At 68.4% G+C, this 57,671-nt stretch carries 53 protein-coding genes, 1 tRNA gene and 1 riboswitch; of the genes, 40 read left to right on the plus strand and 14 right to left on the minus strand.

Annotated elements, in window-relative coordinates:
* The 18 genes from X946_RS10035 to metF form a co-directional block, all read left to right on the plus strand.
* A partial coding sequence (locus X946_RS10035) for a methyl-accepting chemotaxis protein (RefSeq protein WP_038746566.1) occupies positions 1–895 on the plus strand: 895 nt, incomplete at its 5' end.
* 3 nt (positions 896–898) lie between these two features.
* Positions 899–1,846: a CheR family methyltransferase gene (locus X946_RS10040; RefSeq protein WP_038746569.1), complete on the plus strand. Its 948-nt coding sequence runs from the start codon at positions 899–901 to the stop codon at positions 1,844–1,846.
* Positions 1,843–2,547 (plus strand): chemoreceptor glutamine deamidase CheD, encoded by a 705-nt coding sequence (gene cheD / locus X946_RS10045; protein WP_038746572.1) that lies wholly within the window; start codon positions 1,843–1,845, stop codon positions 2,545–2,547. Before X946_RS10040 ends, cheD begins: the two co-directional genes overlap by 4 nt.
* A gap of 5 nt (positions 2,548–2,552) precedes the next feature.
* A complete protein-coding gene (locus X946_RS10050) occupies positions 2,553–3,647 on the plus strand; it encodes a protein-glutamate methylesterase/protein-glutamine glutaminase (RefSeq protein ID WP_186448554.1) in 1,095 nt (364 codons plus the stop codon).
* A gap of 46 nt (positions 3,648–3,693) precedes the next feature.
* Positions 3,694–4,089 (plus strand): chemotaxis response regulator CheY, encoded by a 396-nt coding sequence (cheY, locus tag X946_RS10055; RefSeq protein WP_038746577.1) that lies wholly within the window; start codon positions 3,694–3,696, stop codon positions 4,087–4,089.
* A 1-nt stretch (position 4,090) separates the two neighbouring features.
* A complete protein-coding gene (cheZ, locus tag X946_RS10060; protein ID WP_038746580.1) occupies positions 4,091–4,819 on the plus strand; it encodes a protein phosphatase CheZ in 729 nt (242 codons plus the stop codon).
* A 201-nt stretch (positions 4,820–5,020) separates the two neighbouring features.
* The gene (locus X946_RS10065) at positions 5,021–5,527 is read left to right on the plus strand and encodes a DUF2844 domain-containing protein (RefSeq protein ID WP_038746583.1); all 507 of its coding nucleotides are present in this window, start codon (positions 5,021–5,023) and stop codon (positions 5,525–5,527) included.
* Positions 5,528–5,549: 22 nt separating this feature from the next.
* The gene (locus X946_RS10070) at positions 5,550–6,866 is read left to right on the plus strand and encodes a DUF3443 domain-containing protein (RefSeq protein WP_038746585.1); all 1,317 of its coding nucleotides are present in this window, start codon (positions 5,550–5,552) and stop codon (positions 6,864–6,866) included.
* 177 nt (positions 6,867–7,043) lie between these two features.
* Positions 7,044–7,544 carry a VOC family protein gene (locus X946_RS10075; RefSeq protein ID WP_038746588.1) on the plus strand — a complete coding sequence of 167 codons (501 nt, stop codon included), beginning with the start codon at positions 7,044–7,046 and terminating at the stop codon, positions 7,542–7,544.
* A gap of 140 nt (positions 7,545–7,684) precedes the next feature.
* Entirely contained in the window at positions 7,685–7,930 is a 246-nt protein-coding gene (locus X946_RS10080) for a hypothetical protein (protein ID WP_038746591.1), read from the plus strand.
* Between the two features lie 318 nt (positions 7,931–8,248).
* Positions 8,249–9,454: a flagellar biosynthesis protein FlhB gene (gene flhB / locus X946_RS10085; protein ID WP_038746749.1), complete on the plus strand. Its 1,206-nt coding sequence runs from the start codon at positions 8,249–8,251 to the stop codon at positions 9,452–9,454.
* A complete protein-coding gene (gene flhA, locus X946_RS10090) occupies positions 9,451–11,553 on the plus strand; it encodes a flagellar biosynthesis protein FlhA (protein ID WP_038746593.1) in 2,103 nt (700 codons plus the stop codon). Before flhB ends, flhA begins: the two co-directional genes overlap by 4 nt.
* Positions 11,550–13,250 (plus strand): flagellar biosynthesis protein FlhF, encoded by a 1,701-nt coding sequence (flhF, locus tag X946_RS10095; protein ID WP_038746596.1) that lies wholly within the window; start codon positions 11,550–11,552, stop codon positions 13,248–13,250. Before flhA ends, flhF begins: the two co-directional genes overlap by 4 nt.
* On the plus strand, positions 13,243–14,055 hold the full coding sequence (locus tag X946_RS10100; RefSeq protein ID WP_038746599.1) for a MinD/ParA family ATP-binding protein: 813 nt from the start codon (positions 13,243–13,245) through the stop codon (positions 14,053–14,055). Before flhF ends, X946_RS10100 begins: the two co-directional genes overlap by 8 nt.
* 24 nt (positions 14,056–14,079) lie before the next feature.
* Complete coding sequence (locus X946_RS10105; protein WP_038746602.1) at positions 14,080–14,811, plus strand: RNA polymerase sigma factor FliA; 732 nt, start codon at positions 14,080–14,082, stop codon at positions 14,809–14,811.
* A gap of 129 nt (positions 14,812–14,940) precedes the next feature.
* Positions 14,941–15,080: riboswitch (S-adenosyl-L-homocysteine riboswitch) on the plus strand.
* A gap of 34 nt (positions 15,081–15,114) precedes the next feature.
* Positions 15,115–16,536, plus strand: a complete 1,422-nt coding sequence (gene ahcY, locus X946_RS10110) for an adenosylhomocysteinase (RefSeq protein ID WP_038746605.1) — start codon at positions 15,115–15,117, stop codon at positions 16,534–16,536.
* Between the two features lie 163 nt (positions 16,537–16,699).
* A complete protein-coding gene (locus X946_RS10115; protein WP_038746608.1) occupies positions 16,700–17,053 on the plus strand; it encodes a phage holin family protein in 354 nt (117 codons plus the stop codon).
* An 18-nt stretch (positions 17,054–17,071) separates the two neighbouring features.
* Positions 17,072–17,902 carry a methylenetetrahydrofolate reductase [NAD(P)H] gene (gene metF, locus X946_RS10120; protein WP_038746611.1) on the plus strand — a complete coding sequence of 277 codons (831 nt, stop codon included), beginning with the start codon at positions 17,072–17,074 and terminating at the stop codon, positions 17,900–17,902.
* A gap of 159 nt (positions 17,903–18,061) precedes the next feature.
* Here the strand turns inward: metF and X946_RS10125 are convergent, their stop codons facing one another.
* Both X946_RS10125 and X946_RS10130 read right to left on the minus strand, forming a co-directional pair.
* Positions 18,062–19,552, minus strand: a complete 1,491-nt coding sequence (locus tag X946_RS10125; RefSeq protein ID WP_038746614.1) for an amidase — start codon at positions 19,550–19,552, stop codon at positions 18,062–18,064.
* A 99-nt stretch (positions 19,553–19,651) separates the two neighbouring features.
* The gene (locus tag X946_RS10130) at positions 19,652–20,344 is read right to left on the minus strand and encodes a dienelactone hydrolase family protein (RefSeq protein WP_038746617.1); all 693 of its coding nucleotides are present in this window, start codon (positions 20,342–20,344) and stop codon (positions 19,652–19,654) included.
* 295 nt (positions 20,345–20,639) lie between these two features.
* On the opposite strand from X946_RS10130, the gene X946_RS10135 reads away from it, so the two are divergent.
* Complete coding sequence (locus tag X946_RS10135) at positions 20,640–21,740, plus strand: NAD(P)H-dependent flavin oxidoreductase (protein ID WP_038746620.1); 1,101 nt, start codon at positions 20,640–20,642, stop codon at positions 21,738–21,740.
* A gap of 261 nt (positions 21,741–22,001) precedes the next feature.
* Here X946_RS10135 and X946_RS35065 read toward each other — a convergent pair whose 3' ends face one another.
* Positions 22,002–22,184, minus strand: a complete 183-nt coding sequence (locus X946_RS35065; RefSeq protein ID WP_156439874.1) for a hypothetical protein — start codon at positions 22,182–22,184, stop codon at positions 22,002–22,004.
* On the opposite strand from X946_RS35065, the gene X946_RS10140 reads away from it, so the two are divergent.
* A complete protein-coding gene (locus tag X946_RS10140; protein ID WP_038746623.1) occupies positions 22,183–23,325 on the plus strand; it encodes a branched-chain amino acid ABC transporter substrate-binding protein in 1,143 nt (380 codons plus the stop codon). The genes X946_RS35065 and X946_RS10140 overlap by 2 nt on opposite strands.
* A gap of 133 nt (positions 23,326–23,458) precedes the next feature.
* On the opposite strand, the gene X946_RS10145 is transcribed toward X946_RS10140, so the two are convergent.
* Positions 23,459–24,664, minus strand: coding sequence for an MFS transporter (locus tag X946_RS10145; protein WP_038746625.1), 1,206 nt, complete (start codon positions 24,662–24,664; stop codon positions 23,459–23,461).
* 299 nt (positions 24,665–24,963) lie between these two features.
* Here X946_RS10145 and X946_RS10150 point away from each other — a divergent pair, with 299 nt between their 5' ends.
* The 3 genes from X946_RS10150 (at position 24,964) to X946_RS10160 (ending at position 27,753) form a co-directional block, all read left to right on the plus strand.
* Positions 24,964–25,644 carry a HugZ family pyridoxamine 5'-phosphate oxidase gene (locus X946_RS10150; protein ID WP_038746751.1) on the plus strand — a complete coding sequence of 227 codons (681 nt, stop codon included), beginning with the start codon at positions 24,964–24,966 and terminating at the stop codon, positions 25,642–25,644.
* 383 nt (positions 25,645–26,027) lie between these two features.
* Positions 26,028–26,321, plus strand: coding sequence for an H-NS histone family protein (locus X946_RS10155; RefSeq protein WP_038746752.1), 294 nt, complete (start codon positions 26,028–26,030; stop codon positions 26,319–26,321).
* A gap of 241 nt (positions 26,322–26,562) precedes the next feature.
* Entirely contained in the window at positions 26,563–27,753 is a 1,191-nt protein-coding gene (locus X946_RS10160) for a cation diffusion facilitator family transporter (protein ID WP_038746628.1), read from the plus strand.
* Between the two features lie 159 nt (positions 27,754–27,912).
* On the opposite strand, the gene X946_RS10165 is transcribed toward X946_RS10160, so the two are convergent.
* From X946_RS10165 to X946_RS10175, 3 genes are all read right to left on the minus strand, one after another.
* Positions 27,913–28,371, minus strand: coding sequence for an Lrp/AsnC family transcriptional regulator (locus tag X946_RS10165; RefSeq protein ID WP_010107036.1), 459 nt, complete (start codon positions 28,369–28,371; stop codon positions 27,913–27,915).
* Positions 28,372–28,461: 90 nt separating this feature from the next.
* The gene (locus tag X946_RS10170; protein ID WP_038746631.1) at positions 28,462–29,118 is read right to left on the minus strand and encodes an exonuclease; all 657 of its coding nucleotides are present in this window, start codon (positions 29,116–29,118) and stop codon (positions 28,462–28,464) included.
* On the minus strand, positions 29,115–29,759 hold the full coding sequence (locus X946_RS10175) for an MBL fold metallo-hydrolase (protein ID WP_038746634.1): 645 nt from the start codon (positions 29,757–29,759) through the stop codon (positions 29,115–29,117). The genes X946_RS10170 and X946_RS10175 overlap by 4 nt, the downstream gene beginning before the upstream one ends.
* 601 nt (positions 29,760–30,360) lie before the next feature.
* On the opposite strand from X946_RS10175, the gene X946_RS10180 reads away from it, so the two are divergent.
* Entirely contained in the window at positions 30,361–30,990 is a 630-nt protein-coding gene (locus X946_RS10180; RefSeq protein ID WP_038746638.1) for a septal ring lytic transglycosylase RlpA family protein, read from the plus strand.
* A 95-nt stretch (positions 30,991–31,085) separates the two neighbouring features.
* Here X946_RS10180 and rsmI read toward each other — a convergent pair whose 3' ends face one another.
* Positions 31,086–31,970 carry a 16S rRNA (cytidine(1402)-2'-O)-methyltransferase gene (gene rsmI, locus X946_RS10185; RefSeq protein ID WP_038746641.1) on the minus strand — a complete coding sequence of 295 codons (885 nt, stop codon included), beginning with the start codon at positions 31,968–31,970 and terminating at the stop codon, positions 31,086–31,088.
* Between the two features lie 46 nt (positions 31,971–32,016).
* Here rsmI and X946_RS10190 point away from each other — a divergent pair, with 46 nt between their 5' ends.
* From X946_RS10190 to X946_RS10210, 5 genes are all read left to right on the plus strand, one after another.
* A complete protein-coding gene (locus tag X946_RS10190; RefSeq protein ID WP_038746644.1) occupies positions 32,017–32,451 on the plus strand; it encodes a YraN family protein in 435 nt (144 codons plus the stop codon).
* A 122-nt stretch (positions 32,452–32,573) separates the two neighbouring features.
* The gene (locus X946_RS10195; RefSeq protein ID WP_038746648.1) at positions 32,574–33,152 is read left to right on the plus strand and encodes an SIS domain-containing protein; all 579 of its coding nucleotides are present in this window, start codon (positions 32,574–32,576) and stop codon (positions 33,150–33,152) included.
* An 18-nt stretch (positions 33,153–33,170) separates the two neighbouring features.
* Positions 33,171–33,971, plus strand: a complete 801-nt coding sequence (locus X946_RS10200; RefSeq protein WP_038746651.1) for a BON domain-containing protein — start codon at positions 33,171–33,173, stop codon at positions 33,969–33,971.
* Complete coding sequence (locus X946_RS10205; protein ID WP_038746654.1) at positions 33,971–34,330, plus strand: c-type cytochrome; 360 nt, start codon at positions 33,971–33,973, stop codon at positions 34,328–34,330. The genes X946_RS10200 and X946_RS10205 overlap by 1 nt, the downstream gene beginning before the upstream one ends.
* 60 nt (positions 34,331–34,390) lie before the next feature.
* A tRNA-Ala gene (locus tag X946_RS10210) sits at positions 34,391–34,466 on the plus strand.
* A 176-nt stretch (positions 34,467–34,642) separates the two neighbouring features.
* Here X946_RS10210 and X946_RS10215 read toward each other — a convergent pair.
* The gene (locus tag X946_RS10215; protein ID WP_038746658.1) at positions 34,643–36,049 is read right to left on the minus strand and encodes an amino acid permease; all 1,407 of its coding nucleotides are present in this window, start codon (positions 36,047–36,049) and stop codon (positions 34,643–34,645) included.
* A 524-nt stretch (positions 36,050–36,573) separates the two neighbouring features.
* Between X946_RS10215 and X946_RS10220 the strand changes: the two genes are divergently transcribed.
* Entirely contained in the window at positions 36,574–36,891 is a 318-nt protein-coding gene (locus X946_RS10220) for a hypothetical protein (RefSeq protein ID WP_038746661.1), read from the plus strand.
* 888 nt (positions 36,892–37,779) lie between these two features.
* Here X946_RS10220 and X946_RS10225 read toward each other — a convergent pair.
* Genes X946_RS10225 through X946_RS10240 form a run of 4 tightly spaced genes read right to left on the minus strand, consistent with a single transcriptional unit; the run spans position 37,780 to position 41,818 of the window.
* Positions 37,780–38,583 (minus strand): ABC transporter ATP-binding protein, encoded by an 804-nt coding sequence (locus tag X946_RS10225; RefSeq protein ID WP_038746664.1) that lies wholly within the window; start codon positions 38,581–38,583, stop codon positions 37,780–37,782.
* Positions 38,576–39,634, minus strand: a complete 1,059-nt coding sequence (locus tag X946_RS10230) for a FecCD family ABC transporter permease (RefSeq protein ID WP_038746666.1) — start codon at positions 39,632–39,634, stop codon at positions 38,576–38,578. The genes X946_RS10225 and X946_RS10230 overlap by 8 nt, the downstream gene beginning before the upstream one ends.
* Positions 39,631–40,737, minus strand: a complete 1,107-nt coding sequence (locus X946_RS10235; protein ID WP_038746669.1) for an alpha/beta hydrolase — start codon at positions 40,735–40,737, stop codon at positions 39,631–39,633. Before X946_RS10235 ends, X946_RS10230 begins: the two co-directional genes overlap by 4 nt.
* Before the next feature lies 1 nt (position 40,738).
* Positions 40,739–41,818, minus strand: coding sequence for an ABC transporter substrate-binding protein (locus X946_RS10240; RefSeq protein WP_235364011.1), 1,080 nt, complete (start codon positions 41,816–41,818; stop codon positions 40,739–40,741).
* 361 nt (positions 41,819–42,179) lie between these two features.
* Between X946_RS10240 and X946_RS10245 the strand changes: the two genes are divergently transcribed.
* The 10 genes from X946_RS10245 (at position 42,180) to X946_RS10290 (ending at position 56,770) form a co-directional block, all read left to right on the plus strand.
* Positions 42,180–43,043, plus strand: coding sequence for a helix-turn-helix transcriptional regulator (locus tag X946_RS10245; RefSeq protein WP_226383092.1), 864 nt, complete (start codon positions 42,180–42,182; stop codon positions 43,041–43,043).
* A gap of 177 nt (positions 43,044–43,220) precedes the next feature.
* Positions 43,221–45,338, plus strand: a complete 2,118-nt coding sequence (locus X946_RS10250; RefSeq protein WP_038746675.1) for a TonB-dependent receptor domain-containing protein — start codon at positions 43,221–43,223, stop codon at positions 45,336–45,338.
* Between the two features lie 61 nt (positions 45,339–45,399).
* Positions 45,400–46,605, plus strand: a complete 1,206-nt coding sequence (locus X946_RS10255) for an isochorismate synthase (protein ID WP_052145049.1) — start codon at positions 45,400–45,402, stop codon at positions 46,603–46,605.
* Positions 46,602–48,236 (plus strand): (2,3-dihydroxybenzoyl)adenylate synthase, encoded by a 1,635-nt coding sequence (locus X946_RS10260; protein ID WP_038746678.1) that lies wholly within the window; start codon positions 46,602–46,604, stop codon positions 48,234–48,236. The genes X946_RS10255 and X946_RS10260 overlap by 4 nt, the downstream gene beginning before the upstream one ends.
* Positions 48,237–48,284: 48 nt before the next feature.
* Positions 48,285–49,160, plus strand: a complete 876-nt coding sequence (locus tag X946_RS10265; protein WP_038746681.1) for an isochorismatase family protein — start codon at positions 48,285–48,287, stop codon at positions 49,158–49,160.
* A 14-nt stretch (positions 49,161–49,174) separates the two neighbouring features.
* Positions 49,175–49,495 carry a DUF2218 domain-containing protein gene (locus X946_RS10270; protein WP_052145050.1) on the plus strand — a complete coding sequence of 107 codons (321 nt, stop codon included), beginning with the start codon at positions 49,175–49,177 and terminating at the stop codon, positions 49,493–49,495.
* A gap of 60 nt (positions 49,496–49,555) precedes the next feature.
* Entirely contained in the window at positions 49,556–53,524 is a 3,969-nt protein-coding gene (locus tag X946_RS10275) for a non-ribosomal peptide synthetase (protein ID WP_235364012.1), read from the plus strand.
* Between the two features lie 4 nt (positions 53,525–53,528).
* Positions 53,529–54,320, plus strand: a complete 792-nt coding sequence (locus X946_RS10280; protein ID WP_038746687.1) for a 2,3-dihydro-2,3-dihydroxybenzoate dehydrogenase — start codon at positions 53,529–53,531, stop codon at positions 54,318–54,320.
* A 64-nt stretch (positions 54,321–54,384) separates the two neighbouring features.
* Positions 54,385–55,485, plus strand: a complete 1,101-nt coding sequence (locus tag X946_RS10285) for a 3-deoxy-7-phosphoheptulonate synthase (protein WP_038746689.1) — start codon at positions 54,385–54,387, stop codon at positions 55,483–55,485.
* A 49-nt stretch (positions 55,486–55,534) separates the two neighbouring features.
* Positions 55,535–56,770 (plus strand): MFS transporter, encoded by a 1,236-nt coding sequence (locus X946_RS10290; RefSeq protein WP_052145051.1) that lies wholly within the window; start codon positions 55,535–55,537, stop codon positions 56,768–56,770.
* A 213-nt stretch (positions 56,771–56,983) separates the two neighbouring features.
* Here X946_RS10290 and X946_RS10295 read toward each other — a convergent pair whose 3' ends face one another.
* A complete protein-coding gene (locus tag X946_RS10295) occupies positions 56,984–57,355 on the minus strand; it encodes a hypothetical protein (RefSeq protein ID WP_038746692.1) in 372 nt (123 codons plus the stop codon).
* Between the last annotated feature and the right edge of the window lie 316 nt (positions 57,356–57,671).

Genomic DNA, 57,671 nt, shown 5'->3' on the forward strand with positions numbered 1-57,671 from the left:
CGTCGAGGCGGCGCGCGCGGGCGAGCAGGGGCGCGGCTTCGCGGTGGTCGCGGGCGAGGTGCGCTCGCTCGCGCAGCGGAGCGCGACGGCCGCCAAGGAAATCAAGCAACTGATCGGCGACTCCGCGCACAAGGTGCAAAGCGGCTCGGCGCTCGTCGAGCGCGCGGGCGCGACGATGGCCGAGATCGTCCAGGCGGTGCGCCGCGTGACCGACATCATGGGCGAGATCAGCGCGGCGTCCGAAGAGCAGTCGACGGGCATCGTCCAGGTGAATCGCGCGGTGAGCCAGATGGACGCCGTCACGCAGCAGAACGCGGCGCTCGTCGAAGAAGCCGCCGCCGCCGCCGCGTCGCTCGAGGATCAGACGCGGCAGATGACGCAGATCGTGTCAGCGTGGCGCGTCGAGGGCGGGATTGCGTCCGCCGCGACGCCGGCTGCGTCGGCTTCGAGCGCACATGCGGGCGTGATTTCCGGCGCGACCGCGCCGGGCGCGCCGCGGGCCGCCGCATCCGCGTCGCGCGCGCCCGCCGCGAGCGCGGTCAGGACAACCGGCGCGGCCGGATCGTCGTCGGCTTCGGCCGCCGCCGCGCAGGCCGCCGCACACGGCGGGCGCACGGCGCACGGCGCGCCCGCCGCCGGGTCGCAAGCCGCGCCGCAAGCCGCGAAGACGTCTGCCGCCGCGCCGAAGTCGGCCGCATCGCCGGCGTCTTCCGCCTATGCACCGAAGCTCGCGAAGCCGGGCGCCGCCCCGCGCCCGACGACGGGCGCGGCCGGTGCCACGCAAGCCGCCGCCGCTTCCGCGTCCTCCCTCGCGCTCAAGCGCCCGGCGCTGTCGGGCGAGCCGAAGCCCGCGGTTGCCTCGGCGTCCTCCGACGACGACTGGGAAACCTTTTAAGCCATGATGCCCGCACGCGCCGCCTCTCGTTCCGACGCACTCGAACCGCAAGACCGGTTGGGCGACGCTGCGCGGGACTTCGAATTCACGTCCGCCGATTTCGCGAAGATTCGCGCGCTGATCCACCGGCGGGCGGGCATCTCGCTGTCCGAGCACAAGCGCGACATGGCGTATAGCCGCCTCGCGCGGCGCCTGCGCGCGCGCGGGCTCAACCGCTTCTGCGACTACCTCGAGCTGCTCGAGCGCGAAAACGATCCGGCCGAATGGGAAGCGTTCACGAATTCGCTGACGACGAACCTGACCGCGTTCTTTCGCGAATCGCACCACTTTCCGATCCTCGCCGAGTTCGTCAAGCGCCGGGAGCAGCCGGTGTCGGTATGGTGCTCGGCGGCGTCGACGGGCGAAGAGCCGTATTCGATCGCGATGACGCTCGTCGAGGCGCTCGGCGAATCGGCCGCGCGCTCGGCGAGCGTGCTCGCCACCGATCTCGACACGCAGGTGCTAGCGAAGGCCGAAGCGGGCGTCTACGCGTTCGAGCAGGTCAAGCACCTGTCGCCCGAGCGGCTCAAGCGCTTTTTCCTGAAGGGCACGGGCGCGCAGGCGGGCCGCGTGAAGGTGCGCCCCGAGCTGCGCGCGATGATCCGCTTCGCGCAGCTCAACCTGACCGACGCCGACTACGGTTTCACGAAGCCGTTCGACGCGATCTTCTGCCGCAACGTGATGATCTACTTCGACAAGCCGACTCAGGCGCAGGTGCTCTCGCGCTTCGAGCCGCTGATGAAGCCGGGCGGCCTGCTGTTCGCCGGCCATTCGGAGAACTTCACGTACGTGACGCAGGCATTCCATCTGCGCGGGCAGACCGTCTACGAACTGACGCGCGACGGGCATGGCGCCGCGCCGCGCGTGCGTTCGCGCATCGCCGCGGCGGCGGCCGAGGAGGAACTCCGATGAGCGGGCTGCCGATCGCGACCAATCATTATTTCGACGCGCACTTTCACCGCCGCGGCGTGAAGCTGCTGCCGAACGAGTTCTACACGACGCGCGAGGACATGGTGCTCGTCACCGTGCTCGGCTCGTGCGTCGCCGCGTGCCTGCACGATCCGATCGGGCGGATCGGCGGGATGAACCACTTCATGCTGCCGGACGACGGCGCGGACCCGTCCGCCGCCGCGTCCGAATCGATGCGCTACGGCGCCTACGCGATGGAAGTGCTGATCAACGAGCTCATCAAGGCGGGCGGCCGCCGCGAGCGCTTCGAGGCGAAGGTGTTCGGCGGCGCGGCCGTGCTCGCGGGAATGACGACGATCAACATCGGCGATCGCAACGCCGATTTCGTGCGCCGCTATCTCGCGCTCGAGCGCATCCGCATCACGGCCGAGGACTTGCAGGGCGTGCATCCGCGCAAGGTCGCGTTCATGCCGCACACGGGGCAGGCGATGGTCAAGAAGCTGCGCGTGCAGGCACCCGACGTCGCCGAGCGGGAAGCCGCGCTCGCGCGCGAGGCGACCGGTTCGCGCGGCGAGCGCGCCGCCCGCGCGCGTGCGCACGTCGAGCTGTTCGGCACGCCCGCGCCCAAGGCGGATGCGAAGCCTCGCATCGAATTGTTCGGTACGCGGGCCGCGTCGCCCGCCACAAGAAAGCAGGAGGCTTGAACGCTGTGCAGAAGAAAATCAAAGTGCTGTGCGTCGACGATTCGGCGCTGATCCGCAGCCTGATGACCGAAATCATCAATAGCCAGCCCGACATGGAGGTGTGCGCGACGGCGCCCGATCCGCTCGTCGCGCGCGAGCTGATCAAGCAGCACAACCCGGACGTGCTGACGCTCGACGTCGAAATGCCGCGAATGGACGGCCTCGACTTCCTCGAGAAGCTGATGCGCCTGCGGCCGATGCCGGTCGTGATGGTGTCGTCGCTGACCGAGCGCGGCTCGGAAATCACGCTGCGCGCGCTCGAGCTCGGCGCGGTCGACTTCGTCACGAAGCCGCGCGTCGGGATTCGCGACGGGATGCTCGAATACGCGGAAAAACTCGCCGACAAGGTGCGCGCGGCGTCGCGCGCGCGCGTGCGGCAGAATCCGCAGCCGCACGCGGCCGCGGCGGCGGCCGCGCACGGCCCCGTCGGCGCTGCCGCGCCGCTCATCAACAATCCGCTCGTCAGCACCGAGAAGCTGATCATCGTCGGCGCGTCCACGGGCGGCACCGAGGCGATCCGCGAAGTGCTGACGCCGCTGCCGCCCGATGCGCCCGCCGTGCTGATCGCGCAGCACATGCCGCCCGGCTTCACGCGCTCGTTCGCGCAGCGCCTGAACGGCCTGTGCCGGATCTCGGTGAAGGAGGCGGAACACGGCGAGCGCGTGCTGCCGGGCCACGCGTACATCGCGCCCGGCCACGCGCACCTGCTGCTCGCGCGAAGCGGCGCGAACTACATCGCGCACCTGTCGGACGAGCCGCCCGTGAACCGCCACCGCCCGTCGGTCGACGTGCTGTTCCGCTCGGCCGCGCAGCACGCGGGCAAGAACGCGCTCGGCGTGATCCTGACCGGAATGGGCCGCGACGGCGCGGCCGGGCTGCTTGAAATGAAAAAGGCGGGCGCATATACGTTCGCGCAGGACGAGGCGAGCTGCGTCGTGTTCGGGATGCCCCGCGAGGCGATTGCGATGGGTGGCGTCGACGACGTCGCGCCCCTTTCCGACATGAGTCGCCGTATCATGGCGCGCCTCGCGTCGATGGGCGACCGCGTGCAGCGCGTGTAACCTAGGCGCCACCGTTACAGCACACGAATCTGGAAAGGAACAGACGATGGACAAGAGCATGAAGATTCTGGTGGTGGACGATTTTCCGACGATGCGTCGGATCGTCCGCAACTTGTTGAAGGAGCTGGGCTATTCGAACGTCGACGAAGCGGAGGACGGCCTGGCCGGCCTGGCGCGGCTGCGCGGCGGCGGCTACGACTTCGTGATCTCCGACTGGAACATGCCGAACCTCGACGGGCTCGCGATGTTGAAGGAGATCCGCGCGGACGCGGCGCTCACGCATCTGCCCGTGCTGATGGTCACGGCCGAGTCGAAGAAGGAGAACATCATCGCGGCCGCGCAGGCGGGCGCGAGCGGCTACGTCGTGAAGCCGTTCACCGCGGCGACCCTCGACGAGAAGCTCAACAAGATTCTGGAAAAGATGGCGAAAGCGGGGAGCTGACGTGAACGAGCCGATCCATGCGGCGCTTGCCGGCGCGAGTGCCGACGAACGCCTTGCCGACGCCGCCGACCTGGCGAGCGACCGTATTCTTGCGCGCATCGGCCAGCTGACGCGCACGCTGCGCGATTCGATGCGCGAGCTGGGTCTCGACAAGCACGTCGAGAAGGCGGCGGAAGTCGTGCCGGATGCACGCGACCGGCTCCGTTACGTCGTCGCGATGACCGAGCAGGCGGCCGAGCGCGTGCTGACCGCGATCGAAATCGCCAAGCCCGTGCAGGAGCGCTTGCAGCAAGACGCCGCGGCGCTCGACGCGCGCTGGGCGAAGTGGTACGAGTCGCCGATCGAGCGCGTGGAAGTGCGCGGCCTGATGGACGACACGCGCGCGTTCCTGCGCGCGCTGCCGGACGCCACGGGCGCGACCAACGCGCAGTTGCTCGAGATCATGCTCGCGCAGGACTTCCAGGATCTGACGGGCCAGGTGATCAAGAAGATCATGGACATGGTCTATCTGATCGAGCAGCAGTTGCTGAACGTGCTGGTCGAGAACATCGCGCCCGAGCGGCGCGAGCAGTTCGCCGCGACGGCCGCCGCGCTCGCCGCCGAGCAGGCGAGCGGCGCGATGACGCCGGAATCGCTGCTGAATGGGCCGCAAATCAATCCGGAAGGAAAGGCCGACGTTGTTCAGGATCAGGCGCAAGTCGACGATTTGTTGGCAAGTCTCGGATTTTGAACCGAAATGTTTTGCAATGATTGAATATTATCGAGACTAATGCCGATAGGTTTTTGACATAGGCGGCAGGCATACTACGCTCCTGGTCTGCAGGCTCTCGAGGGCTTTCTTTTCGCTTTCGATTGTCGATAATGAGCGGCGTGCGGCGCGCAGCACGCCACGCCGCCCGGCATGCAGAGCCTGAATTCGAGGAGGAATGGAGTGAGATCGAGTCGATTTCGCCGGATCGCCGCGACGGCGGCCGGCTTCATGTGCGCGTGGCTTGCCGCCGCGCCCGTCCACGCGGGCCTCGGCGGCGCGCCGATGACGCCGCCCGCGGCGGATACCGCAGCGACGGTGCGGTCGATGCAGCGCAGCATCCGCGCGGCGGGCGGCGCGCCGGCGGCCGCCGTCGGCTACACCGTGCGCGAAACGACGCTCGGCTCGGGCACCGTCGTGCGCGAATACATTTCGACGTCGGGCGCCGTGTTCGCGCTGTCGTGGCAAGGCCCCGTCGCGCCGAACCTCTCCGATCTGCTCGGCGGCTATTTCCCGCAATACGAAGCGGGCGTGAAGGCGTCCCATGCCGCGCGCGGGCCGCGCGCGCCGGCCGCGATCGACACGAGCGGGCTCGTCGTCCACACGGGCGGCCACATGGGCTCGTATTCCGGTCAGGCGTGGCTGCCGCAGGCGCTGCCGGCCGGCTTCTCCACCAACGACATCCAGTGATCGCGCCGGGAGGGGACAGATCTTGCGCTTCCAACACACTCTGACTCGCTGGCTCGGCGCGCTGAGCCTCGCCGCGGCCACGGTCGCGCTCGTCGCCGCGTGCGGCGGCGGGGGCGACGGCGGCTCGAATGCGTCCGTGAACACGGGCTCGGGCGGCGGCAACACGTCCGCGGGCGGCGGTTCGAACGGCGGTTCGGGCGGTTCAGGCGGCTCGGGCAGCTCGGGCAGCACGCCGCTCGCGTCGAACCAGGCCGCGATCACCGTCAGCACGGGCGTCGCGACCGTCGTCAACATGCCGACCGTCGACGTGACGATCTGCGCGCCCGGCACCTCGACGTGCCAGACGATCAACAACGTGCTCGTCGACACCGCGTCGTACGGGCTGCGGATCGTCAACACCGCCGCGTCGAACGTGCTCGGCAGCCTGCCCATTTCGACCGTGAGCAGCGGCGCGCTCGTCGAGTGCGGCAAGTTCGTGACGAGCTACACATGGGGCACGGTGCGCACCGCCGACGTGAAGATCGCCGGCGAGCAGGCGAGCTCGCTGCCGGTCCAGGTCATCGGCGATCTCGGCTCGTCCGGCGTGCCGACGTCGTGCTCGAACGGCAATTCGTCGTCGAACACCGCGGCCGACCTGGGCGCGAACGGCATCCTCGGAATCGGGCCCGCGCCGTACGACTGCGGCACGAACTGCGCGACGTCGACGCTCTACAGCAACTACTACGCGTGCCCGAACGGCAACACGAGCTGCCAGGTGACGACGGTGCCGCTCGCGCAGCAGGTAGCGAACCCGGTGCCGCGCTTTGCGACCGACAACAACGGCGTGATCGTCGCGATGAATCCGCCGTCGGGCGGCAACGCGACCGGCACGCTGACGTTCGGCATCAACACGCAGGCGAACAACGCGCTGCCGTCGAGCGCGACGGTGCTCACGTCGACCACCGCGGGCGACCTGACGGGCACGCTGCTCGGCCGCGCGGTCAGCACCGTGTTCTTCGATACCGGATCGAACGCGTACTTCTTCGATACGGGCGGCAGCACGGCGGTCCGACTGCCCGTGTGCAGCAACAATTCGTCGTTCTACTGCCCGACGACGGGCACGCAAACCACGACGCCCACTGTCGTCGGTCTGAACGGCGCGCAGGCGTCGCCGTCGATTTCGATCGACAATGCGAACTCGCTGTTCTCCACGTACCGCTCGGCCGTGCCGAACCTGGGCGGCCCGTTCGGCGACACGCGGGTGCTCGACTTCGGCCTGCCGCATTTCTTCGGCAAGACGCTGTACTTCGGGATGGACCTGCGCGGCAGCGGCGGTCCGGCCCCTTACGTCGCGTTCTGACGCGACTGGCGCGCGGGCGGTTTTTCCGGACGCCCGCGCCGCGAACCCACCCCAAAAGGGCGCGAGAAATCGCGCCCTTTTTGCTTTCCGGCTACGGAAGCCGCGCCGCCGCCCGAGCCGCGAGCGCCTATCATCGTTACGTTGTTCCGCCGAGGAAGACAGACGAGGAGACACGTCATGACGGCACGCATGCAGCGCATCACCCCCTTCCTGTGGTTCGACGGCAACGCGGAGGAAGCGGCCACGTTCTACGTATCGGTGTTCGACGACGCGAAGATCACGCATGTCGCCCGCTACGACAAGGAGGGCGCGAACGCGTCCGGGCAAGGCGAGGGCGCGGTGATGACGGTCGCGTTCGAGCTCGACGGCCAGCGCTTCGTCGCGCTGAACGGCGGGCCCGTGTTCCGGTTCAACCCGGCCGTGTCGTTCGTCGTGAACTGCACGACGCAGGACGAGATCGACCATTACTGGCACCGGCTGTCCGAAGGCGGCGACGCGAGCGCGCAGCAGTGCGGCTGGCTCAAGGACCGCTTCGGGCTGTCGTGGCAGATCGTGCCCGTGCAGTTGCAGGCGCTGCTGACGGGCGACGATCCGGCGAAGGCGTCGCGCACGATGCAGGCGCTGATGCAGATGAAGAAGATCGACCTTGCGGCGCTGCAGCGTGCGGCGGCCGGCTGAGCGGCCGATCGGCCGGATGCCGTTCGCGCTGCCGACGCGCGTACGCAGCTCGTCGCAGAGGCCGACGCCGCGAAGTCGGCCGCCGCGCCGCCATGGGCGGACGCGTTCGCGGGCCGGCGCCGACTCGACGCCGTGACGCCGTGACGCCGCGCGCGACGAACCCGAAGGATCACGCGGAGCGCGTCGGCCTGTACGAAGGCGCGCCTTGCGGGCTGTCGCCCGCCGCGCGGCCCGATCGGCGGTTTCCGCACGTGTTTGCGCACGCGACGCCGATCGACGGGCCGCACCTCGCCGGCCAGACGACATACCCGGGCTTCGGCGTCGTGATGCCGATGCCGCCGGGCGTGTTCGCCGCCGGCGTGCTCGCGTCGCGCGCGTTGCACTGACCACGGCGCGGACGGCGCAACGCCGCCTCCAGCGACGACGGCCGCGGCAGCCGGGCGGCGCGCGCCCGCGCGTCGGCCGCGATTGCACGTTCGGCGCGAGCACACGTTCGCCGCGCGCGCCGATCAAGCGCCGCATTCGTGATTCGCCCGCGATCCCACCCCAAAAACCGGCGATCGCCGCTTCGTCCGCCCCGTGCAACCGATTCCGAGAAATACCCCGGTTTCCCCGCTTTCCTCGACCGATCGCCCGTTGACCGCCGCGGGAATAATCGGTGTCACTGGAAAGCGGCATCCCGCCGCGCCCACATGGAGGCCCGCGTGGCAGAGGACAGCGATCTCGACCGGACAGAAGCCGCCACTCCCAAGCGCCGCGAGAAGGCGCGCGAGGAGGGGCAGGTCGCGCGCTCGCGCGAGCTGGCTTCGTTCGCGCTGCTGTCGGCGGGTTTCTACGGCGCGTGGCTGCTGTCGGGCCCGATCGGCGAGCACCTGCGCACGATGCTGCGCACGGCGTTCTCGTTCGATCGCGCGACCGCGTTCGACACGAACCGGATGCTGTCGCATGCGGGCGGCCTGAGCCTCGAGGGGCTCTACGCGCTGTTGCCCGTGCTCGCGCTGACGGGCGTCGCGGCGCTCGCCGCGCCGATGGCGCTCGGCGGCTGGCTCGTGTCGACGAAGACGTTCGAGCTGAAGTTCGAGCGCCTGAATCCGATCACGGGTCTCGGCCGCATTTTCTCGATTCAAGGCCCGATCCAGCTCGGGATGTCGATCGCGAAGACGCTCGTCGTCGGCGGGATCGGCGGCATCGCGATCTGGCGCAGCAAGGACGAGCTGCTCGGCCTCGCGACGCAGCCGCTCGACGCCGCGCTCGCCGATGCGCTGCATCTCGTCGCCGTGTGCTGCGCAATGACGGTCGCGGGGATGCTGGTCGTCGCGAGCCTCGACGTGCCGTACCAACTCTGGCAGTACAACAAGAAGCTGCGCATGACGAAGGAAGAAGTGAAGCGCGAACACCGCGAAAACGAAGGCGATCCGCACGTGAAGGGCAGGATTCGCCAGCAGCAGCGCGCGATGGCGCGCCGCCGGATGATGGCGAGCGTGCCGACGGCCGACGTCGTCGTCACGAACCCGACGCACTTCGCGGTCGCGCTCAAGTACACGGACGGCGAGATGCGCGCGCCGAAGGTCGTCGCGAAGGGCGTGAACCTCGTCGCCGCGCGGATTCGCGAGCTCGCCGCCGAACACCATGTGCCGCTGCTCGAAGCGCCGCCGCTCGCGCGCGCGCTCTATCACAACGTCGATCTCGAGCGCGAGATTCCCGGCACGCTGTACTCGGCCGTCGCCGAAGTGCTCGCGTGGGTTTATCAGCTGAAGCGCTTTCACGCCGAAGGCGGGCCCGCGCCCGAAACGCCCGTCGATCTCGACGTGCCCGCCGAGCTCGACAAGGGCGCGCAAGTCGCGCCGGAAGACGAGCAGGAAGAGGCGCACGACGTGCTTGGCCGTCACGCCGCCGGAGGCGCCGCATGAACATGCCGGCCGCCCTTCTCGGCAAGCGCTCGCAGCTCTTCGCGGGCTCGAACCTGCGAGCGCTCGCGGGCCCGATCCTCATCTGCATGATTCTCGGGATGATGATCCTGCCGCTGCCGCCGCTGCTGCTCGATCTGTTCTTCACGTTCAACATCGCGCTGTCGGTGATGGTGCTGCTCGTCAGCATGTACACGATGAAGCCGCTCGACTTCGCGGCGTTCCCGAGCGTGCTCCTGTTCTCGACGCTGCTGCGGCTGTCGCTGAACGTCGCGTCGACGCGCGTCGTGCTGCTCGAGGGCCACACGGGCCCGGACGCGGCCGGCCAGGTGATCGAGGCGTTCGGCCACTTCCTCGTCGGCGGCAATTTCGCGGTCGGCATCGTCGTGTTCGTGATCCTGATGATCATCAATTTCATGGTGATCACGAAGGGCGCGGGGCGGATCGCCGAAGTGTCCGCGCGCTTCACGCTCGACGCGATGCCCGGCAAGCAGATGGCGATCGACGCCGACCTGAACGCCGGCCTTATCAACGAAGAGCAGGCGAAGAAGCGCCGCCAGGCGGTCGCGCAGGAGGCGGAGTTCTACGGGTCGATGGACGGCGCGTCGAAGTTCGTGCGCGGCGACGCGATCGCGGGCCTCATCATCATGGCGATCAACGTGATCGGCGGCCTCATCGTCGGGATGGTGCAGCACGACATGACGTTCGCGGCGGCCGGCACTAACTACACGCTGCTCACGATCGGCGACGGCCTCGTCGCGCAGATCCCGTCGCTCGTGATCTCGACCGCGGCGGGCGTGATCGTGTCGCGCGTCGCGACCGACGAGGACATCGGCACGCAAATCACGACGCAGCTCTTCACGAACCCGCGCGTGCTGATGATCACGGGCTCGATCATCGTGCTGATGGGTCTCATCCCGAACATGCCGCACTTCGCGTTTCTGCTGCTCGGCGCAGGCGCGATCTGGCTGTCGCGGACGATGGCCAAGCGCGAGGCCGCGAAGAAGGCGGCGGGCATGGTCGCCGAGATCGCGCCGCCTGCTGCGCTGCCCGCCGATAGCCACGAAGCGACATGGGAAGACGTCACGCTCATCGATCCGCTCGGCCTCGAAGTCGGCTATCGGCTGATCCCGCTCGTCGACAAAAGCGCCGACGGCGAGCTGCTCAAGCGGATCAAGAGCATCCGCAAGAAGTTCGCGCAGGAAATCGGCTTCCTGCCGCCCGTCATTCATATCCGCGACAACCTCGAGCTGCGCCCGAACGCCTACCGGATCGCGCTGAAGGGCGTCGAGGTCGGCACGGGCGAGGCGTATCCGGGCCAGTGGCTCGCGATCAATCCGGGCCAGGTGACGGCCGCGCTGCCGGGCGCGCCGACGCAGGACCCCGCGTTCGGGCTGCCCGCCGTGTGGATCGACACGGCGCTGCGCGAGCAGGCGCAGGTGTACGGCTACACGGTCGTCGACGCGAGCACCGTCGTGGCGACGCACCTCAATCATCTCGTCGTCCAGCATGCGGCCGAACTGCTCGGCAGGCAGGAAGTGCAGGCGCTCATCGAGCGGACCGGCAAGGACGCGCCGTCGCTCGTCGAGGACCTCGTGCCGAAGACGATCTCGCTCACGACGCTGCAAAAGGTGCTGCAGAACCTGCTCGACGAAGGCGTGCCGATTCGCGACATGCGCACGATCGTCGAGGCCGTGTCCGAGCAGGCGGGCCGCATCACCGATCCGTACGAGCTCACGGCCGCCGTGCGCCTCGCGCTCGGCCGCGCGATCACCCAGCAGTGGTATCCGGGCGCGGGCGAGATGCAGGTGATGGGGCTCGACGCGAATCTCGAGCGCGTGCTGTCGCAGGCGCTCGCCACGAATGCGAATCCGGGCCTCGAGCCGGGCCTCGCGCACGCGCTGCTGATCGGCACGCAAGACGCGATGCTGCGCCAACAGAACATGGGGCTGCCGCCCGTGCTGCTCGTCCAGCACGCGCTGCGCGCGATGCTCGCGCGCTTCCTGCGGCGCAGCCTGCCGCAATTGAAAGTGCTGTCCTACGCCGAAGTGCCGGACACGCGCACGATCAAGGTCGTTAACGTCATCGGGGGTACCGCTTGAACATTCGCAAATTCATTGGCCCGACGAGCCGCGACGCCCTGCGCCTCGTGCGCGAGGCGATGGGCGCCGACGCGGCGGTACTGTCCAACCGGACGCTCGACGACGGCCGCGTCGAGATCGTCGCGCTGCCCGCCGCCGAGCTCGCCGAAATCTCGACGCGCCGCGCGGCGGCGGACGCCGCGCACGGCGCGGCCCAGCCGCAGGCGCAAGCGCCGCGTCAGCCCGCGTCTTCGTTGTCGACGTTCGCGTCGCCCGCCGCATCGGTGGTCGTGCCGACCACCGCGTCGGCCGCGCGCTCGGCCGCGAACCCCTACGCATCGGGCGGTCTTCCCGACGTGTTTTCGTCGGTGTTCGGCGCGAGCGTCGACGCTTCCGGCGACGACGCTCGGCCCGCCGTCGCGCCACCGCCGGCCGCCCAGCCGCCCGCCGCGCCGTCCGAGCCCGCGCCGTGGCTCGTCGAGCACGCGAAGCGGCTGACGAAGCAGCACGAAGAGCTCGTTGCGCGGCCGCGCGCCGCCGCGGCGGCTGCGCAGGCGCCGCGCGAGCGCGCCGCCGCGGACGAGCCGCCCGAATGGGCGCGCGACATCGTGCGCAACGTCTCGCGCCGGCTGCCGGCCGATGATGCGGCGGCGGCCAAGCCGGCGCCGCGCTTGCCGGAAGACACCGCGGCCGTCGTCGCGGACGCGGTGAAGGCGCGCATCGAGCGCATCGTCAACGACACGGTGATGCAGGAGCTCGGCTCGCTGCGCGAGCTGATGGAAGAGCAGTTCGCGGGCCTGATGTGGAACGAGCGCCAGCGCCGCAATCCGGTGCACGGCGCGCTGACGAAATACCTGTTCGCGGCGGGCTTTTCCGCGCAGCTCGTGCGGATGGTCGTCGACAACCTGCCGGAGGGCGCCGGCTACGACACGCTCGACGCGGCGGCCGAGTGGGCGCATTCGGTGCTCGCGGCGAACCTGCCCGTGCTCGACAGCGAAGACGCGCTGATGGAGCGCGGCGGCGTGTTCGCGCTGATGGGCCCGACGGGCGTCGGCAAGACGACGACGACCGCGAAGCTCGCCGCGCGCTGCGTGATGCGCTTCGGCGCGAGCAAGGTCGCGCTGCTCACGACGGACAGTTACCGGATCGGCGGCCACGAGCAGCTGCGCATCTTCGGCAAGATCCTCGGCGTGCCGGTGCACGCGGTGAAGGACGGCGGCGATCTGCAGCTCGCGCTTGCCGAGCTGCGCAACAAGCACATGGTGCTGATCGACACGATCGGCATGAGCCAGCGCGACCGCACGGTGTCCGACCAGATCGCGATGCTGCACGGCGCGGACACGCCGGTGCAGCGCCTGCTGCTGCTGAACGCGACGAGCCACGGCGACACGCTGAACGAAGTCGTGCAGGCGTACCGCAGCGCGGCGGGCCACCCCGATCTCGCGGGCTGCATCCTGACGAAGCTCGACGAGGCGAGCAACCTCGGCGGCGCGCTCGACACGGTGATCCGCTACAAGCTGCCGGTGCACTACGTGTCGACCGGCCAGAAGGTGCCCGAGAACCTGTACGTCGCGACGAAGAAATTCCTGCTGAAGAGCGCGTTCTGCGCGCCGCGCGAGGATTCCCCGTTCGTGCCGCACGACGACGATCTGCCGGCGATGCTGTCCGCGTTGAGCACGCGCGCCGGCAACGAACTGCACGAGGTCCGCTTTGGATAAGCGCATCACCGACCAGGCCGAAGGATTGCGGCGCCTGCTCGCCGGACGCGCGTCGCGCGTCGTCGCGGTGACGGGCGGACCCTCGGGCGTCGGCTGCACGTCGACGGTCGCGAACCTCGCCGCGGCGCTCACCGCGCTCGGCAAGGACGTGCTCGTCGTCGACGAGCGCGCGAACGTCCGCTCGATCTCGGCGACGCTGTGCGGCTCATGGCTGCGCGACGGCGAGCCGGTGCGTCACGAGCTCGGATTCTCGATATGCGGGGCGTCGCGGCTCGCGCGCGGCGGCTACAGCGACGCGCAGATCGAGGCGCTCGGCGACGGCGCGGCGGACATCGTGCTGATCGACGCGCAGCTCGACGCGAACGGCGCGCTCTCCGGGCTCGCGCGCGACGCGCACGACGTGCTCGTCGTCACGCGCGTGTCGGCGTCGGCGATCACCGAGGCGTACGCGTGCATGAAGCGGCTGCACTACGCACACGCGCTCGCGCAGTTCCGCGTGCTGACGAATCACGTGCAGAGCGCGGCCGACGCGAAGGCCGCGTACGAGAACCTCGCGGGCGTCGCGAGCCGCTATCTGCGGGTGTCGCTGTCGAACGCGGGGTGCGTCGCGGCCGATCCGCTGATCGAGCGCGCGCGCGGGCTCGCGCACACGGTGGTGGACGCGTTTGCGTCGGCGGCGGCGGCGCGCGATTACCGGCAGATCGCCGCCGATCTGCTGTATTGGCCGATGCGCCCCGGTTCTGGCGTCGGCCGGGTCCGGACGGGAAGTTCGGCGTTTGAACGAGGCGCGGCTCATGCCGCCTGAACGCCACGACGAAGAGAGGGCACGATGTACAACGCTCAAGGCAAGATTTCCCAGGACGAAGTGCTGACGCAATATGCGCCGCTCGTGCGTCGTCTCGGCCTGCAGCTCGTCGCGAAGATGCCGGCGAGCGTGGATCTCGACGACCTGATCCAGGCCGGCATGATCGGCCTGCTCGACGCGGCGAGCCGCTACAAGGAAGACCAGGGCGCGCAGTTCGAGACTTACGCGACGCAGCGGATTCGCGGCGCGATGCTCGACGAGCTGCGCAGCAACGACTGGCTGCCGCGCAGCCTGCGCAAGACGTCGCGCGAGGTCGAGCACGCGGTGCACCAGGTCGAGCAGCGGCTCGGCCGCGCGGCGAACGAGACGGAGATCGCCGAGCACCTGCAGATGCCGCTCGGCGAATTTCAGTCGATGCTGCAGGATCTGCACGGCAGCCAGCTCGTCTACTACGAGGATTTCGACCGCTCGGCCGACGACGAGCCGTTCCTCGACCGCTACCGCGCCGACCACGCCGATCCGCTGTCCGCGCTGCTCGACGAGCATCTGCGCAGCGCGCTCGTCGACGCGATCGAGCACCTGCCGGAGCGCGAGAAGCTGCTGATGTCGCTGTACTACGAGCGCGGGCTGAACCTGCGCGAGATCGGCGCGGTGCTCGAGGTGAGCGAATCGCGCGTGTGCCAGCTGCACAGCCAGGCGGTCGCGCGGCTGCGCGCGAAGCTGCGCGAGCTGGCGTGGGTCGGCACGGAGAGCTGAGCCGGCCGGGCAGCGACGGGCGCAGTGCACGGGAAGCGCGCGCGCGTCGGCGAGGCCGGCAAAATGCCGCGCGAGCGCTCCGCTTGCACGATAGGAAAATTTCGTCTCGATTTGCTACAATCCCACCTCGTTTCCGAGGAGCGTTGCGACGGGCCCCGCCCGCCAGGCTCGGAAAGGGTCAACCGAGCGGTGTGTCGGCGCAGCATCGTCGCGTAGCGGCGATCGTTCCCGCCGATGACGCCCGCTTACTTGAACGGCGCTCACGTCACAATTTTCTAGAACTTTTTTAGAAAGGAGGGCGTGATGAACGCCGCTGTCATCGATTCCAATTCCGCACAAGATTACGTCGTCGCCGATATCGCGCTTGCCGGCTGGGGCCGCAAGGAGCTGAACATCGCCGAGACCGAAATGCCCGGCCTCGTGCAGATCCGCGACGAATACAAGGCGCAGCAGCCGCTCGCGGGCGCGCGCATCGCCGGTTCGCTGCACATGACGATCCAGACGGGCGTGCTGATCGAGACGCTGAAGGCGCTCGGCGCGGACGTGCGCTGGGCGTCGTGCAACATCTTCTCGACGCAGGATCACGCGGCCGCCGCGATCGTCGAGGCCGGCACGCCCGTCTTCGCGTTCAAGGGCGAATCGCTCGACGAATACTGGGAGTTCTCGCACCGCATCTTCGAATGGCCGAACGGCGAGTTCGCGAACATGATCCTCGACGACGGCGGCGACGCCACGCTGCTGCTGATCCTCGGCTCGAAGGCCGAGAAGGATCGCTCGGTGATCGCCAAGCCGACCAACGAGGAAGAAGTCGCGCTCTTCAAGTCGATCGCGCGCCACCTCGAAATCGACGGCAGCTGGTACTCGAAGCGCCTCGCGCACATCAAGGGCGTGACCGAAGAAACCACGACGGGCGTGCACCGCCTGTACCAGATGGAAAAGGACGGCCGCCTGCCGTTCCCGGCGTTCAACGTGAACGATTCGGTGACGAAGTCGAAGTTCGACAACCTGTATGGCTGCCGCGAGTCGCTCGTCGACGGCATCAAGCGCGCGACCGACGTGATGATCGCGGGCAAGATCGCGCTCGTCGCGGGCTACGGCGACGTGGGCAAGGGCTGCGCGCAATCGCTGCGCGGCCTCGGCGCGACCGTGTGGGTCACCGAAATCGATCCGATCTGCGCGCTGCAGGCGGCGATGGAAGGCTACCGCGTCGTGACGATGGAATACGCGGCCGACAAGGCCGACATCTTCGTGACGGCGACCGGCAACTACCACGTGATCGGCCACGATCACATGAAGGCGATGCGCCACAACGCGATCGTCTGCAACATCGGCCACTTCGACTCGGAAATCGACGTCGCGTCGACCCGCCAGTACCAGTGGGAAAACATCAAGCCGCAGGTCGACCACATCATCTTCCCGGACGGCAAGCGCGTGATCCTGCTGGCCGAAGGCCGCCTCGTGAACCTCGGCTGCGCGACCGGCCACCCGTCGTTCGTGATGTCGAACTCGTTCACGAACCAGACGCTCGCGCAGATCGAACTGTTCACGCGCGGCGGCGAGTACGGCAACAAGGTGTACGTGCTGCCCAAGCACCTCGACGAGAAGGTCGCGCGCCTGCACCTCGCGCGCATCGGCGCGCAGCTCTCCGAGCTGTCCGACGATCAGGCGGCCTACATCGGCGTGCCGAAGGCGGGCCCGTTCAAGCCGGATCACTATCGTTACTGATATCTTGATCCGTACCCGGCGCGCGGGCGCCGGGCGGCCGCCCGCCTGACGTCCGCCGCGCGCGGCGCGCCGGCGGGAACAATCCGCCGCCCGGCGCGCCGCACGTTCTCATCTTCCGGGGCGGCCGCGCACGGCCGGATCGTCAACGCAGAAGGAGCAACACATGACCGTCATCCTGACCTGGATCATCAACGCGCTCGCGCTCTTGATCATCACGTACCTCGTACCGTCGATCCACATCAAGAGCTTCGGCACGGCGCTCATCGTCGCGGTCGTGCTGGGCCTCATCAACGCGGTGCTCCGGCCGATCCTGATCCTGCTCACGCTGCCCGTGACGATCGTCACGCTCGGCCTGTTCATCCTCGTCGTGAACGCACTGTGCTTCTGGTTCGCGGCGTCGCTGCTGAAGGGCTTCGAAGTGTCGGGATTCTGGTCTGCGTTCTTCGGTTCGATCCTGTACAGCATCGTGTCGTGGCTGCTGTCCGCCCTGATCTTCGGTCAGCGCAACATCGGCTGACGGGGTGACACCTGAATCATGAACCCGATCGAACTTTCCTTTGAATTCTTTCCGCCGAAGACGGCGGAAGGCGTCGACAAGCTGCGCGCGACGCGCGCGCAACTCGCGCCGCTGAAGCCGAAATTCGTGTCCGTCACGTTCGGCGCGGGCGGCTCGACGCAGCAAGGCACGCTCGACACCGTGCTCGACATGCAGAAGGCGGGGCTCGAAGCCGCGCCGCACCTGTCGTGCATCGGCTCGTCGAAGGACAGCCTGCGCGCGATTCTCGATCAGTACCGCTCGCACGGCATTCGCCACATCGTCGCGCTGCGCGGCGATCTGCCGTCCGGCATGGGCGAGGTGGGCGAGCTGCGCTATGCGTCGGAACTCGTCAGCTTCATCCGCGCCGAGCACGGCGACTGGTTCCACATCGAAGTCGCCGCGTATCCGGAATACCACCCGCAAGCCCGTTCGCCGAAGGCCGATCTCGAGAATTTCGCGCGCAAGGTGAAGGCGGGCGCGAACGCCGCGATCACGCAGTACTTCTACAATGCCGACGCGTATTTCCGTTTCGTCGAAGACGCGGCGAAGCTCGGCGTCGACGTGCCGATCGTGCCCGGCATCATGCCGATCACGAACTTCTCGCAGCTGATGCGCTTTTCCGAGATGTGCGGCGCGGAAGTGCCGCGCTGGATCGCGCGCCGGCTCGAGAGCTTCGGCGACGACAAGGATTCGATTCGCGCGTTCGGCGCGGACGTCGTCACGGGGCTTTGCCGGCGGCTCATCGACGCGGGCGTGCCCGGCCTGCACTTCTACACGCTGAACGGCGCGGCGGCGACGAAGATCGTCTGCGAGCGGCTGGGGCTCTGAGCCGGCCGGCGCGCGAGCCGCGCATCGGCCAGTACGACGAGGCGAAACCTTCGGGTTTCGCCTCTTTTTTTGCGCGAAACCGCGTGAGCGGCCAGGCGGAAGCGGCTGGCGCGGCGCACGGCATGTGGCGCGCAGCCGCCGTTGCGCCGGCCGCGCGGCTCACCCGTGCGCGCGCACGAGCGGCGGCCGCTTGTCGAACCACGGGCGCGCGAGCTCGAGCTGGCGCGCGAGCGTGAAGAGGCGCGCGTCGTCGCCGTGCCGCGCGACGAACTGAACGCCGACCGGCAACCCGCGCGGCGTCCAGTGCAGCGGCACCGACATCGCCGGCTGGCCGGTCAGGTTGAAAAGCTCCGTGCAGCCCGCCCACGAGAACGCCTTCTCCGACACCTCCGCGAGCATGCGCTTGAGCAGCGGTTTCATCGGCAGTACGCCGAGCAGCTCCATCTGCCGCGTCTCGAACGGCGTCGGCTGCATTTCGCCGATCTTGATCGGCGGCGCGGCGAGCGTCGCGCACAGGATCACGTCGTAGCGCGACACGAGGCCCGCGACGCGCGCGGTGATCTGCCGCTGCAGCTCGAGCGCGTGCGGCAGCCGCTCGCGCGCGAGCCGACGGCCGACCTGCGCTATCGCCCACGTCGCCGGCTCGAATTCGGCGCGCTCGGGCTTGCGTCCCGTGATGTTCTGCGCGCCGAGCACGAGCTCGGCGGCAATCGCGGCCCAGATCGTCAGGAATACTTCGCTGATCTGCGCGAAGTCGAGATTCAGCGAGGTCGGCTCGACGTTGTGCCCGAGCGACGCGGCGAGCGATGCGGCGCCGTCGAGCGCGTCGCGCACGTCGGCGGACAGCGCCGGCGCGAGCATCGGGTCCGTCACATAGCCGATCTTCAGCGAAGGCGGCGGCGCGTCGAGCGCGCCGAGATACGTGCCGGGCGCGCCGGCGCCGTCGAAGCGGCCGGGCGCGGCGCGCCCGGTGGTGATGTCGAGGAGGAGCGCGCTGTCGCGCACGCTGCGCGAGACCGCGTGCTCGACGACGATCTCGCCCGGCACCGGCCACGGCGAGAGCGCCGGATCGCGCGACGGCTTGAAGCCGAACAGGCCGCAGCACGACGCGGGAATCCGGATCGAGCCGCCGCCGTCGGACGCGTGCGCGAGCGGCACGATGCCTGCTGCGACGGCCGCCGCCGCGCCGCCGCTCGAGCCGCCCGGCGTGTGATCGAGGTTCCACGGGTTGCGGCATACGCCGAACAGCGCGGACTCGGTGTACGGCATCTGCCCGAGCTCGGACGTGTTGGTCTTGCCGAAGATGTTGAGCCCGGCCGCTTTCGTCCGCGCGATGAGCGGCGAATCGTCGGCCGGCACGTAATGGCGATAGTGGCGGCTGCCGAGCGACAGCGGCAGCCCGCCCACCGCGGAGCCGAGATCCTTGACGAGATACGGCACGCCGGCGAGCGGCCCGTCGAGCGCGCCGCTCGCGGCACGCTCGCGCGCGGCCGCGTAGTCGTTCAGCACGATCGCGTTGAGCGCCGGATTGAGCGCTTGCGCGCGGCCGATCGCGGCATCGAGCAGCTCGCGGGCGCTGACCTCGCGCTGCGCGACGAGCCGCGCGAGCCCGATTGCGTCGTGAGACAGGTAGTCGGACTGCACAGTCATCCCCCGTGGTGACGAGCGGCGAACGATTCGGAATTCGAAAGCGGTGGCACGGCGGCGCGCGCCCGCGCGGAAGGCGCGGGCGCGGCGATTGCATGCAGCTTACAGGTGTTCGGCGAGGAAAGTCAGCGTGCGCCCGTGCGCGAGCGCCGCCGCGCGCTGATCGTACGACGCGCGGTCCGAACAGTTGAAGCCGTGCTGCGCGTCCGGATACAGGTGGAATTCCGCGTTCGGGCGGCCGGCGAACGCGGCCTTCACCTTGTCGACCGCGTCGGGCGGAATCGACTGGTCGTGGCCCGCGTAATGAAAGAGGATCGGCTGCGCGACCTTCGCCGCGACGTCGACGTGATTCTGGATGCCGCCGCCGTAATACGCGACCGCGGCGTCGACCTGCTGCTGCGCCGCGGCGAGATACGCGAGGCGGCCGCCGAAACAGTAGCCGATCGCGGCGAGTTTGCCCGCGACCTCGGGCCGCGCGCGCAGCGCGGCCGCGGCCGCGCCGATGTCGGCGACCGCCTGCGCGACGTCGGTCTTCTGCAGCAGCTCGATGCCCTTGTCGCGGTCCGCGCCCTCGTAGCCGAGCTCGACGCGCGGTTGCGTGCGCCAGAACACGTCGGGCGCGAGCGCGACGTAGCCGTCGGCCGCGTACTGATCGGCGACCGAGCGGATATGGCCGTTGACGCCGAAGATCTCCTGAATGATGACGACGGCCGGGCCCTTGCCGCGCTTGGGCAGCGCGAGGTAGCCGCCGAACGTGTCGTTGCCTGCGGGGATGTCGATCCATTGCGAAGCCATGCTGATCTCCTGGCAAAGCAAGACCCGTGAAGGTCCTGACGGTGAATGTGGAAGCGGCGCCCAGTGTGCCACCAAACCCGCGTCGCTGCAGTGCCGCGAAACGTCCGGGCGATGCGCGCGGCCGGCGCGTCCGTCGCGTCGATCGGGCCCGCGGAGCCTTCTCGCCGCGCGATCGGATCGATCTGGATTATTCATTTTTCAGGGGCCGTGCGCGCGGGTACAGTCGGTGCGTCGATCGTTCGATTCCGCCGGTCTTTCGCATGACCGCATCCCTGCATCCATTCGAGGATTCGCCATGATTTCCCGCATCGCCCCGACTCCGTTCGCCGCCCGTTTCGACTTGCGCCTGCCGCTCGTGCAGGCGCCGATGGTCGGCGCGACGACGCCCGCGCTCGTCGCGGCCGCGTGCAACGCCGGCGCGCTCGGCAGCCTGGGCGGCGCGTCGTTCGCGCCCGACAGGCTCGCCGCCGAGATCGCCGCGGTGCGCGCGGCGACGAGCCGCCCGTTCGCCGTGAACCTGTTCGCGTTGCCCGACGCGCATCCCGACGACGCGGCCGTGCGTCGTGCGCTCGATGCGATCGATCCGCTGCGCGCGCGCTTCGGGCTGCCGCCCGGCGCACCGCCCGCGCGCTACGCGCCTGATTTCCGGGCGCAGCTCGATGTGCTCGTCGACGCGCGCGTGCCGGTCGCGAGCTTCACGTTCGGCGTGCTCGACAAGGAAGACGTCGCGCGGTTGCAGGCCGCGGGCACGTACGTGATCGGCACCGCGACGCATGTCGCCGAAGGCCTCGCGTGGCAGGCGGCGGGCGCCGACGCGATCAGCGCGCAGGGGGCGGAGGCGGGCGGGCATCGCGGCACGTTCATCGGCCCGGCCGAAGACGCGCTCGTCGGCACGATGGCGCTCGTGCCGCAGCTCGTCGACGCGACAGGCCTGCCGGTGCTCGCGGCGGGCGGCATCATGGACGGGCGCGGGATCGCCGCGGCGCTCGCGCTCGGCGCGCAGGCCGCGCAGCTCGGCACCGCGTTTCTCACCTGCGCGGAAAGCGCGATCCCGGCGTGCTGGAAGGCGCGCCTCATCGCGAGCGACGACACGTCGACGTCCGTCACGCGCGCGATCACGGGCCGCCATGCGCGCGGCATCCGCAACGCACTGATGGCGCGGCTGACCGAGCGACTCGATTCGGTCGCGCCGTATCCGGTGCAGAACGCGCTGACGCAGGAACTGCGGCAAGCCGCCGCGCGCGCGGGCGATGCCGATTATCTGTCGCTGTGGTCCGGCCAGGGCGCGCCGCTCGGCAAGCATCGCGATGCGGCGCAAACGGTCGCGCAGTTGATCGACGCGCTCGATTCCGAATGGCGAGCGACGCTTTCTCGCCACAGTATTTCGGTTGCCTGACGAATTGGCCGGCGCGACAAAACGCACGCCGGCCGCATTGTCGATACGCTCTGTTCACCGAATTATTTCAATTGGAAGACATTGATTGAAAACATGATTGAAATCGCTTTCCCAATCATTAATCGAGTCTTTCATTTCTTCATCTGAATTGGCGGAAACCCTTATGTTTCGGGGGTTTGCGGCTGGTCAGGCCAGGTTTGCCGCAACTGCGACATCGGTAGTCATCCCAGTTCTCTAAAAACATCCCACTAATTAATTTGATCACCTACACTTGCGCGCAAGCACGTGAAGGCCGCCCCGCATGCGGTGCATCGCGCGCTTGATTGGTGCAGGTGAATAAACCAATGCAGCCGGCGAATCGTCCAGTGATTTTTTGTCGAACACGAGGATCGGTGCGGGGCGTCGGTGAAGGTGTTTTTTCGGATTGAAACTGGAGACTTCCATGAATATCAAGATGCAAAAGCTGCTGCCGATCAGCGCGGCGGCTATGCTGATGGCTGCAGCCGCCACGAACGCTGCCGCCGACCAGGTCATCAAGATCGGCCATGTTGCACCGCTGACGGGCGGGATCGCCCACCTCGGTAAGGACAACGAAAATGGCGCGCGCCTCGCGGTTGAAGAGATCAATGCGAAGGGTCTCACGATCGGCGGCCAGAAGATCACGCTCCAGCTCGACGCACAGGACGACGCGGCCGACCCGCGCCAGGCGACGCAAGTCGCGCAGAAGCTCGTCGACGACAAGGTCGCCGCAGTCGTCGGCCACCTGAATTCGGGCACGTCGATCCCGGCGTCGAAGATCTACAGCGACGCGGGCATCGTGCAGATCTCGCCGTCGGCGACGAATCCGGCTTACACGCAGCAAGGCTTCAAGACGACGTACCGCGTCGTCGCGACCGACGCGCAGCAAGGCCCGGCGCTCGCGAACTATGCGCACTCGAAGGGCATCAAGAGCGTCGCGGTGGTCGACGATTCGACGGCGTACGGCCAGGGTCTCGCGAACGAATTCGAGAAGAAGGCGAAGGCGCTCGGCCTGAAGGTGCTGTCGCACGACGCGACGAACGACAAGGCGGTCGATTTCCGCGCGATCCTGACGAAGATCAAGGGTGAGAATCCGGACGCCGTGATGTACGGCGGCATGGACGCGACGGGCGGCCCGTTCGCGAAGCAGGCGAAGCAGCTCGGCCTGCGCTCGAAGATCCTCGCGGGCGACGGCGTCTGCACGGAAAAGCTGTCCGACCTGGCGGGCGATGCGACCGACAACGTCGTGTGCTCGGAAGCGGGTGCGTCGCTCGAGAAGATGCCGGGCGGTGGGGCGTTCAAGGCGAAGTACGAGAAGCGCTTCGGCCAGCCGATCCAGATCTATGCGCCGTTCACGTATGACGCGGTGTACATCATCGTCGACGCGATGAAGCGCGCGAACTCGACCGATCCGGCGAAGATTCTCGCCGTGATGCCGAAGACGAACTACACGGGCGTGATCGGCACGACGACCTTCGATTCGAAGGGCGACCTGCAGCACGGCGTGATTTCGCTGTACGACTACAAGAACGGCAAGAAGACGTTCCTGGACGAAGTCAAGATGTAATCGTTGGCGCGGCCGACGGAGGGGGCGAGGCGCGCATGCCGGAAGGCGTGCGCGCCTTGTTTTTTTCGACGCGAAGAAGGCGGGCGAGCGGCTCGGGCCGCCGAACGCCGGGCGCGGGCAGGCCTGCGCCGGATCAGACCTTCAACCGGGCCAGCACCTTCGGCGCGACGATCGCGACGAGCGCCGCGCACAGCGCGACGATCGACAGCCCGGCCGAAAGGTTGGCCGCCTGTGCGACCGCGCCGATCACGACCGGGCCGAACAGCAGTCCGAAGTAGGCGAGCCCGGCGACGTGCGCGAGCCCTTCGGCCGCGTGCATGCCTTCGACTCGCATGGCGGCGGCGAACAGCACGGGCATCATGTTGGCAAGGCCGAGGCCCATCAGCGTGAAACCCGCCAGCGCGACGACGGGATACGGCAGCGCGAGCGCGCCGATCATGCCGACGCACGCGAGCGTTGCGCTCGCGCAGACGAGCTGCGGCGCGCCGAAGCGCGCGCGGACCGCGTCGCCCGCGAAGCGCGCGGCGGCCATGCCGCCTGAAAACGCCGCATAGGCGGCGCTCGAGAATGCCGGCGTCGCGCGGACGACGTCGCGCATGTAAACAGTCGCCCAGTCGTACATCGCGCCTTCGGCGATCAGCGCGACGAGCGCGATCGCGCCGAGCGCCCACAGCGCGGACGAGCGCCAGCGGTTCGCGCGCGGGCCGCCGTGCGCGGCGGCGTGCGGCACGTGCGGCAGCACGGCCGGGCAGGCGACGACGAGCACGAGCGCGCTCGCGAGCGCGGCGAGCGCGAGGTGCGTGGCGCTCGCCATGCCGCCCGACAGCAGCGCGCCGCCCGCTGCGGCGCCCACCATCCCGCCGACGCTGAACATGCCGTGCAGCATCGACATGATCGGCCGCTCGAACGCGGATTCGACGGCGCTCGCCTCGGCGTTCATCGCGATGTCGAGCGTCGCCATCGAGAAGCCGAACAGCGCGAGCACCGCGAGCAGCAGCGGATAAGTCGGCACGACGAGGATCAAGGCGCTGCACGCGGACATCGCGAGGCCGCCCGTCAGGCACGCGGTGCGCGATCCGACGCGCGCGATCCAGCGCGCATTGGTCGTCATCGCGACGATCGATCCGATCGCGACCGCGAGGAGTGCGAACGACAGCCTCGCGGGCGACAGCGCGAACGCGTCGCGCACCGTCGGCACGTGCACGCCCCACGACGCATACATCATGCCGGCGACGAAGAAGAGCGCCATCGTCGCCGCCCGCGCGCGCTGGCGGGCGGATGACGGAAGCAGGCGATGAAAGGAGGCGGGCGAAGCGAGATGGGGCGACTGGTCGGACACGAAAAGCTTGGCGGACGGGGAAAATCGGGCGAGCGCGGCGCGCGAAGCTTACGCGGCGCTTAACGAAAACGGCGGCGAATCCAAAAGCAGCGGCGATTCTAGCGGAGTGCAGAGCATCCTGCTTGCGCCTGCCGGGTTGCGCGCGACGCGCCGGCGAGCGCATGCTTGGCGTGCGCTCGCCGGCTTGGCGGCGCGCGCCGTTCGGGCCCGCGGCGATCGCCGCCGCCCGCGGCGTTTCCGGCCCGCACGGCGGCGACGCCGGTCCGAACGCGCCATTCTTGCAAGCAGGGACCACGCACGTGAACATTTCCGCCGACTTACCGCTTCATCTGCTTCACCGCAACGCGCTCGGTACGCTCGCGACGCATTCGCGCGCGCCCGAAGGCTATCCGTATCCGACCGTGGTGCCGTACGCGGTCGACGCGCGGCACCGGCCGGTCGTGCTCGTGAGCGGGCTCGCCGAGCACACGCGCAATCTCGTGGCCGATCCGCGCGCCGGATTTCTCGTCGTCGACGGCCTGGGCGACGCGGCGGGCGCATCGGACGGCGTGCTCGAGGCGGAGCGCGCGACGCTCGTCGGCCGTTTCGAGCCGGTCGACGCCGATCCGCATGTCGCCGCGCGCTATCTGCGCTATCACCCGGACGGCGAGCGCTATCTCGCGCTCGGCGACTTCACGTTCTGGGCGCTCGCATGCGATCGGCTGCGCTATATAGGCGGATTCGGGCGGATGGGCTGGCTCGACGCGACCGAGCTGGACGGGCTCGCGCCCGTCGGTTATGACGAAGAGCGCGCGCTATGGGACGAATACGATGCGTCGCGAGAGCGGCGCGCGGGCCTCGAATTGCTCGGCATCGACCGCTACGGCGCGGACTGGCGTTTGAACGGCTCGAGGCGGCGCACGCCGTTCGACGCGCCGAAAATGGACGCCGAAGCGCTGTCGGCGGCGCTGCGAGAGGCTGCCGCCGTTTCGCTCGAGTAAAGCGGCGGCTCCGATTATGAGCGATTCCGCACATTGTGAGCGTATTAAACGAGATAAGGCGGCGGCCGCGCTTTCAATCTGCGGAACCTTTCGTTTCATGAAAACTTCTAATTCGATCGCCCAGGGCAATTGCGCAATTTGCGAGCTTAAAATATGTACTGAATTCAGCCAATCCAGTTGTAAGACTGGCGATAATTGCAAATGAAGCGGATGCTGGTCAATTTGAACAATCAAATCACAAAATACAACATTAATTTTCGGCGATGCGGTATTCACCGAATTCTTTTTTGTGCTAACCTTCGATCCAATTATCCGAGGCATCGTTAGTTTAGATGGCAAGCCGACCGAAGATCGGTGCCATTTGGTCAGATAAAAGGGAATTTATGTCTTCTTACAAGGACCTTCTCGCTCAGCGAGAGAAGCTGGAGAAGCAGATCGAAGAGGCCAAGTCGCGCGAATACGCGGAGGTATTGAGCGACGTCAAGCAAAAGATCGCCGATTACGGTTTCTCGCTCGTAGAACTCGGTCTCGGTCGCGGCAAAGCTGGAAAGGCGGGGCGGCCCCGCGCCGGTGTCGCGGCGAAATACCGCGATCCGGAATCCGGCGCGACCTGGTCGGGCCGTGGGAAGCCTCCTCGCTGGATTGCCGGCAAGAATCGCGAGCAATTCGCCATCTGAGCGCAACCTGCCTGCCAAACACAAAAGGCCACGCCCCCTCGAGGGGAGCGCGGCCTTTTGTGTTTTTGGTATCGGCCGCCGTGGCCGGCATTTGTCATAGAAATGTCATGTTTAGCGGTAAATGAAAATGCGTTGCGTTTTCATAAGCGGTTGATTTTGCTTGATTTTTTTGCCTTCGTGCCGAGCGCTTTCAAGTTCCGCTTGATAGAATTGCGGTGTCTTTCGCCGCATTCGATATTACATGTCTACTTTTTCAAACGACGACCTGGCCTCGGAAAAGCAGGCCGTCGCTCGCAAGAGCACGTTCGTCAGCATCGTGCTCAATGTGATTCTGGCGACACTGCAAGTGGCCGTCGGCGTAATTGCGCATTCCCAGGCTTTGATTGCGGACGGCGTCCACTCTTTGTCGGATTTGGTTTCCGATTTTGTGGTACTGCTCGCGAACCGGCATAGCGGCGCAAAACCGGACGCCGATCACAATTACGGCCATAGCCGTTATGAAACGGTTGCTTCATTCTTTCTCGGCGCGATCCTGATTGCGGTCGGCGTCGGGATGCTGTGGCGCGCGGGCGACCGGCTCGTGCATCTCGAGGATATCCCGCCCGTCCATGCGAGTGCGCTCGCGGTCGCGGTCGTCGTGCTGCTGTCGAAGGAGGGGCTGTTCCGCTACATGCTGCGCGAGGCGCAGCGCGTGCGCTCCGCGATGCTCGTCGCGAACGCGTGGCACGCGCGCTCGGACGCCGCGTCGTCGCTCGTCGTCGCGATCGGCATCGTCGGCAGCCTCGCTGGCGTGCGCCTTCTCGACCCGATCGCGGCGGCGATCGTCGGCTTCATGGTCGCGCGGATGGGTTGGACGTTCGGCTGGGATGCGCTGCAGGATCTGTCGGACCGCGCGCTCGACGAGAACGCGTCGGCCGAGATCCGCGCGCTCATCGTGTCGACGCCCGGCGTGCGCGACGTGCACGATCTGCGCACCCGCAAGATGGGCGATTCGGCGCTCGTCGACGCTCACATCCTCGTCGATCCGATGATGTCGGTCTCGGAGGGGCACTACATCGCGGAGGCGGCGCGCGCATGCGTGCTGACCGACCGGCGCGTGCTCGACGCGCTGATCCACGTCGATCCGGAGCACGACGTCGCGCGCCGCGCGGTGCTCGATTTGCCGCCGCGCGAACAGATCGAGGGGCAGATCGAGACGGCGCTCGACAAGGCGGGGCTGCGGGCAGGCGCGATCAACCTGCACTACCTCAGCACGGGCCTCGAAATCGACATCACGCTCGCGCCGGATGCAAGCTTGGAACGCGCGGGCGACGGCGATCCGGTTGCTCGTTTGGACATCGAAGCATTGAAGCGCCGGTTCGGCGCGCGGCGCCTCGGCATTTCGCGCGCGCTCGCGTCGAGCGACGCGGCGGCCGCCGGCCGGCCGCACTGAGCCGGCCGGGGCGGCAAGCAGGCAAAAAGGGCTCACCGGGGCGCGCCGACACGTCGGCGCGCGCTGCTCGGCGCAAACGCAAACGGCCAACACAAACATCAAACGGCAAGCGCATGAGCGTCGCACGAGAACGCACGCGCGACGGCGCGTCCCAACGCGTCAGAGCGGCAGTTGCGTATCGAACTTGATCTCGCGCAGCACGACGCTCGTGCGCACTTGCGACACGGCGGGAATCTTGAAGATCCGCTCGTGCAGGAAGACGTCGTAAGCCTTGATGTCGGGGGCGACGATCTTGAGGATGTAATCGGCTTCGCCTGTCGTGCTGTAGCACTCGGTCACTTCGGGGCAGGTCGCGATTTCCCGCTCGAACTGTTCGACGCCGCCTTCGTTGTGGCGGGTCAGGTGGACGTGCGCGAGCGCGCAGATATGGAGCCCGAGCTTCTCGCGATCGAGGAGGGCCGTGTACCGCTGGATCACGCCGGACTGCTCCATGTCCTTGATGCGGCGCCAGCACGGCGTGCTGGAGAGGCCGACCTGATCGGAGATCTCCTGCACGGAGCGGCGCGCGTCGAGCTGCAACAGGCGAAGGATTTTTTGCGAAAAGGTATCGAGGGTCACCTGCGCCTCCAAAGCGGCTACAACATTTGGCAATGGTAGAGGCGGGTGAAAGGAAAGGCAATCCGAAGGGCTTGAAACGAGCGAGATTCGCTAATTTCTCGGGCCGTCGGCGGCATTTTGTGCTGATTCGTCAGCTTCTTCGGTGGGCGGCGCCGACGCCTTCGCCGCCTGCATCGCGCGCAGGTCGGCGAGCATGTTGCAAAAGAGCGCGCCTTGCTCGATCGCGTCGTCGAGCGCGACGTGCGTGTGCGGATGATCGTCGAACCAATGCTTCGGGAAGCGCGGCTTGATCGCCTTGCGGTACGGCAGGCCCGTCATCGCGAACGCGAGCGTCTTGATGTCGAGCGCCGACCACGAGAACGGGCAGCGGCCGGCGAAGCGCATCATGTACCAGAACATGAACGTGAAATCGAAGCCCGCGGGCATCGCGACGAACACCGGCTTGCCGGGCAGAGCCTCGACCCATTCGACGTACGCGACGAGCGCCGTCTCGGGCGCCTGCAGGTCGCGCCGGCACGCGGCCCATGCTTCGGGCTGCGTCTTCCACCACGCATCCTGCACCGGATGCGGCGCCGCGCCCGGCAGCAACTCGAGATTCGCGGAGAACGTCGCGATCAGCTGCTTGTCCTCGGTGAACGCGGCGGACGCGAAGCTCAGCATCGAATGCGGGCCCGGGATCGGGCCGTCCGCCTCGACGTCGGTGCTGACGTAGATCTCGCGGCTCGGAACCGTCGGCGCGGCGCTCATCCCGCCACCCCGTCTGCAACGAACGGATTCGTGCGGCGCTCGTCGCCGAACGTCGACGCCGGGCCGTGGCCGGGCACGAACGTCACGTCGTCGCCGAGCGGCCAGAGCTTTTCGCGGATCGAGCGGATCAGGTCGGCGTGATTGCCGCGCGGGAAATCGGTGCGGCCGATCGAGCCGGCGAACAGCACGTCGCCGACGATCGCAAGCCGATGCGCGCGGCTGAAGAACACGACATGGCCGGGCGTGTGGCCCGGGCAGTGATAGACCTCGAGCGTTTCGTCGCCGAACGTGACGGTGTCGCCGTCGTCGAGCCAGCGGTCGGGCTCGAACGCCTCGGCGGCCGGAAAGCCGAAGCGCTCGCTTTGCATCGGCAGCTTCTCGATCCAGAAGCGCTCCTCCTCCTGCGGCCCCTCGATCGGCACGCCGTAATGCGCGGCGAGCCGCTTCGCGCCCGCGCAATGGTCGACGTGGCCGTGCGTGAGCAGCACCTTCTCGATCTGCGCGTTCTGCCGAGCGGCTTCCTGCTCGATCAGTTCGAGATCGCCGCCGGGATCGACGACGGCGGCGCGTCCCGTTTTCTCGCAGACGAGCAGCGAGCAGTTCTGCTGGAACGGCGTGACCGGAATGAGCGTGACTTTCATGGGGCGAGCGGCGGCTAAAAGCCCAGATTGTACTGGCCGGGCGGATTGCTCGCCGCGCGCGGCACCTTTATGCCGATTGTTTCGATCATAGAGAGAATCAATCGCTCACCCCCCCTGTTTTTGAGGCGGCTGTTTTCGTTTATGTATAATGCGGTCCAGTGTGCGTGGAAGACCACGCCGTCAGTGGGTGTTCGGAACCCGTTTTTGGTTTCCGTGACGCCGTCAATGCAAATGCCCGCCGGGGGTCCGGTGGTGCATCTAGTACCGATTCGTCGGTGCTCACGTCTTGTCCGGCCGGGCGCAACGCGTCCGCTGCGGCCCAGCTGCCGCGACGCCGGATGAGGCCTATGCCGCCGTTCCTGCGAGTTTGAGTCTACGACGCGCACGAACGTGGAAGCCATGTTCGATTGGCGGCATGTGGGGTCTGGTCAGGCTGCCGGGGACAGGTTGCGCCAGACGTGAAAGCTAATCAGGACCGGTTGCGGCAGAACGTGAGCCGCGCCAAATGCTGAGCCGCCCGCGCGCGAGCGCGATCGGGGCATGCATGTCCGTCCGGGTCGCATTCGTAGCAGCGCGGCCCGTACAAGCAGGCGACACGTCGATGAGATTTCGATTACCGAGGCAGCTCGGGACTCTAGTTGTATTTTTCGCGCTGACAGGCTGCGCGGTGCCGCCGAACGCACCGTCCGCCGAACAGGCGAAAAGCGCCGCGTCGAAGGACGCACTGCGCACGGCCGCAGCGGGCGCGGCCAACAATAAGGATACGGCGGGCGCACCGCTGAACTTCGACACGGCGCTCGCCTCGATGCCCGCCGCCGGCTCGCAAGATGCGTCGCGCCAATCGCTCGCCGACGCGAAGCCGATCGACGCCGCCGACGTCTCGGATTTCCGCCAGACCGGCCGGGCATCGTGGTACGGCAAGGGCTTTCATGGCCGCCGCACCGCGAACGGCGAACGCTTCAACATGAACGAACTCACGGCCGCGCATCGGACGCTGCCGCTCGCGTCGTACGTGCGCGTGACGAACCAGACGAACGGCAAGTCGGTCGTCGTGAAGATCAACGATCGCGGCCCGTTCTCGCGCGGCCGGATTCTCGATCTGTCGTACGCGGCGGCGAAGGTGATCGGCCTCGTCCATGCGGGCACCGCGCGCGTGAAGATCCAGGGCCTGTCGCCGGAACAAGCGCGCGTCGCTCGCGACGAGATGCTCGCGTCGAACGCGGCGAAGTAACCGCGACGAACGCACCGCATCGGCCGGACGGCCGACTATCGAACGCACGTGAAAAGGGCCGCTTCGCGCGGCCCTTTTGCTTTTGCAGCGAATCCTTACTCTTCTTCGTTCTTCAGCGCGAGCGCACGCGCGTACAACGTGTTGCGCGACGCGCCCGTCAATGCCGCGGCGAGCTTCGCCGCGCTCTTCACCGGCACTTCGTCGAGCAGCAATCTGAGCAGCGCATCGTGCGCGGTTTCGTCGGCGGCGCGATCGTCCCGCGGCGCGCCTTCGACGACGAGCACGAATTCGCCGCGCTGTCGGTTTGCGTCGGCGCGCAGCCACGTCGGCCCTTCGGCCAGCGTGCCCTCGAACAACTCCTCGTGTAGCTTGGTGAGCTCGCGCGCGATCAACAGGCGCCGCTCGCCGCCCAGCGCCGCCGCGAGCGCTTCGACAGTCTCGACGATCCGGTGCGGCGCCTCGTAGAACACGAGCGCATACGGATGAGCCTTCAGCGCCTGGAGTGCCGCTTCGCGCTGCTTCGGCTTCGGCGGCAGGAAACCCGCGAACGTGAACGCGCCCGCCCAGTCGCCCGCGACGCTCACGGCCGAGGTGGCCGCGCTCGCGCCCGGCAGCGGGATCACGCCGAGGCCCGCGGCGCGCACCGCGTCGACGAGCTTCGCGCCCGGATCGGAGATGCCAGGCGTGCCGGCGTCCGACACGTAAGCGATCCGCTCGCCCGCGCGCAGATGGTCGACCAGCTTCGCCGCGGCCGCGCGCTCGTTGTGCTCGTGCACCGCGACGAGCGGCTTCGAGATCCCGTAGCGGGCGAGCAACTGGCCCGTGTTGCGGGTGTCCTCGGCGGCGATGCGATCGGCGAGCGCCAGCACGTGCAGCGCGCGCAGCGTGATGTCGGCGGCGTTGCCGATCGGCGTCGCGACGACGTAGAGGGCGCCCGTCGGATATTGCTGCGCCCGCGCGAGATCGAGGAGGGAAGTCATGACACGAAAGGCGCCCGCACGCGGCGCAAACGAAGGAAGCCCCGCATTGTGCCATGCGCGCGCGGCGGGGCAGCAGACGCGCGGCGCCGAAGCCGTGCAGCGCGACAACTTTTCCGCGGCGGCCGGGTCCAAGCGCGTCGTCGGCGCCGCGTTCGAGACGCGTGCGCTGCGCTTCCTCGAGCGCGCGGGGCTCGCGCTCGTCGCGCGCAACGTGACCGTGCGCGGCGGCGAGATCGACCTCGTGATGCGCGAGCGCGACGGCACGCTCGTGTTCGTCGAAGTGCGCGCGCGCACGAGCGCACGCTACGGCGGCGCCGCGGAGAGCGTCGGCGCGCGCAAGCGAATGCGGCTCCTGCACGCGGCGCACGTGTTCTGGGCGCGCACGGGTGGCGCGAGCGCGTGCCGCTTCGATGTCGTTGCATTCGAACGCGGCCGGCTCGTGTGGCTGCGCGACGCATTTCGCGTCGACGACGCGGGCTAGCTTGTGTCGAGATGTAAAGAGATGCGGCGACGCTCGGGCGGCGAGTGCGGAGTGCGGTAAACTCGCCGCACTCACGATGCCGCGCGACGCAGACCACGCGCGCAGTACCCGATTAGGAATCGATGTCAGTCGAACGTATTCAGCAACATATCCGCGACAGCGCGGCGCTCGCTCACGAAGCGCTCGATGCGCTGTCGCTGCCGATCGCGGCGGCCGTCGACGCGATGTTCATGGCGCTCGCGAACGGCAACAAGATCGTCGCGTGCGGCGACGGCCCGTCGGCCGCCGCGGCCGAGCGGCTCGCCGCCGCGCTGATCGGCGGATTCGAGCGCGAACGGCCCGGCCTGCCGGGACTCGCGCTCCACAACGAGGCGGGCCGCCCGGGCTCCACGGCCGATGCCGATCAGATCTTCGCGCAACAAGTGCGCGCGCTCGGCCAGACGGGCGACGTGCTGCTCGTGCTCGATCCGCTTGGCGAATCGCCGCGCGTGCGGGCGGCGGTCGAGGAGGCGCGCGAGCGCGAGATGATCGTCGTCGCGCTGACGGGCCACGGCGGCGGGCGCCTCGGCGCGTCGCTCGCCGACACCGATATTCAGATCTGCGTGCCGTCCGAGCGGGCGGTGCGCATTCAGGAAGTCCATCTGCTGACCATCCACTGCCTGTGCGACGGCATCGACGCGATGCTGCTGGGCGAGGATTGATTCGAAGGAGAGCCGTCGATGAGTAACAGCCGCGTCAGACAGACGCTAGTCAGAACCACGCTCGTGATCGGCCTGTCGGCCGGCCTCGCCGCGACGCTGCAGGGCTGCGTGCTCGCGGTCGCGGGCGCGGCGGCGGGCGGCGGCGCGCTCGTCGCGACCGATCGCCGCACGCTCGGCGCGCAGACCGAGGATCGCGAGATCCAGGTGAAGGCGCTGACGCAGATGAACAACGGGCTGCCGGACGGCTCGCACACGAACGTGACGGTGTTCAACCGCCGCGTGCTGCTGACGGGCGAAGTGCCGAGCGACGCCGCGAAGCAGCGCGCCGAAGAGATCGTCCGCGGGATCAACAACGTGAACGCGATCGTCAACGAGCTCGCGGTCGGGCCGGCGAGCTCGCTGTCGGACCGGGCGAACGACTCGTACCTCGAAGGCCGCGTGAAGACCGCGATGATCGCCGAGAAGGGCATCTCCGCGAACAACTACAAGGTCGTGTGCGAGCGCGGCAACGTGTATTTGATGGGCCTCGTGACGAGCGACGAAGGCAATCGCGGCGCGGACGTCGCGAGCCGCGTGCCGGGCGTCGAGAAGGTCGTCAAGGTGTTCCAGTACATCAAGCCGCAGGAAGCGGAGGCGCTGACGGCGGCGACGCCCGCGAGCGGCGCGTCGGCCGCCGCCGCGCCCGCGACGGCGGCCGAAGGCGCGACGGTCGGCGCGGTGCCGGATTCGAGCGTCACCGCGACGCCGCTGCAAGCGCCCGCGCCGGTCTCCAATTCGACGAACGTGCATCCGGGCAATCCGAAGGCGGGGACGCCTTAATGGTTGCGAAGTATGCGAAACGGGTGATGGGCGGCGCGGCAGCAGTCGTCGCGGCGTTCGGTTGCGCGATGGCGAGCTTGCCGGCGCATGCGGATGTCGGCGACGGCCTGAAGGTTGCGCGCAGCAATGCGTGCATGGGGTGCCACGCGGTGGATCGCAAGCTCGTCGGGCCGTCGTTCCAGCAGATCGCCGAGCGGTACAAGAACGACAAGCAGGCGGAGCCGAAGCTCGCGAAGAAGGTGAAGGACGGCGGCTCCGGCGTCTGGGGCGCGATCCCGATGCCAGCGCACCCGCGGATGAGCGACGCCGACGTACGCTCGGTTGTCCAATGGGTGCTGGCCGGTGCGCCGTCGAAATAATCGGTGCAAACCTGTTGCCAAGCTCAGATGGCGTGATGTATGATCGTCGGCTGTTGGTGAGGGGCGGTAGCTCAGCTGGGAGAGCGTCGCGTTCGCAATGCGAAGGTCGGGAGTTCGATCCTCCTCCGCTCCACCAAACGGATTCAAGGGCTTAGCCGTAAGGCTAGGCCCTTTTTATTTGCTCGATCTATTGATTCGATCGGGATCATCAGATCGGGAATTCCTCGGGGTGAGCAGCGGCGAGCCGAATCGCACATCGGCTCGCGCATCCGGATGCCGTCAATCCGTCGCGCGCCGCTCACCGCGAGTCAATTACCCCTGGCCATACCTCCGCTCCAGCGCAGCCGACTTCCCGCCCTCCGGCTCGAGTTTCAGCACGTAATACAGCACGACCAGCAACACGAGCCAGGCCGGCCCGACATAAAGCGCAATCCGCGTATCCGGAAAATAGGCCATCAACCCGACGACGAGCACGAGAAACGCCAGCGCTACCCAAGACCCATACGGCCAGAACGGCATCCGGAACCGCAGCGCACGCTCCTCCGCCGGCGCGAGGGTTGCGCGAAACTTCATCTGCGTGACGAGAATGACGCCCCACGTCCAGATCGCCCCGAACGTCGAAATCGACGTCACCCACACGAACACCTTCTCCGGCACCAGGTAGTTGAGCAGCACGCCCACGAGCAGCGCCGCCATCGAAACGAGAATCGCCCTGCGCGGTACGCCGCTTGCCGTCGTCTCGCCGAACTCGCGCGGCGCGTGGCCTTGCTGCGCGAGGTTGTACAGCATGCGCCCGGTGCTGAAGATGCCGCCGTTGCACGACGAAAGCGCCGCCGTCAGCACGACGAAGTTGATGATGCCCGCGGCCGTCCTGATGCCGAGCCGCTCGAACGTCATCACGAACGGGCTGCCTTGCGTGCCGATCTCGTTCCACGGGTAGATCGACAGAATCACGAAGAGCGCGCCGCCGTAGAACAGCAGGATGCGCCAGAACACCGAGTTGATCGCGCCCGGAATCGTCTTCTGCGGATTCTCCGCTTCGCCCGCCGTCAGCCCGATCATCTCGACGCCGAGGTACGCGAACATCACCATCTGCATCGACATCAGCACGCCTTGCGCGCCGTTCGGGAAGAAGCCGCCGTGCGCCCAGAGGTTCGAGACGCCCATCGGCACGCCGTGATTGCCGATGCCGAATGCGATCATCGCGATGCCCGCCGCGATCATCAGGACGATCGTCACCACCTTGATCAGCGCGAACCAGAATTCGAACTCGCCGTACGCCTTCACGGTGAGCAGATTCACGGAGCCCATCGCGGCCAGCGCCGCGAGCGCCCAGATCCAGCGCGGCACGTCCGGAAACCAGATGCCCATGTAGATGCCGACCGCCGTGATTTCGGCGATGCAGGTGACGAGCCAGAGGAACCAGTAGTTCCAGCCCGTCAGGTAGCCGGCGAGCGGCCCGAGGTAGTTGCGCGCGTAGCGGCTGAACGAGCCGGCGACCGGTTCGTGCACGGCCATCTCGCCGAGCGCGCGCATGATCACGAAGATCACGGCGCCGCCGATGATGTATGACAGGATGATGCCGGGGCCCGCCATCTTGATCGCGTTGGCCGAACCGAGGAAAAGGCCGACGCCGATCGCCGCGCCCAGCGCGATCAGGCGCATCTGCCGTTGCCCGAGCCCTCGGTGTAGGTCGGCTTCGTGACTTCGTTTCTGCATCGTGATGTCTCCTTTGGGGGTTTGTGATGAAATCGATCACGCACGCGTCGGCATCGTGCGGCGCGCGCACGCGTCTCGCATCGTCGCGACGACGGCGAACAGATGTGGATCGGCTGAGCGAAGGCGTGCGTGCGCCGCTTCAGGCGCGCGCGGTGCCCGCGTCTCGCTTGCGTGAGCCGGCGTGACTCAAATGGAAGAGGGAACGGACGACGCGGGGCGCATCGCAGCGCGATGCCGGCGGGCGCGATCGGCGCTCGGGCGCGAGGGTGGGCGTGATGCGCGCGTCTCGGTTCGCGCGGCAAATCGTCGGATGCATCGAGCGGTGTCTCCAGCATGCATGAACAGATGCTCCTCGGTCGGAGTCTGGTATTTGGCGCTATGCTAGTGGCTGTTCGCGAGTGGATGTTCCTGTATTTGTCTTAATTTTAGAAAAAGAAACTATGGCCGCGTGACCGCGCATCGCCGTGCACGATGCGCCCCGGGCGCGTGTCCCGTTCGAACGACGACATTCACGGAGTCCGATCATGCCGATCGACAGCGGTTGGGTTGCGTCTACAGGAGTGCCCGCGGCCATCTACCTGTTCTGTCTGGGCTATGCGCTTTTTCGCGCGTTCGGGCCGCGCCGCTCGCGTTATCCGAAACTGATGCGCTTCTATTCGATTGTTTGTGCGTGCGCGATGCTTTTCGGAATGCTCGTGACGATTGGCGTCACGATTCGTGCGAGCGACGCATCCGCGCTTGCGTCGCTCGGAGCCACGATTACGTTCATCGGGATCGTCGGCGTGTTGATCGGTGGCATGTGCGAAGCGACCGTGTCGTTCGGCAAGCGTTGGGAGCGCTGAGCCGGCCGCGCGTTTCACGCGCGTTCGACGGAGCGGGCGGGGCTGGATGTCGTTTGTTCTGGCCAGTCGAGAAACGAATGTCGGCTAACATTCGCAACTAACAAGCAGAGCATTTAAAACCCGCCCAGTGTCGCGATTTCCCCGTTTTCGCTACCTGCAAACGTCATTCGTCCGCAAAGGCATGCCGCATGTTCAACAGAAGACGATTCGATTGAATCGAACTTGCAACACGGGAAGCGGCGGGCCTGCGCCGAAAGAGTTATCCACCCCAAGCTCTGGAAATCCTCGGGATAACTCGTCACCCTGCCTGTGGACCATATCTTGATAAGGCGAGCCGTGCTTAAAAGCGCGTCGAAGTTATCCTTCGCTCGTGGCGGATATTCACGCTCAGTCGATATGGTTATGGAATCGATGTCGCTCTGATGTATCAGGGAAAACCCCGGTTTTCCACAGGAATGAGTCGCCTTTGTTAACTCTTACTACGTATACATACATAAATTAAAAGAATTGAAGACGCAATGCACAGCGAAGCCCGTGTCGATCTCGAAAGCAGTCCACAAGCCACGTTGAACAAGCGCATGAAGAAAGGCATGCAAAAGACTGTGCCCAAGCGAATCCGCGAATCAAGGGAAGCGAATCGACGCGTCGTGGCGCGGCGCGCGGAATTCAGGCGAGTTCGCCCCGCTTTGCGGCTGGGTTTGGGAAAACCGCGAGCCGGAGCGGTGGTTTTGTGCGATGGCTCGCGCTGCCCCGGTCCGCCGCCGCGACTTACGCGCGGACCGGCGCAAATTCGGAAGAGGGAGAATTCGACGCGAACGGACCCGGCATGCGCGAGCACGTACGCCGGGCGCATGGCGATCGACATCGCGTCGTGAACGGAAATTGCGCTTATCGGTGCGCCATCCGGGCGCCGGCATCCGGAACGGCCCGCTCGACGAGCACGATGTGTTCGCCGTCGGCCATGCGTTCGACTCGCGCATCGACTCCATACGCGCGCCGCAGGCTCGCCGGCTCCAGCACGTCGGACGGCAAGCCGTCCGCCAGCACGCCGTCGGGCCCGAGCAGCACCATACGATCGCAGAAGCGCGACGCGAGATTCAGGTCGTGCATCGCGACGACGACGATCGCCGCCCGGCGGCCAGCCGCGTCGCGCATCGCTTCGAGCGCGAGCAATTGCCAGCGCAGATCGAGCGCGCTCGTCGGCTCGTCGAGCAGCAGAAGCGGCGTGTGCCGCACCAGCACCTGCGCGAGGCCGACCATCTGGCGCTGGCCGCCCGACAGGCTGTCGAGCGGCTTCATCGCAAGCGGATGCAGCCGCAGTTGCTCGAACACCGCGTGCAGCCGCGCATCGTGCTCGGCGCTCGACAGCCCGCCGCACGTCGCGCGCAGCGCGCCGCTCACCGCCTCGTAGACGAGGAGCGTCGACGCTTGCGGCAGCGTCTGCGGCAGATAGCCGACGCGCCGCATGTGCTCTCGGCGCGAGCCGCGCAGCAGATCGACGCGGCCGAGCGACACCGCGCCGCGCGCCCGCACGAGCCGCGCGATCGCGCGCAGCAGCGTCGATTTCCCGACGCCGTTCGGCCCGAGCACGGCCACCATGCAGCCCGGCTCGATCGGCCGCAGCGCGAGCGAATCGAGGATCTCGCGGCGGCCGTACGCGACGCTCAGGTTGTCGATGCGCAGCTCAGCCATCGCGTCTGCGCCGACTGATCAGCGTCATGAAAAGCGGCACCCCGACGAGCGCGGTGATGATGCCGATCGGCAGCACGAGGCCGCTGACGAGCGTCTTGCTGAGGATCGACGCGCCCGAGAGCATGATCGCGCCTGCGAGCATGCCGCCCGGCAGGTAATAGCGGTGATCGTCGCCGACGAGCAGCCGCGCGATGTGCGGCCCGACGAGCCCGACGAAGCCGATCGTGCCGACGAACGACAGCGCGGTGGCCGACAGCAGGCTGATGCGCACGAGCGTGACGAGCCGCAGCCGCTCGACGGCGATGCCCATGCTGCGCGCCTGCTCTTCGCCCGCACGCAGCGCGGTCATCGACCACACGTGCGTGCTCGCCCACAGCGCGCACGCGGCGAGCACGCCCGCGAGGAGCGCGATCTTGCTCCAGCTCGCGCGCGCGAGGCTGCCCATGCTCCAGAACACGATCTGCTCGAGCGCGTTGCTGTCGGCGATGAATTGCAGCAGCCACAGCAGCGCCTCGAAGCTGAACATCAGGCCGATGCCGAACAGCACGACCGTTTCGGTCGTCGCGCCGTGTCGCCACGCGAGCCAGACGATGAGCAGCGTCGCGGCCGTCGCGCTCGCGAACGCCCCGAGCGACAGCGCGAGGTTCTCGTTCCACACGACGAGCTGCCAGCCGGCGAGCACGACGACCGACGCGCCCACGCTCGCGGCGGCCGACAGGCCGAGCGTGAACGGGCTGGCGAGCGGATTGTTGAGCACGGTCTGCATTTCGGCGCCGGCGAGGCCGAGCGCGGCGCCGACGAGGATCGCCATCAACGCGTACGGCAGGCGTACGTTCCAGAGGATCACGCGCTGCTCGAGCGGCAGGCTGTCGGGCGACAGGAGGCCGGCGACGATGTCGGCGGGCGCGAACGTCGACGGGCCGGTGGCGACGTCGATCACGACGAGCGTCGCGAGCAGGCCTGCGAGCAGCATGAGCGCGACGAGGCGGCGCGCGGCGATCGCGCGGTAGCGCGTCCTGAGCGAGAGCCGGGAGGCGGGCAGCGTGCTCATCCGCGCGAGCCGTCGGAGGCTGCCGTGGCGGGCGCGGTCGACGTTTCGGGCGCCGACGCGATGCGCACCGCGAGCGCCGCGCTCGGCAGCACGACGCTGCCGTGATCCTCGCCGGCGATCACGCGGCATTCGGCGTGCAAGCCGCGCACCGGCTGCACGCCGTGCACGAACTCGCGCGCGGAGCTGACCTGCTTGCGCGCCTGCTGACGGCGCGCGCGTTCGGGATCGGGATTCGGCGCGCCTTCCTCGAGGCTGCCCACGGTGACGAGCAGGTCGACGGGCGTATCGAGCGCCGCCGTGCGTTCGACGAAGCGGTCGCGAAACGGCACGAGCGCGCGATCGCCCCACCAGATCGACGGGCTTGCCGCGACGTAGCGCCGGAACAAGTGCGTGCGCGTGAGCATCGCGTACAGCGTGAGCAGCCCGCCGTACGAATGGCCGAACAGCGTTTGGCGGCGCGCGTCGACGGCGAATTGCCCTGCGAGCCACGGCTGCAGGTCGTGCTCGACGAAATCGAGGAAGCGGTCGGCGCCGGTGCGGATCGCGCCCGCCGATGGAAGCGCATCCGCGTCGTTCGCTCGATCGTCCGCGTTGCCTTCCGACGCGTGCGCGTCGTGCGCGCTGCGCGGGATCGGCGCCGACGCTTCGCCCGCGAGCGGCGCGAGCGTGTAATCGGCGGCGCGCGCCTGCATGTCGTACGACGCGTCGGTTGCATAGCCGAGCGCGACGATCGCCGGCACGTCCGCCGGATCGACGCCGGGCCGCGCTGCGTGATTACGCGCGAGCTGCGCGAACAGATGGAATGCCGCGTTGCCGTCGAGCGCGTACAGCACGGGATGGCCAGCGGGCGGCGCGGGCGGCGGCGGCAGCGCGACGAAAATGCGCCGCCGTTGACCCGCGATCGATACGTCGATCCGGCGGCTTCGCGGCGTCTCGACCGCGGGCGCGTCGGCGAGGCCGGGCAACGCAACGGTGCCGCGGGTGCCGCCGCGAGCCGCGTTCGCCGGCGCCGCGCAACAAGGCAGCGGGGACAGCGAAGACAGCGCTGTGCCGAGCCCGGCGGCCAGCAGCGAGCGGCGCGCCGCGAAAGCGGGTCCGGGCATGTCAGCGCGCCTCGCTGATCCAGTACTCGCCGTTCAACGCGACCGGCTGAAAGCGCGCATACAGTTGCTCGAGCGTGCGCCGCGGATCGAGATCGGCGAACAGTTCGGGATGCAGCCATTTGGCCATCGCCTGCACCGCGACGACGTTGAACGGCGAGTTGTAGAAGTGATGCCAGATCGCGTGCGCGCGGCCTTGCCGGACCGCACGCAGCGGCGCGAGCTGGGGGCGCCGCAGCGCTCGCTCGAGCGAGCGCCGCGCAACGTCGGCCGGCACGCCCGCGCCGAGCGCGATCCGTTGCGGCGTGCTTTGCAGCGTTTGCGCCGAGCCGATCGCCGTGCCGATGTAGACGGACGGCTGGCGGCTCAGCAGGTATTCGGGATTGAGCATCCCATGCTCGCCGGGGACGATGCCCTTCGCGACGTTGGCGCCGCCCGCCGCGTCGAGCAGGCGGCCCATCATGCCTGTCATCGTGTCGCAGCAGTCGGTCGCGAGCCCGACGCGGCTTTCGAGAAACACGGTCGGCGCGGCGGGCCGCGCGGCCTTCAGCCGCTGCCGGACGACGTCGAGCTGCCGCTGCCACTCGGCGTTGAACGCGGCCGCGCGCTCGGGCGAGCCGAACACCCGGCCGAGCACCGCGATGCTGCGCGGCGTGTTGCCGAGCGGATCGTGACGGAAATCGACGAACACGATCGCGACGCCGGCCGCTTCGAGCCGCGCGAGCGTTTCGCGATCGCGCTCGCCGGGGCCGTGGCCGCCGCCCAGTCCGAAGATCGCGACTTGCGGGCGCAGCGCGAGCGCGCGCTCGTCGCTGAAGCTGCCTGCCTGCGACCGGCCGATGCGCGGCACGTTGTCCAGATGCGGAAATTTGCCGCGCCACTGCGCGTAGCTCGCCGGATCGAGCTGCTCGAAGTCGCCCATCATGCCGACGAGCCGGCGGCTCGGATCGCCTTGCTCGGCGATCGCGACCGCGGGCAGCAGGCGTCCTTCGCCGAGCAGCACGCGCTCGACGTTCGCCGGCAGGCGGACGGTGCGGCCCGCAAGATCGGTGACGGTCTGCTGCGCGTGCGCGGAATGAATCAACGAAACGGTCAACCATGCGCAAAGCAGTGACCAAAATCTGCTTGTGTTTCTCACGCTATTCCCGATACGATATAAATGATAATTATTCTCATTTGATTCTAACCGAGATTGCGCCCCCGTAGCCGCGCCCGATGTTTGGCCGAGCAACGGATTGGTTTGCGTGAGCGGCGACGTGCGTCGCCGGGCCGCGGCGTCGAGGGCGCGCGAAGTGCGGGCGGGGCTGAAGAAATTGGATGCGCGCGTAGAAAACCTGTTTCCTTCCGGTCGCCGGGACCATGCGGCGCACATCGCCAAGGTCCGCGAAGTGCGGCCGGGCCTGCGCGTTCATGCGGACGACGCAATCGACGAATTCGACGCGGTCATGTCCGGCCAATGCACGGCGGGGCTGCATCTCGTGCTGCTGCTCGAAGGCGAGCTCGACGTGTCGTACGGCGATCGCCGCATCGTGCTGACGACCGCTGCCCGGCCGCACGTGCGCCCGGCGCCGCCGAGCGGCGGCCGCAAGCCGGCCGGCGAGATGCAGGCGTTCCTCGTCAATGCGGTCGAGCCGGACACGTTCAGCCGGCGCGTCAGCAAGGGCGGCTACGCACGCCGCTTGAGCCTCGGCATCTCGGGCGAATGGCTGCGTCATCTGCAGGCGGCGAGTCGCGCGGCGATGCCCGAGCGGCTCGATTCGCTGCTGTCCGCGCATCTGTCGGTGCGCTTCTGGCAGCCGACGCCGCGCGCGATCGCGCTCGCCGAGCAGATCGTGCGGCCGCCCGCGTATCAGCCGATGCTGCAGGCGATCTATCTCGAAAGCCGCGTGCTCGACCTGCTCGCCGAGGCGCTCGCGCCGCTGCAGACCGAGCAGCCTGCGATGGCGGCGGGCGCGGCGCAGGAGGCCGCGAATCTCGGTTCGCGCGGCTATCGCCGGATGGCCGAATTGCGCGCGTTCCTCGGCAGCGAGGCGGCGCAACAGCTTTCGCTCGACGACATCGCCCGCCAGATGGGCATGAACGCGAACGCGATGCAGCGCCAGTTCCGCAGCGTCTACGGCACCACGATCTTCGATTTCCTGCGCGAAAGCTGCTTGCAGCGTGCGCGGCTCGCGCTCGAGCGCGACGCGATCAGCGTCAAGCAGGCGGCCGCGCTCGCCGGTTACACGAGCGCGGCGAACTTCGCGACCGCATACAAGCGCCGCTTCGGCTTGACGCCGAAGCTCGCGCGCCGCAGCGGTCAGCACTGAGCGTCGCGCCGCGCCCCGCGGCCGGCACGCGGAGTGCGGCGTGCGAGGTACGAAGTGCGGTGACGCATGCACTCGCGTCACGCAAACAACTTCGTACCTTTCACAAATCTATCAACGCCTTTCGTCATTGATAATGGAAATGAGAATCAATTCCATTTGTCGATCAAGAAAGCCGTTATGTCGAGTCATGTTCCAGGCCTTGCGTTGAAGCCGGCGGTCGCCGCCGCCTTGTATTTGATGGGGACGTCCGCCGGATGGGCGCAGCCGGCCGCCGAGCCCGCGCCCGCCGAGGATGCGGCCGCGCTGAAGGCGATCGTCGTCACCGCCAGCCAGCGCGAGCAGGCGATCAAAGAGGCGCCCGCCAGCATCTCCGTCATCACCCGCGAAGACATCGAGGCGAAGCCGTACACGTCGTTCGCCGACATCGTCGGCAAAGTGGAGGGCGTGAGCGTCGTCGGCGCGTCGCCGAACGATCAGGACATCTCGATTCGCGGCATGCCCGGCGAATACACGCTGATCCTCGTCGACGGCCGCCGCCAGAACACGCGCGAGACGATGAACCGGGGTACGGGCGGCGTGCAGAGCAATCTGCTGCCGCCGCTTTCCGCGATCGAGCGGATCGAGGTCGTGCGCGGGCCGATGTCGTCGCTGTACGGCGCCGACGCGATGGGCGGCGTGATCAACGTGATCACGCGCAAGGTGCCGAAGCGCTGGGGCGGCACCGTCACCGCGAGCGGCGTGTTCCAGCTCGAGTCGAATCAGGGCGACACGCAAAGCGTCGATTTCTGGATCGGCGGCCCGCTGAAGAGCGACGTGCTCGGCTTGCAGGTGTCGGGGCGAGGGCTGCATCGGAGCGAGGACGACATCTACTATCCGAAAAGCGCAACGAGCGGCGCGAACGGGCAGCGCGCCGCGAGCTTCGACGTGAAGCTGACCGCGAAGCCCGCGAGCAACCAGGACATCACGCTGAACGCGGGCCACGATCAGTTCAGCTACCTGAGCACGCCGGGCAAGAGCCTCGCGCCTGCGAAGCCGGGCACGGCCGGGACGACGATCGTCGAGACGCGGCACGTGCGCGACTACTGGGGCATTACGCACAACGGCCGCTGGGGCTTCGGCAACTCGACGCTGTCGCTGTATGGCGAGCGCGGCACGCAGGAACAGTGGACGGCCGTCGCGCCGTCGCCCGTGAAACCCGCGATCACCGACACCGTGCTCGAAGGCAAGGTCGAGGTGCCGTGGTGGGGTGAGCGCAACATCCTGACGGCGGGCGCGCAGCACATCTGGTCGCGGCTGTCCGGCGCGGGGCGGCAGGATGCGGTGCCCAAGGGCTACGCCGTCAACTCGGACAGCATCCAGCGCAATTCGTGGGCGCTCTTCGCCGAGAACGATTACTTCTTCAACAGCCGTTTCACGCTGACGACGGGCGTGCGGCTCGATCACGACGAGCGCTACGGCAGCCACGTGAGCCCGCGCGCGTACGGCGTCTATAAGCTGAGCCCGACGCTCACGCTGCGAGGCGGCGTGTCCGCCGGCTTCAAGCCGCCGTCGCTGCGTCAGAGCACGGCGGGCTACTGCATGACGTCGGGCGGGGCGGCGGGCGCGGTGCCCGGCACGCTCTGCGGCAATCCGAGCCTCAAGCCCGAGACGAGCCTCAGCGAAGAGCTCGGCATTCGCTATGACCGCGGCGAGAGCCATGTGAGCCTCACGTTGTTCAACAACCTGTTCAAGAACAAGGTCGCGAGCTACGACTCCGGCGTGGCCGACCCGCGTTCGCCCGGCCGCAACATCTACGTGTACGACAACGTCGACCGCGTGAAGCTGTACGGGCTCGAAATCGGCGCGGGCGCGCGCGTGGCCAAGCAAGTGAAGATTTCGGGCGCGTACACGTTCACGCAATCTCGCCGCGAGGGCAGCGGCGAGAAAGCGTTCGACGGCAGTTCGCTCGACGGCTTCCCGCTCGACAAGACGCCGAAGCACAAATTCAACGTGCAGGTCGACTGGACGCCGACGCCGCGTCTCGATCTCTACGCGAACGTCAACTACACCGGCACCGAATACTGGGCTGCGTTCCGCAACGGCGCGCAAGGCGTGCGCGAACGGCCGTCGACGACGACCTTCGACATCGGCGGCCGCTACCGGATCGACAAGCATTTCTCGGTCAATTTCGCGGTACTGAACCTGACGAATCGGATGGTGCCGATCGACGACCGCACGCGGGCGACCGGCCTGAGCGGCAACTGGCTCGTCGACCAGGGCCGCCGCGTCGCGGTGAGCCTGACCGCGGAGATGTAACGCGCACGCGCCGCGCGACGCGGCGCGTCGATCCAGACGATTCGAATTCGGAGGTCACAACGTGAACGCGATTCCCAAGCCGGAATTTTTATCAGTTATCCAAAATGTGCTCGACGCGTACGAGCCCGACGCGCCGTTTCTCTTCGCGACGCCAAGCCATACGCTGCTCGCGCGAGACGTCGTCGAACGCGTGCCGCATGGCGACGAGCCGCTCGGCGCGCGCGTGCAGCGTGCGCTCGCGCGCGCCCGCGAGCAAGGGCACGGCGATGCGGCGGTTGTCGGTGCGGTGCCGTTCGATGTCGAGCGGCCCGCCGCGCTCAGCGTCGTGCGCGCGATGCGGCGCGGCGGCCCGCTCGCCGACGTAGCGCCGCCGCTCGCCGCGCATCGTGGCGGCCACGACGCCTACGACTACGACGCGCGCGCGGTGCCGCCGGGCGCCGAATATGCGGCGGCCGTCGCGCAAGCAGTCGCGAGCATCCGCGCCGGGCATCTCGACAAGGTCGTGCTCGCGCGTACGCTCGAGCTGACGGGCGCGCGACCGGTCGACGTGCGCGCGCTGTTCGAACGGCTCGCCGCGCGCAATCCGCATGGCTATACGTTCTCGGTCGACGTCGGCGATGGGCGCACGCTGCTCGGCGCGAGCCCCGAGCTGCTCGTCAGCCGCTTTCAGGGCGTGCTGCGTGCGAATCCGCTCGCCGGGTCCGCGCCGCGCAGCGGCGATCCCGTCGAAGACCGCAGGCGAGCGGACGCACTGCTCGAATCGGCGAAGGATCTCGACGAACATCGCGTCGTCGTCGATGCGGTGAAGGAAAGCCTCGCGCCGTTCTGCAAGAAACTCGCCGTGCCCGCGCGGCCGTCGCTCGTCCATACGCAGACGATGTGGCATCTGTCGACCGAAGTCGCCGGCGAGACGAGCGCCGACGCGCTGACGCTCGCCCTCGCGCTGCATCCGACGCCCGCCGTCTGCGGCTATCCGCGCAGCGAAGCGCGCGAGGCGATCCTGCGCGCCGAGCCGTTCGATCGCGGCTTCTATGCGGGCACGCTCGGCTGGGTCGATGCGCGCGGCGACGGCGAGTGGATCGTCACGATCCGCTGTGCGCAAGCGCACGGCGCGACGCTGCGGCTTTTCGCGGGCGCGGGCATCGTCGGCGATTCGGTGCCCGAAGCGGAACTCGCTGAAACGGCCGCGAAGTTCCGGACGATGCTCGATGCGATGGGCGTCGATCGCTCGGCGGCGACCGACGCGATCGCGAGGGCCGCCGCATGACGCTCGCGCATTGGACGCCGTGGCCCGACGACGTCGCGGCCGAATACCGGCGCAAGGGCTATTGGCAGGGGCAATCGTTCGGACAACTGCTCGACGCGCTTGCGCAACGGCACGGCGAGCGCATCGCGCTCGTCGAAGGCGAGACGCGCTGGTCGTACGGCCGGCTCGCCAGCGAAGCGACGCGCGTCGCGCGCGGGCTCGTCGCGCTCGGCATTCGTCCGCGCGACCGCGTCGTCGTGCAACTGCCGAATTGCGTCGAATTCTTCGCGGTCGTCTTCGCGCTGTTCAGGATCGGCGCGCTGCCCGTCTTCGCGTTGCCCGCGCATCGCAAGCAGGAGATCGGACACTTCTGCCGGCACGCGGAAGCGGTCGCGTATGTCGCGGCGGATCGGCGCGGCGGGTTCGACTACTGCGCGCTCGCGAAAACCGTGCGGGCGGAAGCGCCGACGCTCGAGCACGTATTGATCGTCGGCGACGCGGGCGAGCACGTCGCGCTCGCGGATCTGCGCGACGACGAAACGATCGCGCTGCCCGAAGGCCCCGCCGCGCACGATGTCGCGTTTTTACAGCTATCGGGCGGCAGCACCGGCACGCCGAAGCTGATTCCGCGCACGCACGACGATTACCTGTACAGCATCCGCGAGAGCGCGCGCATTTGCGGGCTCGACGAAACCGGCGTCTATCTCTGCGCGCTTCCCGTCGCGCACAACTACGTGCTGAGCTCGCCCGGCACGTTCGGCGTGCTGTACGCGGGCGGCACCGTCGTGTTGTGCGACGGCGGCAGCCCCGACATCGCGTTTGCGCTGATCGAGCGCGAGCGCGCGACGATCGCCGCGCTCGTGCCGTCGCTCGTTCCCGTGTGGCTCGCCGCGTCGGCGGCGCGACGCGCGGCGCTCGCGAGCCTGCGCGTCGTGCAGGTCGGCGGCGCGCGATTCGACGTGACGCTCGCGCGGCGCATCGAGCCGGAACTCGGCGCGAAGCTGCAACAGGTGTTCGGGATGGCTGAAGGTCTCGTCAACTACACGCGTCTCGACGATCCGCTCGACGTCGTCGTGCAGACGCAGGGCCGGCCGATTTCGCCGGACGACGAGATCCGCATCGTCGACGACGACGATCGTCCCGTCGCGCGGGGCGAAGTAGGCCATCTGCTGACGCGCGGGCCGTACACGATTCGCGGCTACTACAACGCCGATGCGCACAACGCGCGGGCGTTCACGCCGGACGGCTTCTACCGGACGGGCGACCGCGTGCGGATGACGGCTGCGGGGCATCTCGTCGTCGAAGGGCGCGCGAAGGATCAGATCAACCGAGGCGGCGAGAAGATCGCGGCCGAGGAGGTCGAGCATCTGCTGCTCGCGCATCCGGGCGTCGTCGACGCGGCGCTCGTCGCGATGCCCGATCCGTACCTCGGCGAAAGGAGCTGCGCGTACGTGATCGGCGGCGAGCCCGCGCCGCGCGCGGCGGATCTGCTGCGCTTCCTTCGCGAGCAAGGCATCGCCGCCTACAAGGTTCCCGACCGGATCGAATTCGTCGACGCGTTTCCGAAGACGCCTGTCGGCAAGACCGACAAGAAAGCGCTGCGCAGCGACATCGCGAACCGGCTGGCCGCGGCCGAAGCGGCCGTCGGCTGACTGCGCGCGCCGAATTCCTCGACGTTCCCAAACAACTTCACCAGCGACATGGCCATTCCGAAAATCCCTTCCTATCCGATGCCGGCGGACATTCCCGAGAGTCGCGCCGCATGGCGTTTCGACGCCGCGCGCGCGGCGCTCCTCGTGCACGACATGCAGGACTACTTTCTCGACTTCTACGATCGCGACGCGGCGCCGATTCCCGATGCGATCGCAAACGTGCGCCGCCTGATCGGTTTCGCGCGCGCGAACGGCATGCCGGTGTACTACACCGCGCAGCTGCCGCGACAGGCGGCCGCCGAACGCGGGCTGCTGACCGACATGTGGGGGCCGGGGCTCACCGCGCAGCCCGAGCGCGCGTCGATCTGCGCGGCGCTCGCGCCCGCGCCGGGCGACATCGTGCTCGACAAGTGGCGCTATAGCGCCTTTCAACGTTCGGATTTCGAATCGATGCTGCGCGGCGCGCGGCGCGACCAGCTCGTGATCTGCGGCGTCTATGCGCACATCGGCTGCCTGATGACGGCGTGCGAAGCATTCATGAAGGATATCGAACCGTTCTTCGTCGCCGATGCGCTCGCCGATTTCTCCGCGCGCGAGCATCGGATGGCGCTCGATTACGTCGCGCGGCGCTGCGGCAAGGTCGCGCTCGCGCGTGAGATCGCCGACGACCGGCGGGCCGAGGCCGAGCCGGATTCGATCGAGGCCGTCTCGACGCAGGTTGCGCGGATGCTGCGGATCGCCGCGGCGGATCTGCAGCCGCACGACAATCTGCTCGACCACGGGCTCGACTCGGTGCGGATCATGACGCTCGTCGAGACGTGGCGTCAGGCGGGGCGCGACGTATCGTTCGTGCAGCTCGCCGAAGCGCCGACGCTCGCCGCATGGTCGCAACTGCTGCAACGCGCGGACCGAGTGGCCGCATGACGAGGAGGACGACGATGCGACAACCCGATACGAACGCGCCGTCGGACGCGCTGCTCGTCAGCACCGCCGAAGTCTCGGTGCCGCAGGCCGATCGCGTGCTGTTCAAGATGTGCAAGCACTACGCGATCAAGATTCCGGTCGCGTTCGACGAACATCGCGCGGCGATCGATTTTCCGTACGGCAAGTGCCACGTGCTGCGCACGGACGACGTGCTCAGCATCCGCTGCGAGGCCGATTCGATCGAGAAGCTCGAACAGATCCAGTACGTGATGGACGAGCATCTCGCGTTGATGGCGCGCAACAAGCAACTGGCCGTCGACTGGCGGCGCGCCTGACGCGCGCCGCGTTCCTTTTCTCTTTCCGCACAACGCTCCATGCAGCAAACGAGTCAACGGATGCGCGCGACGTCCGCGCAATACGGCATTTGGGTCGCGCAGCAGGTCGACCCGGAAGACCCCGGCTATCTGACGGCCGAGACGATCGAGCTCGTCGGCGCGCTCGACGTCGACGCGCTCGCCGCCAGCGTCGAAGCCGTGCTCGATCGCGCGGATACGCTGCACATGCGCTTCGAGTGGGCCGACGACGCGCTGTGGCAGCACCGTCGCCCCGAGCGCGCGCAACTGCGCGTCGTCGATTTCGCCGCGCACGACGACCCCGAGGCGGCCGCGCGCGCGTGGATGCAGGCGTCGCTGTCCGTGTGCTGCGACGTGACGTCGGACGAGCTGTATCGCACCGCGCTGCTTCGGCTGTCGCCGCAGCGCCATTGGTGGTATCTGCAGATCCATCACATCGCGATCGACGGGTTCGGCTTCAACCTGATCGAGCAGGCGGTCGCGGCGCGCTACAACGCGCGCGTTGCGGGAGCGCCGCCGCCCGCGCTGCCCGATTGGAACGTCGAGCGCGTCGTCGCGGCCGAAGCGGCGTATCGAGAGACAGGCGGCTTCGAGCGCGACCAGACATTCTGGATCGAACATCTGCGCAATGTGCCCGCGCCCGCCGAGATCGCGCCGAAGCGGGATGTCGGCGCTACGGCGCTGCGCCGCGTGCTGACGCTTGCGCCGGAGCAGGTCCGCGCGCTTTGCGCGGCCGCCGAGCGTGCGGGCGCCGAATGGACCGCGTGGATGCTGGCCGCGATCGGCGTGTGGCTCGGCAAGCAGAGCGGGCAGCGCGATTTGACCTTCGGCCTGCCGGTGATGAACCGGCTCGGCACGCCCGCGCTCAACGTGCCGTGCATGGCGATGAACATCGTGCCGTTCGGCGTGCACGTGCGCGCGGATGCGACGCCGCGCACGCTCGCGGCCGACGCCGTTCGCCGTCTGCGCGCGATCCGGCCGCACCTGTACTACCGCTATGGCTGGATTCGCGGCGATCTCGGGCTGCTCGAGCACAACACGTTCCTGTTCAACCAGGCGGTGAATCTGATGCCGTTCGAGCGGCGGATCGCGTTCGCCGGATTGAAGAGCGATACGCAGGCGGTCAGCGGCGGTCCCGTCAAGGATCTGAACGTGACGCTCGTCGTGCGCGACGGCGCATGGCGCGTCACGCTCGAAGCGAATCCGAACGCGTATGACGATGCGCGCATGTCGGCGCTCGCCGACAGCCTCTCCGCCTGGCTCTTCGCGTTCGCCGCGCACGAGCCCGATGCGCCGCTCATGCCGCTGCTGCACGATTTGCCGCCGCCGTCGATCTGTCGCGGCGAGCCGCTCGCCGAGCCCGTCGCCGACGTGCTCGCGCTCGTGCGGCGAGCGGCCGAGCGCGCGCCGAGCCAGCTTGCGATCGAAGCGGGCGACGCGCGAATCGATTACCGGATGCTGCTCGCGCGCGTCGATGCGATCGCCGCCGCGCTCGTGCGGCACGGCGCGAACGCGCGCAGCCGGATCGCGATACTCGCGCCGCGCTCGCCGGATGCGATCGCGTCGATGCTCGCGGTGTTGCAGATCGGCGGTGCGTTCGTTCCGATCGATCCCGACGGCCCCGCGCGACGCACGGCGAGCGTGCTCGCGGACGCCGCGCCCGATCTCGTGCTGACGCACGCGCGATGGCGGCAAGACGCCGGTGCGGCGACGGCGGTCGATCTCGACGAGATCGATGCAGCCGATGCAGCCGATGCAGCCGGCGCATGCGAAGCATCCGCGGCGTCGGATGCCGACGCCGACGCCGCGCGCATCGCGCATTCGGCCGCTGCATCGGGCGTCGAACCCGATCCGCGGCATCCGGCCTATCTGCTCTATACGTCCGGCTCGACCGGCAAGCCGAACGGCGTGCTGGTCGGCCGCCGCGCGCTCGCGCAGTTCGTCGCGAGCACGCGCGCGCTGTACGGCGTCGGCCCGGCCGATCGCGTGCTGCAGTTCGCGCCGCTGCATTTCGACGCGAGCCTCGAAGAAATCTTCGTCACGCTCTGTCGCGGCGCGACGCTCATGTTGCGCGACGACGCGATGCTTGATTCGGTCGCGACGTTCGCCGCCGCGGTCGAGCGTCTCGGCGTGACCGTGCTCGATTTGCCGACCGCGTACTGGCACGTGCTCGCGCACGCGCTCGACGCCGAATCCGCGCGCCGGCTGGGCGGCGTGCGGCTGACGATCGTCGGCGGCGAGGCCGCGCTGCCCGAGCGGATCGCGCGCTGGCGCGAGCTGCTGCCGCGGCAAATCCTGCTGAATACGTACGGGCCGACCGAGGCGACGATCATCGCGACGGCCGCGCGCGTCGGCGGCCCGGGAGCGGTCTGGCGCGCGGGCGAGGCCGTGCCGATCGGCCTGCCGCGTCCGGGCGTCGACGCGCGCATCGTCGACGCGCGGCTGTATCCGGTCGCGGTGGGGCGCGTCGGCGAGCTGGTGCTCGTCGGCGATGCGCTCGCGCTCGGCTATCTGAACGATTCCGAGCTGACCGCCGCGCGTTTCGTCGCGCTGCCGGATACGGGCGAGCGAGCATATCGAACGGGCGATCTCGCGCAATGGCGCGACGCTCAGTTGCGCTTCGCAGGCCGCGTCGACCATCAAGTGAAGATCAGCGGCTTGCGCATCGAGCCGCTCGAAATCGAAAACCTGTTGCTTCGGATGCCGAACGTGCGCGAGGCGGCTGTCGTGCCTGTCGCGCGCGGCGCGGGCGTCTGCACGCTGACGGCGTTCGTCGTCGGCGAACGCGACGTGGACGCATTGCGCGCGCTGCTCGCGCAATCGCTGCCCGCGCCGGCGATTCCCGATGGGTGGCATGTGCTCGACGCGCTGCCGCGCAATCCGAACGGCAAGACCGATCGCAAGGCGCTGCTGGCGCGTGCGGCGCAGCGCCGCGCGGATGCCGCCGGCGGCGATGCCGGCGCGAGCGAGCTGGAGCGGCAGGTGATGCAGGTCTGGCGGCAAGTGCTCGGCGACGTGTCGCTCACGGGCGCGTCGAACTTCTTCGATCTGGGCGGCAAGTCGCTGCAGGCGATCCAGGCGGCCGCGCAGCTCGCGATCGAGCTGCGCCGCGACGTGCCGGTGTCGATGCTGTTCCGCCACGCGACCGTGCGTTCGCTCGCGCAGGCGCTGACGGCGCCGCTCGCCTACCACCGCCCGCAAACCGCTCATGATGCGTTCGCGCCTTCGCTTGCGATCCAGGCAGGGCGGGCCGACGCGCCGGCGCTGATCTGCTTGCATCCGGCCGACGGCCTCGCATGGGGTTATCTGCGCGTCGCGCGCCATCTGCCGGACGTGACCGTGCACGGCTTGCAATTGTCGGTCGACGAGACGCGCGGCGCGCAGGACTTCGATGCGCTGATCGAGCGCTACGCGGCCCGCGTGCGCGCGCTGCAACCCGACGGGCCGTATCACCTGCTCGGCTGGTCGCTGGGCGGCGCGCTCGCGCACGGCGTGGCCGCGAAGCTGCGCGGCACCGGGCACGCGGTCGGCCTGCTCGCGCTGATGGACAGCTATCCCGCGTCCGCGTGGGCCGCGCATCCGATGCCGACGCTGCGCGACGCACTGCAGATCCTGCTCACGGTGAACGGCGATTTCGACACCGAAGGCGTCGCGCACGACGTGCTGCGCCAGCGGCTCCTGCGCGCGAACAGCGCGTTCGCCGCGCTCGGCGCGCCTGGGCTCGACGCGTATGCAGATCAGGTGTTGCGGCAGATGCGGCTCTTCCGCGCAAGCGAGACGCCGCGCTACGACGGCGACGTGCTGCTGTTTCGCGCCGCGCGCAATCCGGCGCACGTGCCGACTCCCGCCGCGTGGAGCGCGCATCTGCGGCCGGGCGCGCTCGCATGCCGCGTGCTCGCGTGCTCGCACGAGGGGATGTCCGATCCCGCGCCGATGGCCGAGATCGGCGCGGCGCTTGCCGAGCGCCTTCACGCGAACGCGCACAAATTCGACGATTTTTCAGGAGCTTGATCCGATGAGCAGCACCTTCACCGAATTTCCCGGGGGCGTCGCCGTCGTGAGCGGCGCCGCGCAAGGAATCGGCGCGGCGGTCGCCCGCGCGCTCGCCGCGCGCGGCATCGTCGTCGCGGCGCTCGATGTCCGTGCGGACGCGCTCGCGCAACTCGCGTCCGACGCGGAATCGGCCGGCGCACGCATTCATCCGTTCGACGTCGACGTTGCGAATGCCGACGCGGTGCGCGCGGCCGTCGATCGCATCGACGCGACGCTCGGCCCCATCGGCATGCTCGCGAACGTCGCGGGCATCCTGCGTCTTGCCGATTTCCGCACGCTCGGCGACGACGACTGGGCACACAGCTTCGCCGTCAACACGCACGGCGTGTTCCATCTGTCGCGCGCGGTCGCGCAGCGGATGATCCCGCGCCGCGCGGGCAGCATCGTCACGGTCGGCTCGAACGCGGCGCTCGTGCCGCGCATGCGGATGGCGGCCTATGCGGCGTCGAAGGCGGCCGCGCATCAGTTCACGAAATGCCTCGGGCTCGAGCTTGCCGAACACGGAATTCGCTGCAACGTCGTCGCGCCCGGCTCGACCGATACGCAGATGCAGCGTCAGCTCTGGACCGACGAGCGCAGCGTCGACGCGGTGATCGACGGCTCGCTGCCCGCGTATCGCACGGGCATTCCGCTGCGCCGGATCGCCGATCCGGACGATGTCGCGTCGGCCGTGCTGTTCCTGCTGTCGAACGCGTCGCGCCACGTGACGCTGCACAGCCTGTGCGTCGACGGCGGCGCGACGCTCGGCGCGTGATGCGCGAGGCGCCGCGCGGCGAACACGCGCGCGACGGCTCCTTCACTTCTCTGGCTATCCGCTTATGAAAAACATCACCCTGTACCCGAACGGCGGCGTGGCCGGATCGCTCGCGGGCGTCGCGCGGCAGCGGGTCGGCATGCGGCTGCCGACGCCCGCCGCGCTGCGCCGCCGCTATCCGCTTTCGCCGACGATCCAGACGACCGTCGACGCGGGCCGGCGGCAAGTGCAGGCGATTCTCGAGCAGCGCGATCCGCGCTGGCTCGCGATCGTCGGGCCGTGCTCGATCCACGATCCGCAGGCGGCGCTCGATTACGCGCTGCGTCTCGCGCGTCTCGCGGACGCGGTGCGCGACGTGTTTTGCGTCGTCATGCGCGTGTACTTCGAGAAGCCGCGCACGACGGTCGGCTGGAAAGGGCTCATCAACGATCCGCGCCTCGACGGCAGCCACCGCATCGACGAAGGGCTCGCGACCGCGCGCCGGCTGCTGTGCGAGGTGAACGCGCTCGGGCTGGCGGCCGCGATCGAGGCGCTCGATCTCGTCACGCCGCACTACCTCGGCGACCTCGTGAGCTGGGCCGCGATCGGCGCGCGCACGACCGAATCGCAGGTGCACCGCGAGATGGCGTCGGGGCTGCTGATGCCGGTCGGATTCAAGAACGGCACGGACGGCGGCGTCGAGATCGCGATTCACGCGATGCAAAGCAGCATGCGGCCGCATGCGTTCATCGGCATGCACGACGAAGGTTATCCCGTCGTGCTGCACACCGACGGCAATCCGTATGCGCACCTCGTGCTGCGCGGCGGCCGCGACGGGCCGAACTACGACGCCGCGAGCGTCGCGGCGGCCGAGCGTGCGTTGCGCGCGAGCCGGCTGCCGACGAACGTCGTCGTCGATTGCTCGCATGCGAACTGCGACAAGCGGCATGCGCGGCAGGTTGCGGTGCTCGACGACGTCGTCGAGCAGATCTGCGCGGGCAACCGCTCGATTCGCGGCGTGATGCTCGAGAGCTTTCTCGAGGAAGGCCGGCAGTCGCTCGACAACGGCGTCGACGCGCTGCGCTACGGCTGCTCGATCACCGATCCCTGCCTCGGCTGGAACGCGACGGAAGCGGCGCTCCTCGCCGCGCGCGCGCGTCTTGCCGCTCACGTCGCACGCCGCTGACGCATTCGGCGCGCGTTGCGCATTCATTCATCGAACCAACAGGAGCCACATGTCCACGACTTCCGCTGAAACTCCGGCCGCCGCCGCCGATCGCGCCGGCTTGCCGCTGATGCCGCTTCTTGTCGCGAACTTCACGATGATGGCGGGCAACTACGCGTTCGTCGCGATCGCGGCGCCGCTCGCGCGGATGCTGCATCTGCAGGCGTCGCACATCGGCGCGGCGATCGCCGTCGTCGGTGTCGTCTGGATCGCGACCGCGCGCCGCTGGGGGCGCGCCGCCGACGTTCGCGGCCGCGTGCCGGTGATGCGCGCGGCGATCACGGGCTTCGTCGCGTTTTATCTGCTGCTCGCGTGCTACGTGTGGTGGGCGTTGCGCGACGGCGCGCACGCGGTGCCGGCGCTCGCGCTGAACCTGGCCGCGCTCTTCGTCGCACGCGCGGCGATGGGCGGGTGCTTCGCGGGGCTGCCCGTCGCGGCGACCGCGTGGATCGCGGACCGCACCGCGCCGCAGCGGCGCGCCGCGACGATGGCGCGCTTCGGCGCGGCGGGCGCGATCGGCATGGTGATCGCGCCGCCGCTCGCCGGCTGGATCGGACGTTTCGATCTTGCCGCGATGCTCGCCGTGTTCGCGCTGTTGCCGCTCATGGGCTTGCCGGGGCTGGGCCGCCTCGACGACGCACGTCCGCGCGAGGTGCGCGGTGCGCCGCCGCGGCTCAGGATGACCGACGCGCGAATCCGGATGCCGTGGCTCAGCGCGATGGCGCTGTACAGCGTCATCGCGATCGCGAACAGCGCGCTCGGGTTTTACGTGATCGATCAGTTGCGCGTCGATGCGCAGCGCGCGGCCGTCGTCGTCGGCTATGCGCTCGGCTGCGCGGGGCTCGGCCTGATCGCGATGCAATCGGCGGTCGCACGGCTGCCGCGCGTCGCGCCGCTGCAATGGCTGCGCTGGGGCGCGCTCGCGAGCGCGGCGGGATTCGCGTCGGTGCTGCTCGTCGAGCCTGCGCAGCCGATGGTCGTCTGCGCGGGGTATCTCGTTGCGGCGTTCGGGATGGGGGCGTCGTTTCCGGCGGTCTCCGCGCTCGCGAGCGCGGCCGTCGACGCGCGCGAACAGGGCGCGTGCGCGGGCACGATGTCGGCCGCGCAGGGGCTCAGCATGATCGTCGCGCCGCTCGTCGGCACGGCGCTGTACGACTGGCGCCCGCAGGCGCCGTTCGCGCTGATCGGCGTGCTGCTGCTGCTCGTGTTCTGCGCGACGTGGCGGCGCGCGGCTGCGAAGCGATGAAGCGGTGAGGACGTGGATCGCGCGGTGCGAGGCTGCGGCGGCGCGCGATCGATGATTCATGATGCGCTTACGCGCAAGACGCGCAAGACGCGCAAGACGCGCAAGACGCGCAAGACGCGAAAGACGCGAAAGACGCGAAAGACGCGAAAGACGCGAAAGACGCGAAAGACGCGAAAGACGCGAAAGACGCGAAAGACGCGTGCGCGCCGCGCGTCAGACCGCGCAGCGCGCGATATGGAAGCGCAATTCGGACTCTTCCGGATCGCCGTCGCCGCTGCGCGGGCGATAGACGCCGATGTTCGTGCCGGCCGACGCGGTCGGCGAGAGCGTGACGGTCCAATCGGCATCGGCCGAGTACGGACCGATCAGAACGGTGGTCGGGTTCTGCTGCGCGACGCGCGCCTGCGGCACGCGGCTCGTCAGGCAGCGCTCGACGTCGCGCGGGCTGCGCGGCGACGCGACGTAGATGATCCGGCCGCTCGGCGATTCGGCTTGCGGGCCGTTCGCGGGCGAGCCGGCGCAACCGGCGAGCGCCGCCACGGCGCCGACGAGCGCGCAACTGGCGAGAATCTGAGTCGATTTCATGGGCGATCCAAGGTGAGTCATTCGGCAAGAACGCGTCCGGATTCTATGCGTTTCGCGTCGGTCCGATGCGCGACATCGCGCGAGCGGCGGCGCGCCGAAGAGATTGAGGAAAATCCGATCGTGTGGCGAGCCTAACAAGGCAGGCGCATCGATTGTGTTAAAAATTGTTTTCGGTCGAATGTCTCGTGCCGGTTCGAGCGTTCGCGGCGGCGTGCTCGTGGCCGCATGCATCGAATGCGAATCGAACGTCGAGCGAACGCAGCCGCGTTGCGCGGCGGCCCGCCGGCGCGCGCGTTCGGGCCGATTTCGAGCGCGC

Source organism: Burkholderia sp. ABCPW 111 (assembly GCF_000773065.1).
GTDB classification, from domain to species: domain Bacteria; phylum Pseudomonadota; class Gammaproteobacteria; order Burkholderiales; family Burkholderiaceae; genus Burkholderia; species Burkholderia savannae.

Coding starts and splice junctions, on each gene's coding strand:
- X946_RS10225 (WP_038746664.1), bottom strand. CDS start 38,583: ATGGCTGAGCTGCGCATCGACAACCTGAGCGTCGCGTACGGCCGCCGC.
- X946_RS10155 (WP_038746752.1), top strand. CDS start 26,028: ATGTCTTCTTACAAGGACCTTCTCGCTCAGCGAGAGAAGCTGGAGAAG.
- X946_RS35065 (WP_156439874.1), bottom strand. CDS start 22,184: ATGGAAGTCTCCAGTTTCAATCCGAAAAAACACCTTCACCGACGCCCC.
- X946_RS10130 (WP_038746617.1), bottom strand. CDS start 20,344: ATGGCTTCGCAATGGATCGACATCCCCGCAGGCAACGACACGTTCGGC.
- X946_RS10180 (WP_038746638.1), top strand. CDS start 30,361: ATGAGATTTCGATTACCGAGGCAGCTCGGGACTCTAGTTGTATTTTTC.
- X946_RS10105 (WP_038746602.1), top strand. CDS start 14,080: ATGTACAACGCTCAAGGCAAGATTTCCCAGGACGAAGTGCTGACGCAA.
- ahcY (WP_038746605.1), top strand. CDS start 15,115: ATGAACGCCGCTGTCATCGATTCCAATTCCGCACAAGATTACGTCGTC.
- X946_RS10140 (WP_038746623.1), top strand. CDS start 22,183: ATGAATATCAAGATGCAAAAGCTGCTGCCGATCAGCGCGGCGGCTATG.
- X946_RS10290 (WP_052145051.1), top strand. CDS start 55,535: ATGTCCACGACTTCCGCTGAAACTCCGGCCGCCGCCGCCGATCGCGCC.
- X946_RS10285 (WP_038746689.1), top strand. CDS start 54,385: ATGAAAAACATCACCCTGTACCCGAACGGCGGCGTGGCCGGATCGCTC.
- cheD (WP_038746572.1), top strand. CDS start 1,843: ATGAGCGGGCTGCCGATCGCGACCAATCATTATTTCGACGCGCACTTT.
- X946_RS10205 (WP_038746654.1), top strand. CDS start 33,971: ATGGTTGCGAAGTATGCGAAACGGGTGATGGGCGGCGCGGCAGCAGTC.
- X946_RS10275 (WP_235364012.1), top strand. CDS start 49,556: ATGCGCGCGACGTCCGCGCAATACGGCATTTGGGTCGCGCAGCAGGTC.
- X946_RS10250 (WP_038746675.1), top strand. CDS start 43,221: ATGTCGAGTCATGTTCCAGGCCTTGCGTTGAAGCCGGCGGTCGCCGCC.
- X946_RS10170 (WP_038746631.1), bottom strand. CDS start 29,118: ATGAGCGCCGCGCCGACGGTTCCGAGCCGCGAGATCTACGTCAGCACC.
- X946_RS10245 (WP_226383092.1), top strand. CDS start 42,180: ATGTCCGGCCAATGCACGGCGGGGCTGCATCTCGTGCTGCTGCTCGAA.
- X946_RS10125 (WP_038746614.1), bottom strand. CDS start 19,552: ATGACTGTGCAGTCCGACTACCTGTCTCACGACGCAATCGGGCTCGCG.
- X946_RS10175 (WP_038746634.1), bottom strand. CDS start 29,759: ATGAAAGTCACGCTCATTCCGGTCACGCCGTTCCAGCAGAACTGCTCG.
- X946_RS10115 (WP_038746608.1), top strand. CDS start 16,700: ATGACCGTCATCCTGACCTGGATCATCAACGCGCTCGCGCTCTTGATC.
- X946_RS10195 (WP_038746648.1), top strand. CDS start 32,574: ATGTCAGTCGAACGTATTCAGCAACATATCCGCGACAGCGCGGCGCTC.
- X946_RS10215 (WP_038746658.1), bottom strand. CDS start 36,049: ATGCAGAAACGAAGTCACGAAGCCGACCTACACCGAGGGCTCGGGCAA.
- cheY (WP_038746577.1), top strand. CDS start 3,694: ATGGACAAGAGCATGAAGATTCTGGTGGTGGACGATTTTCCGACGATG.
- X946_RS10295 (WP_038746692.1), bottom strand. CDS start 57,355: ATGAAATCGACTCAGATTCTCGCCAGTTGCGCGCTCGTCGGCGCCGTG.
- X946_RS10265 (WP_038746681.1), top strand. CDS start 48,285: ATGGCCATTCCGAAAATCCCTTCCTATCCGATGCCGGCGGACATTCCC.
- rsmI (WP_038746641.1), bottom strand. CDS start 31,970: ATGACTTCCCTCCTCGATCTCGCGCGGGCGCAGCAATATCCGACGGGC.
- X946_RS10280 (WP_038746687.1), top strand. CDS start 53,529: ATGAGCAGCACCTTCACCGAATTTCCCGGGGGCGTCGCCGTCGTGAGC.
- X946_RS10160 (WP_038746628.1), top strand. CDS start 26,563: ATGTCTACTTTTTCAAACGACGACCTGGCCTCGGAAAAGCAGGCCGTC.
- X946_RS10040 (WP_038746569.1), top strand. CDS start 899: ATGATGCCCGCACGCGCCGCCTCTCGTTCCGACGCACTCGAACCGCAA.
- X946_RS10200 (WP_038746651.1), top strand. CDS start 33,171: ATGAGTAACAGCCGCGTCAGACAGACGCTAGTCAGAACCACGCTCGTG.
- X946_RS10270 (WP_052145050.1), top strand. CDS start 49,175: ATGCGACAACCCGATACGAACGCGCCGTCGGACGCGCTGCTCGTCAGC.
- X946_RS10135 (WP_038746620.1), top strand. CDS start 20,640: ATGATTTCCCGCATCGCCCCGACTCCGTTCGCCGCCCGTTTCGACTTG.
- X946_RS10220 (WP_038746661.1), top strand. CDS start 36,574: ATGCCGATCGACAGCGGTTGGGTTGCGTCTACAGGAGTGCCCGCGGCC.
- X946_RS10235 (WP_038746669.1), bottom strand. CDS start 40,737: ATGCCCGGACCCGCTTTCGCGGCGCGCCGCTCGCTGCTGGCCGCCGGG.
- metF (WP_038746611.1), top strand. CDS start 17,072: ATGAACCCGATCGAACTTTCCTTTGAATTCTTTCCGCCGAAGACGGCG.
- flhA (WP_038746593.1), top strand. CDS start 9,451: ATGAACATGCCGGCCGCCCTTCTCGGCAAGCGCTCGCAGCTCTTCGCG.
- X946_RS10075 (WP_038746588.1), top strand. CDS start 7,044: ATGACGGCACGCATGCAGCGCATCACCCCCTTCCTGTGGTTCGACGGC.
- X946_RS10230 (WP_038746666.1), bottom strand. CDS start 39,634: ATGAGCACGCTGCCCGCCTCCCGGCTCTCGCTCAGGACGCGCTACCGC.
- X946_RS10260 (WP_038746678.1), top strand. CDS start 46,602: ATGACGCTCGCGCATTGGACGCCGTGGCCCGACGACGTCGCGGCCGAA.